The sequence below is a fragment of the Petrotoga sp. HWHPT.55.6.3 genome (assembly GCF_002895495.1).
Classification (GTDB): domain Bacteria; phylum Thermotogota; class Thermotogae; order Petrotogales; family Petrotogaceae; genus Petrotoga; species Petrotoga mobilis.
Genome location: NZ_AZRJ01000003.1, coordinates 1 through 40,390, shown reverse-complemented (window position 1 = coordinate 40,390; position 40,390 = coordinate 1). Strand labels below are relative to the sequence as shown.

Annotated in this window: 34 protein-coding genes and 1 tRNA gene; 11 read left to right on the top strand and 24 right to left on the bottom strand. The window is 33.4% G+C overall.

The features are described 5' to 3' along the window. Positions 1-266 precede the first annotated feature (266 nt). From X926_RS01170 to X926_RS01155, 4 genes are all read left to right on the top strand, one after another. On the top strand, positions 267-710 hold the full coding sequence (locus X926_RS01170; protein ID WP_103064670.1) for a hypothetical protein: 444 nt from the start codon (positions 267-269) through the stop codon (positions 708-710). An 82-nt stretch (positions 711-792) separates the two neighbouring features. Further along, positions 793-1,815, top strand: coding sequence for an NADPH dehydrogenase NamA (gene namA, locus X926_RS01165; protein ID WP_103064669.1), 1,023 nt, complete (start codon positions 793-795; stop codon positions 1,813-1,815). Positions 1,816-1,880: 65 nt separating this feature from the next. Further along, positions 1,881-1,957 (top strand) — tRNA-Asp (locus X926_RS01160). A gap of 162 nt (positions 1,958-2,119) precedes the next feature. Then, positions 2,120-3,364, top strand: a complete 1,245-nt coding sequence (locus tag X926_RS01155) for a HAMP domain-containing sensor histidine kinase (RefSeq protein ID WP_103064668.1) — start codon at positions 2,120-2,122, stop codon at positions 3,362-3,364. Positions 3,365-3,367: 3 nt separating this feature from the next. Here the strand turns inward: X926_RS01155 and X926_RS01150 are convergent, their stop codons facing one another. Genes X926_RS01150 through X926_RS01105 form a run of 10 tightly spaced genes read right to left on the bottom strand, consistent with a single transcriptional unit; the run spans position 3,368 to position 17,564 of the window. Beyond that, positions 3,368-4,351, bottom strand: a complete 984-nt coding sequence (locus tag X926_RS01150) for a DNA polymerase III subunit delta (RefSeq protein ID WP_103064667.1) — start codon at positions 4,349-4,351, stop codon at positions 3,368-3,370. A gap of 13 nt (positions 4,352-4,364) precedes the next feature. Further along, positions 4,365-6,056, bottom strand: coding sequence for a penicillin-binding transpeptidase domain-containing protein (locus X926_RS01145; RefSeq protein ID WP_103064666.1), 1,692 nt, complete (start codon positions 6,054-6,056; stop codon positions 4,365-4,367). A 7-nt stretch (positions 6,057-6,063) separates the two neighbouring features. Continuing rightward, on the bottom strand, positions 6,064-6,339 hold the full coding sequence (locus tag X926_RS01140; protein WP_103064665.1) for a hypothetical protein: 276 nt from the start codon (positions 6,337-6,339) through the stop codon (positions 6,064-6,066). Between the two features lie 28 nt (positions 6,340-6,367). Beyond that, on the bottom strand, positions 6,368-7,264 hold the full coding sequence (rsmH, locus tag X926_RS01135; protein WP_103064664.1) for a 16S rRNA (cytosine(1402)-N(4))-methyltransferase RsmH: 897 nt from the start codon (positions 7,262-7,264) through the stop codon (positions 6,368-6,370). Between the two features lie 39 nt (positions 7,265-7,303). Then, positions 7,304-8,404 carry a peptide chain release factor 2 gene (prfB, locus tag X926_RS01130; protein WP_103064663.1) on the bottom strand — a complete coding sequence of 367 codons (1,101 nt, stop codon included), beginning with the start codon at positions 8,402-8,404 and terminating at the stop codon, positions 7,304-7,306. Between the two features lie 30 nt (positions 8,405-8,434). Next, positions 8,435-10,909, bottom strand: coding sequence for a preprotein translocase subunit SecA (secA, locus tag X926_RS01125; protein WP_103064662.1), 2,475 nt, complete (start codon positions 10,907-10,909; stop codon positions 8,435-8,437). Positions 10,910-10,953: 44 nt separating this feature from the next. Next, positions 10,954-12,165 carry a hypothetical protein gene (locus X926_RS01120; RefSeq protein ID WP_103064661.1) on the bottom strand — a complete coding sequence of 404 codons (1,212 nt, stop codon included), beginning with the start codon at positions 12,163-12,165 and terminating at the stop codon, positions 10,954-10,956. A gap of 45 nt (positions 12,166-12,210) precedes the next feature. Continuing rightward, complete coding sequence (locus X926_RS01115; protein ID WP_103064660.1) at positions 12,211-14,280, bottom strand: methyl-accepting chemotaxis protein; 2,070 nt, start codon at positions 14,278-14,280, stop codon at positions 12,211-12,213. 31 nt (positions 14,281-14,311) lie between these two features. After that, positions 14,312-15,193, bottom strand: a complete 882-nt coding sequence (locus X926_RS01110; protein ID WP_012208686.1) for a VIT1/CCC1 transporter family protein — start codon at positions 15,191-15,193, stop codon at positions 14,312-14,314. A gap of 28 nt (positions 15,194-15,221) precedes the next feature. After that, positions 15,222-17,564, bottom strand: a complete 2,343-nt coding sequence (locus tag X926_RS01105) for an HD domain-containing phosphohydrolase (protein WP_103064659.1) — start codon at positions 17,562-17,564, stop codon at positions 15,222-15,224. Positions 17,565-17,831: 267 nt separating this feature from the next. On the opposite strand from X926_RS01105, the gene X926_RS10115 reads away from it, so the two are divergent. Together X926_RS10115 and X926_RS01100 are read left to right on the top strand one after the other, a co-directional pair. Beyond that, positions 17,832-18,002, top strand: a complete 171-nt coding sequence (locus X926_RS10115; RefSeq protein WP_155811049.1) for a hypothetical protein — start codon at positions 17,832-17,834, stop codon at positions 18,000-18,002. 347 nt (positions 18,003-18,349) lie between these two features. Further along, on the top strand, positions 18,350-19,927 hold the full coding sequence (locus X926_RS01100) for an NFACT family protein (protein WP_158245166.1): 1,578 nt from the start codon (positions 18,350-18,352) through the stop codon (positions 19,925-19,927). Here the strand turns inward: X926_RS01100 and X926_RS01095 are convergent. From X926_RS01095 to X926_RS01065, 7 genes are all read right to left on the bottom strand, one after another. Beyond that, on the bottom strand, positions 19,924-21,081 hold the full coding sequence (locus X926_RS01095) for a tagaturonate epimerase family protein (protein WP_103064657.1): 1,158 nt from the start codon (positions 21,079-21,081) through the stop codon (positions 19,924-19,926). The two genes, X926_RS01100 and X926_RS01095, sit on opposite strands and share 4 nt — an antisense overlap. A gap of 14 nt (positions 21,082-21,095) precedes the next feature. Continuing rightward, positions 21,096-22,253 carry an ROK family transcriptional regulator gene (locus tag X926_RS01090; RefSeq protein WP_103064656.1) on the bottom strand — a complete coding sequence of 386 codons (1,158 nt, stop codon included), beginning with the start codon at positions 22,251-22,253 and terminating at the stop codon, positions 21,096-21,098. 33 nt (positions 22,254-22,286) lie between these two features. Next, positions 22,287-23,654 carry a glucuronate isomerase gene (uxaC, locus tag X926_RS01085; protein WP_103064655.1) on the bottom strand — a complete coding sequence of 456 codons (1,368 nt, stop codon included), beginning with the start codon at positions 23,652-23,654 and terminating at the stop codon, positions 22,287-22,289. Between the two features lie 289 nt (positions 23,655-23,943). Continuing rightward, on the bottom strand, positions 23,944-25,131 hold the full coding sequence (gene nagA, locus X926_RS01080) for an N-acetylglucosamine-6-phosphate deacetylase (protein WP_103064654.1): 1,188 nt from the start codon (positions 25,129-25,131) through the stop codon (positions 23,944-23,946). Between the two features lie 339 nt (positions 25,132-25,470). Continuing rightward, a complete protein-coding gene (locus X926_RS01075; RefSeq protein ID WP_103064653.1) occupies positions 25,471-26,214 on the bottom strand; it encodes a glucosamine-6-phosphate deaminase in 744 nt (247 codons plus the stop codon). 468 nt (positions 26,215-26,682) lie between these two features. Next, positions 26,683-27,972, bottom strand: coding sequence for a TRAP transporter large permease (locus X926_RS01070; protein WP_103064652.1), 1,290 nt, complete (start codon positions 27,970-27,972; stop codon positions 26,683-26,685). 33 nt (positions 27,973-28,005) lie between these two features. Next, a complete protein-coding gene (locus X926_RS01065; RefSeq protein ID WP_103064651.1) occupies positions 28,006-28,491 on the bottom strand; it encodes a TRAP transporter small permease in 486 nt (161 codons plus the stop codon). Between the two features lie 471 nt (positions 28,492-28,962). Here X926_RS01065 and X926_RS01055 point away from each other — a divergent pair, with 471 nt between their 5' ends. Then, positions 28,963-29,706 carry a transposase gene (locus tag X926_RS01055; RefSeq protein WP_103064649.1) on the top strand — a complete coding sequence of 248 codons (744 nt, stop codon included), beginning with the start codon at positions 28,963-28,965 and terminating at the stop codon, positions 29,704-29,706. Beyond that, the gene (locus X926_RS01050; protein WP_103064648.1) at positions 29,697-29,990 is read left to right on the top strand and encodes a transposase; all 294 of its coding nucleotides are present in this window, start codon (positions 29,697-29,699) and stop codon (positions 29,988-29,990) included. Before X926_RS01055 ends, X926_RS01050 begins: the two co-directional genes overlap by 10 nt. 768 nt (positions 29,991-30,758) lie before the next feature. On the opposite strand, the gene X926_RS01040 is transcribed toward X926_RS01050, so the two are convergent. Together X926_RS01040 and aglA are read right to left on the bottom strand one after the other, a co-directional pair. Then, positions 30,759-31,733, bottom strand: a complete 975-nt coding sequence (locus X926_RS01040) for a TRAP transporter substrate-binding protein (protein WP_103064646.1) — start codon at positions 31,731-31,733, stop codon at positions 30,759-30,761. Between the two features lie 186 nt (positions 31,734-31,919). Beyond that, complete coding sequence (gene aglA / locus X926_RS01035; protein ID WP_103064645.1) at positions 31,920-33,311, bottom strand: alpha-glucosidase AglA; 1,392 nt, start codon at positions 33,309-33,311, stop codon at positions 31,920-31,922. Positions 33,312-33,521: 210 nt separating this feature from the next. Here aglA and X926_RS01030 point away from each other — a divergent pair, with 210 nt between their 5' ends. From X926_RS01030 to X926_RS01020, 3 genes are all read left to right on the top strand, one after another. After that, entirely contained in the window at positions 33,522-34,685 is a 1,164-nt protein-coding gene (locus X926_RS01030; protein ID WP_158245165.1) for a glycerol-3-phosphate acyltransferase, read from the top strand. Positions 34,686-34,767: 82 nt separating this feature from the next. After that, positions 34,768-35,436 (top strand): response regulator transcription factor, encoded by a 669-nt coding sequence (locus X926_RS01025; RefSeq protein ID WP_012208678.1) that lies wholly within the window; start codon positions 34,768-34,770, stop codon positions 35,434-35,436. 26 nt (positions 35,437-35,462) lie between these two features. Continuing rightward, complete coding sequence (locus X926_RS01020) at positions 35,463-36,803, top strand: cell wall metabolism sensor histidine kinase WalK (RefSeq protein ID WP_103064643.1); 1,341 nt, start codon at positions 35,463-35,465, stop codon at positions 36,801-36,803. A gap of 66 nt (positions 36,804-36,869) precedes the next feature. Here X926_RS01020 and X926_RS01015 read toward each other — a convergent pair whose 3' ends face one another. The 5 genes from X926_RS01015 to X926_RS00995 all read right to left on the bottom strand — a co-directional run. Then, positions 36,870-37,415 (bottom strand): PspC domain-containing protein, encoded by a 546-nt coding sequence (locus X926_RS01015; RefSeq protein WP_233186650.1) that lies wholly within the window; start codon positions 37,413-37,415, stop codon positions 36,870-36,872. A 41-nt stretch (positions 37,416-37,456) separates the two neighbouring features. Further along, a complete protein-coding gene (locus X926_RS01010; RefSeq protein ID WP_103064642.1) occupies positions 37,457-38,011 on the bottom strand; it encodes a DUF402 domain-containing protein in 555 nt (184 codons plus the stop codon). Positions 38,012-38,033: 22 nt separating this feature from the next. Then, positions 38,034-39,266: a DUF1015 domain-containing protein gene (locus X926_RS01005; protein ID WP_103064641.1), complete on the bottom strand. Its 1,233-nt coding sequence runs from the start codon at positions 39,264-39,266 to the stop codon at positions 38,034-38,036. A 2-nt stretch (positions 39,267-39,268) separates the two neighbouring features. Further along, a complete protein-coding gene (ybeY, locus tag X926_RS01000) occupies positions 39,269-39,700 on the bottom strand; it encodes an rRNA maturation RNase YbeY (RefSeq protein ID WP_103064640.1) in 432 nt (143 codons plus the stop codon). Positions 39,701-39,712: 12 nt separating this feature from the next. Next, on the bottom strand, positions 39,713-40,390 hold a 678-nt coding region (locus X926_RS00995), incomplete at its 5' end, for an HDIG domain-containing metalloprotein (RefSeq protein WP_146255744.1).

Sequence of the window (40,390 nt, the reverse complement as noted above, 5' to 3'; positions counted from 1 at the left end):
CTTAATTATGATCTAACACGCTGTACGCAGAGGTCCCATTCCCTTTTTTGGTTGGGCTGCGGAGCGAAGGGGCGCTAAAACTCATTATACAGGATTTGTGTGATAAGATAACACACCTTCAAAAAGATATGGTATAATCAAATTATCAATAAAAGCACTTCCTCCATGAGGTGGGAAGGAAGCGTTTTTTTAAATATTTGCCAAAGTATTGAATAAATGAAAGATCCGAGCATCAAAACTAAATTTGAAAACAGGGGGTAATAGGTATGCAAGAGATTCCAGCCAATATATCGCTGGGTTTAAACATGGGAACGATTGCAGCGGCTCTTTTTTTCATCGCCAATCTTTATGTGTTTTTTCATCTTATTAATCAATTGGTTTCACCAAAAAAGCAGTGGAAATGGTTAGACAAAATGAGAAATAGATGGCACTATGTGCATTATTTAGGAAATATCGCTGCATTTATGGCAGCTTTAGTACATGGCGTTTTAATGTTGCAGTATGCTTCGGTATTTCACTGGATACTTATAGCTGTGATGGGGTGGATGGTGTTTGCAGGTTTTACCATGAGGTTTACAAAAGCAAGTTCAAAGTTTAAAAAGACTCTCAGGATGTTTCATGCAAAATGGTATATGTTTGTGATTGTACTGGTACTGCTGATAGTAGCTCATATTGCTTCTATTGGATCTTTTCCGTATTCTTTAGGATAAATAAATTTATGCCCCAAATCATAAATTTTGGTGATTTTTAAAAAGATACAAAAGAAAAAATAAACTATGCTGAGGTGTTGGGATGAGTAAACTTTTCACCAAATTTAAACTAAAGGGTCTTGAAGTTAACAATCGTATCCTGATGTCACCTATGTGCATGTATTCTGCTGGTGATGACGGCAAGCCAACCGACTGGCACTTGGTCCACTATGGTACCAGGGCAGTGGGAGGTGTTGGTCTTATCATGCAAGAGGCTACAGCCGTTGAAAGGCGAGGTAGAATTACTGGTAATGACTTAGGCCTCTGGGAAGATAGTCAAATCGATCCTTTGAAAAAAATGGTGGACTTTGTGCATTCTGTAGGAGGCAAAATCGGTGTTCAGTTGGCTCATGCTGGAAGAAAATGTGAGGTGAAAAACGAAAAGATTGTTGCTCCTTCGAGTATTAAGTGGAGTGACGAATATCCCGTTCCATCAGAACTTACCAAAAATGAGATTAAAGATATAATTAAAGCTTTTGGTACTTCGGCTGCAAGAGCGGTTAAAGTTGGTTATGACACTGTAGAAGTTCACGCTGCTCATGGTTATCTCATTCATGAATTTTTATCACCACTTTCTAACAAAAGAAGTGATGAGTATGGAGGCAAAATAGAGAACAGAGTAAAATTTTTGCGGGAAGTATTAATTGAAGTAAAGAAAAACATACCCAACGATATGCCTGTTTTTATGCGTTTATCTGCCACCGATTTTGTAGACGGGGGTATTGACATAAATGAAACGATAGAGATAGTAAAACTTGTAAAAGACTTTGTGGATATTGTGGATTGCAGCTCAGGCGGTCTTTTATCATCAAGGATAGATTTATATCCTGGCTATCAGATAATTTATGCAGAAGCTGTAAAAAGGGAAACAGGGGTACCGTCTGTGGCTGTAGGCTTGATAACCAGTCCAGAAATTGCAGAGGAGATAATAGGAAACGAGAGAGCGGATATGGTTGCACTGGGGAGGGTACTTTTAAGGCAGCCGTACTGGCCTGTATATGCCGCCCATGAGCTCAAGGATAGAGATATTATAGTAAGGCAGTATTACAGAGGAAGATATACATAAAAGAGTAATCTTTGTGGGGGCTTTACAAAGTGAAAATTTTGTGATAAAATAATTGAGCAGAAGATGGGGACGTGGTGAAGTTGGTTATCATGCCGGTCTGTCACACCGGTGGCCGCGGGTTCGAGTCCCGTCGTCCCCGCCATATTTTGAAAAGACGAACATTAAATGTTCGTCTTTTTTTAAGTTATTTTTAAAGTTTAGGGCATATTGTTATTTTTGAACAATTAATACTCTATTTGTTTAATTTGTGATACAATAGAAGTGACAGAAGATTTACAAAATTAATGGGGGGGATTATACTAAAATGCAAAAAGAAATAGATAAAGAATCTTTTATGGAAACTTTTCAAGAAATGGTAGATCTTTTGCAGGAAATAAATTGGGACGAAAGTGAGAATGATTTTCTAACAAAGCTTTTAAAAATTGCTATAAAGATCATACCCGAAGCAGAATACGGTTCTATTTGGTTAATTAGGGGAGCATTATATGAAGCCATAGTTGGAATTGGTTACGATGAAGATCTAATTAAAGAAATGGTTGTTCCGTTCAACGAGTCATATGTAAGTAACTATATGGACAGAGATTTAATAGAGATTCAGAATATTTTGGATTACAATTCCCCTGAAACCGATTTGTACAAAATCAGTAAAAAATTACATAAAGAAACGAATCAAATGGTAACTTTGATTTCAGCTTTAAAAAATAAAGACAGTGTAATTGGGCATATATATATTGACAGCTTCCATGTTGACTCTTTCGATGATAATTCAAAAAAAATGCTTAGAATGTTCAGTAATTTAGCATCTATTTTTTTGACTTTGAAAATCCTACGGGATTCAGAAAAAGAAACAGTAGAGACAAATTCTAATTATTTGAGTTTTATTAGTCATGAATTGAGAACACCTTTGACTTCAATTATAGGATTTGCCGAAACAATATTGAACAATGAGGATTTAAAAAAAGATGAGATAAAAAGTATCATAAGAAAGATACTATTTTCTGCTAAACATATGAACTCACTTTTAGACGATATTTCAACTTTCAACAAATTAAATAGAGAGAAGAGATTGAATTTAGAAAAATTAAATTTAAAAAAGTTATTATATGAGGTTTTATCGATGTTAGAGCCGACAGCATCCCCTGATGTTGAAATAAATCTTGATTTTCCCGTTGATATACCAGTAGATATTGAAACAGATGAGACTAAATTAAATCAAGTCCTTGTAAACGTAATAGGGAACGCAATGAAATACACCACAGAAGGTTCAATAGATATCCGTGTAGGTTACGAAAGTCATACAAAACATTTTCTAATCGAGGTAAAAGATACGGGACCTGGAATTCCAGAAGATAAATTAAAAGACATATTTAGACCATTTTTTAGAGTTTCTAAAGATAAACCTGGAAGCGGATTGGGTCTAGCAATTGTAAAAAAGAATCTTGAAATGCTCAAAGGTAGTATAGAGGTAAAATCAAAATTAGGCAAGGGAACTACGTTCCTGATAAAAATACCCCAATCCATAAGTGGTATTGTAGATAAGTGTCAATAATAGTTACGCTGAACATATTTTTTCAAAAAAATTTGGGAAGAGTACTTTAGGGTCACCGCCTGTTTTTAAGGATCTATCTAATTCTTCTATATCTATTATTATTTTTTCTATAGAAGTAAGGAAGTAGAGTTTCTCAACATTGATTTTTTTTACTTTGTCGTTTTTAAAATTGAAACCTAAAAAAGAAGCTACTCGTTGTTGTGAAACCATGCTATCTTTGCTGACTTTCATGACTTCAGACCAATTGTAATTGGTCTTTCTTTCGCCGTTTAATATCACCGCATATAGATCCAAAAAGTACTTATATAAATAATTTGCTAGGGCAATTGGGGAGAATGAAGAAGATTTTACAATTGACTGCAGCTTTATTAGTGAATTTGATAATTTCTTTGTTACTAAATTATAGCAGAGTTCTTCGTAATTAGCCGAAGAAAAATGAGTAGAAACATCTTCCACGTCTTTTATAGATATAATTTCCGTATTGGAGTATATGCAAAGCTTCTTAATTTCCTCATACAACAAATCCTCATTTTTCCCCACAAATTGTATTATTTTCTCGGCTGTTTCATCACTTAATTGTTTGTTTAACTTGCTTGCAAAATCCTTAAGCATTTCTATCCACAGTTCATCTTTCCAAGGGGGAGGAATCATTGCCTCTATTTTTTTATCGAAAGTTATTTCTTTTAGATATTTATTTTCTTTTTGAATATCCAAAATGAGTGTACCTTCAAAGGGGCTTTCGTAATGTTTCAGTAAGGTAGACATCTTTTCTTGATAGGGTATTTTGAAAGAGTCAAAATCTGAAATTATTATGATTCTGTTTGTTGAAAAGATACTTCCCATGGTGAAAATATTGTTGATCTCTTCATCTACATAATTTTCCGGCGATAACGTAACTATTTCAGAATTTGGAGATTTTTTAATAATTTCTTCGATTCTGATTCTTTTTTGTATAGTTGAATTTCCCAAAATTAATATTTTTTGCAACCTTACCTCTCCTTCAGTCGCTTGTATGAAGTTGAATGATTTCGTGATCTTTTAGGAATTTATCTGGTGGAACAGATTGCGAAACAACGGTGTTACCATTACCAGTTATTATTACGTTTTTTTCTTTTATTCCTAAGTTCAACAGGATGTTGTAAGCTTCGGTTATAGGATAACCAGTCAAATTAGGCATAATATCTTGATAAAAAACTTTTTGATTTTGGATTGTGTTACTTTCTTTGGCATATCTATAAAAAATGTTAGTTAAAACTGGTGCAGCTACTTCTCCACCATAAAATTCTTCTTTAGGATTATCTATTATAACAACAGCAGTATATATGGGATCAACAACCGGATAAAAACCAACAAACAATGAATAATAGCTACCTTCAACGTATCCTACGCCACTTTCTGCCTTTTGAGCGGTGCCGGTTTTCCCACCGATTCTCAACCCTTCCTTATAGGCTTTTTGGGCTGTTCCTTCTATGACTGTATAACTCAGCCACTCTTTTACCATCTTAGCGGTAGGTTCAGATATAACTTGTCTTTCTGAGATTTCTTTTTCTTTTAAAAAAGTTGGTTGTACATACGTCCCGCCGTTTGGAATTATGTTAAAAGCTGATATTAATTGTATAGGTGTGATACCTATTCCTTGACCCAGAGCAATCTGAAAAGGGGTTATTTCATACCAATCATCCGGATAAGGGACTACCCCATTGACTTCGCCTTTGAATTCTATCCCTGTTTTTTCCCCAAAACCATAGGTTAAAAGCTTTTGATAGAGCCATTGATTAGAAAATTCTTCGAGGATTTTTTCCATCATCTGTGCTATCGCTATATTTGACGAGTATGATAGAGTTTCCTTCAGCCCGATTTCTCCCATTCCATAACCTTGAGATTCGGTCACTTTAAAGTTTTTTTTGCCTGTAGGGTAGTATTCGTATCCTGAATAAAATTTATCATTAGCATTAATTATATGTTCATCTAGTGCTGTAGAAATTAATAATGGTTTAAGTGTGGAACCTGGTTCTATATACCCCATATAAGCAATATTCCATGGATAAAGTGAAACACTCGATTTAATCTTACCTGTTTTACTCTCCATAACAACAATAACTCCGCCTTCTGCGGATTCTTTTTTTACAGTATTTAGAAGTTCTTCATATGCTATTTGTTGCATTTTCAAATCTATACTTAAACTTGTTGTTTTTTGACTGTTTAATACCCCATTATCTAATAAAAAAGGTTCGATTCCGTAAGAGGTTTTATTCGCTTTTCCAACTAGTAAATCAAGAGAGAATAATTCATTGTAAATACGTTGAGTAACAGGGTATATTCTAGAATATTTGTTTAAAATTCCCAGATCGATATAAGCTTCTTCATAGGTATCATAAGTTCCCCATTTTAAAAATTTTATGTTTTCTATTTGATCATCACTAAACCTTTGATTCAATATATATTTATTTCTTTTAAAGTCGTTTTGTAATTTCATAAAGCCTAAATCGATCCAAGCTTCATATTTTTGTTGGTTGTATACAATCAAATTTCCATTGGAATCCACAAGTTCTGAATATTTGTTATTTTCTAATGAAGCTGAAAATTCGTTAAAATCCTTTGCCAAAGGGTTATTATACACAAAGGTGAGGATAATTAGAAAAACATATCCTGAAAGAAAAAAGAAGGTGAAGAATAACCATTTGTGTTTCATGGCTGAATTATTTCTCCATGATATTTAAGATCTCTATGTATCTGTCAATTTGGTTATCCAAGGCAGATATCTGTGACTCCATATTATTAAGCTCCATCTGAGATTGGGATATTATGGATTTATAATTTTCAATATTTTTGCCAAAGTTAAGAAAGATGGTAAGCCAAATGCTAACGGTTAAAAAGGCTAAGAAAACTAAAATGATTATAACAATATCCAGAGACTTGACTTTAGATTTAGTCTTTTCAATTCCTTTACTTTTTGCGTACACATTTTTTTCCATAAAAACTCCCCCTAACTCTTGTCATTTGTTAAATCCCTATATACTCAGCCACCCTCAATTTGGCACTTCTGCTTCTTAGGTTACGTTTTATTTCCTCTTGCGAAGGTAAAGTAGGTTTGGGAGTGAGAAAATTATATCTTTCATTGTTTTTGAAAAAATTTTTAACGATCCTGTCTTCCAGCGAATGAAAAGTTATTACCGTTACCCTTGCTCCTACCTTTAAAAAGTTTTCCAATTTAGAAAGGGTTTCTTCGATATTTTTTAATTCTTCATTAACTTCTATTCTCAGAGCTTGGAAAGTTTTAGTGGCAAAATGTCTGTGCCTTTCGTGAACTTGCGAACTGGGTAGTCCTTTTCTAATGGCGTTTACTAATTCTAGTGTCGTGTTTATAGGCCTGTTTTTTACAATGCTTTTGGAAATACTGTGAGCAAACCTTTTTTCTTCTCCATACTCAAAAATGATGCGCCTGAGCTCTTCTTCTGAATAATTGTTAACTATGTACGCTGCATCTTTTTCCGATTGAACATCCATTCTCATGTCTAAAGGTTCGTCTTTAGTAAAAGAAAATCCCCTATTTTCACCTTTTAGCTGAAAGGTAGAAACCCCTAAATCCATTAAAAAACCGTCAACTTTGTCAATATCTAAACCTCTCAAAATCATGTCTATATCTTTATAAGAAGATTTAATCAATACCACATTATCCGATAGATCTTTTAACCTTTGTTCTGCAATTTCCAAGACCTCGTAATCTACATCTATGCCGATTACCTTAGCCATATTATCGGTGTATTCTAAAATAGCTTTTATATGTCCACCTTCGCCTGCGGTACAATCCACATAAATGCCGTCTTTGTTGGTTATCAAATAGGATAAGACTTCTTCAACCATTACACTTTTATGAAAATCGTCGTATTTTCTTACTATTATTATACACCTCTTTTGCAGAAAAACAAATTAATTTTTTTACTTATATTTCGCAAAGAATAACAGTTCTTCTTCTATGAATTCGTCTATTTCTCCATCCAAGACTGCTTGAGCATTAGAGGTTTCATACTCTGTTCTTAGATCTTTAACTAAGGTATATGGATACAAAACATATGATCTAATCTGATTTCCCCATGAAATATCTTTTACCTCACCACGTAATCTTAACTTTTCTTCTAACTTTTTTTGATGTTCTAACTCATATAATTTTGCCTTTAAAATTTTTAAAGCCGTAGCTTTGTTTTGATGTTGTGAGCGCTCGTTTTGCACCGCTACCACTATACCTGTAGGTAAATGAGTAATCCTAACTGCTGAATCGGTTTTGTTAACATGTTGACCGCCTGCTCCGCCTGATCTATACGTATCTATTTTCAGATCGTCTGGATTTATTTCTATCTCAACATTTTCATCAAATTCAGGCATCACAGATATTGAGGCGAAAGAAGTATGCCTTCTTCCATTGGCGTCAAATGGAGAAATTCTGACTAATCTATGTACCCCACTTTCGTATTTTAATTTACCGTAGGCATAGGGACCGGAAATTTTGATAGTTGCGCTTTTTATTCCCGCCTCGTCTCCTTCCTGAAAGTCTATAGTTTCAATGTCATAATTATTTTTATCTGCCCATCGAGTGTACATCCTCAACAGCATAGATGCCCAATCCTGTGATTCTGTTCCACCCGCACCAGGATGCAGGCTAAGAAATGCATTTGCATCATCGTATTCTTCTGATAAAAGCATTCTTAATCGAAAAGAACCGATCTTTTTTTCGATAACTTTTAAAATTGCTTCAACTTGCGCGGTCATCGACGGATCATCCTCTGATAATTCAACTGCTATTTCTAATTCCTCAAAATCGTTCTCCAATTTTTTAAATTCATCTATTTCATCTTTTAAATTTTGTGCCATTTTGGAGATCTTTTTTGCCCTGTTTTGATCGTTCCAAAAGTTTGGTTCCATCATTTCTTTGTCAAGTTTTTTAACTTCTTCTTCTACTTTATCTATATTAAAAACTTCTTTTAAATCTTCGAAATTTTCTTTTAATTCGTCTATTTTAACTTTCGTTTCGTATGCTATCATCTGATCACCTCTTAAAAATGGTTTCAATAATTATTTCTTAACTTTATACCTTTTTTTGATCTTGGTTGATTGTTTAGCGATATTTTTACTTTTAGCTTCTCCACCATCATTCGATTCATCGACCGCTGATACGTTGTTATGTACAAAGTTCAAACTGGCATATATTTTTTTTGCTTCTCTTTCTTCTTTTTCTGGAACTATTTTTGCTATTCTCATTAAATAATTGACTATATCGTCGTATATACTGTCAACCATCTGGTCAAAAAGAAGGTAAGATTCTTTTTTAAATTCCATAACAGGATCTTTTTGCCCATAAGATCTTAATCCTACAGCTTCTTTTAGTGCTTCGATCGCATCTAAATGATGCCTCCACTTTTCATCTATTATTCTTAACATAACAAATTTTGCGACTTTGTTAAAATCTTCTCCAAATTCTTCTTTTTTGTATTGATATCTCTTCCAAAGTAGATCAAAGATTTCATTTTCTATTTCCTCACGCGTGTTCCCCTTTATGTCAGAAATTATTAAATATTGTTTCAATTTTTCTGAAATATTGCTTTTGTCGTATTTTTCTTCGGTTTCATCCCATGAGGATTCTACTATTCTTTCCACAACATCCATAAAGATTTCTTTTATATGATCATCATAGTTACCTTGTTCAAGGATCCAATCCCTATGATTGTATATTACAGATCTTTGTTTGTCCATTACTGAATCAAATTCGTACAATCTTTTTCTTATCGAGAAGTGTATTCCTTCAATTTTCTTTTGGGCATCCCGAATAACTCTACTGAGCATTTTATGTTCTATGGGCTGACCTTCTTCTATTTTTAAAGCGGTCATTAGATTCTTCATTCTGTCTCCACCGAACAATCGTAAAACGTCATCTTCAAAAGAGATAATAAATCTTGATTCACCAGGATCCCCTTGCCTACCAGATCTCCCTATTAATTGGTTATCTATTCTTCTGCTTTCATGCCTTTCCGTACCTAAAACAAAAAGTCCTCCAAGCTCTTTGACCCCTTCTCCCAACTTAATATCGGTACCTCTACCCGCCATATTCGTAGCAATGGTAACGGCGTATTTTTCTCCTGCCTGAGAGATAATTTCTGCTTCCCTCTCATGATATTTAGCGTTCAAAACTTCATGTTGTATTCCTCTTTTTTTCAGCATTTCACTTATGGTTTCGCTATTTTCAATGGATGTTGTTCCCACCAATACAGGTTGGCCCTTTTGGTTACGTTTTACTATTTCATCTATTATTGCTTGATATTTTTCTTTTTCGGTTTTAAAAATTAAATCATTTTTGTCTTCCCTAATAACAGGTTCGTTGGTAGGGATAACAATAACTTCTGTGTTGTAGATCGCTTTGAACTCGTCTTCCTCAGTTTTTGCAGTTCCGGTCATACCTGATAATTTTTTGTACATCCTAAAATAATTTTGGAAAGTTATTGTGGCAAAAGTTACACTCTCTTCTTTGATTTTTACTCCTTCTTTTGCTTCTATAGCTTGGTGCAATCCTTCAGAATACCTTCTTCCAGCTAACAATCTTCCTGTAAATTCATCGACGATGACAACTTCTCCATCGTGAACGATGTAATCTTTATCTCTTTTGAAAAAATTTATCGCTTTTAAGGCGTTCAAAAGATGGAACAAATACTTAATGTTGCTCGGATCGTATAAGTTATCGACAGATAATAGTTTCTCTGCTTTGCTTATTCCTTCTTCTGTTAACGCTAAAGTCTTTTGTTTTTCATCGATAGTGTAATCTTTTTCAACTATAAATTTTTTCGCCAAAGATGCAAATCTTCTGTAAAGTTCGGAAGGAGTATCCGAAGGGCCCGAAATGATTAACGGTGTCCTAGCTTCATCTATCAAAATGGAGTCAGCTTCATCAACTATTGCAAAGTAATGGCCTCTTTGTACTTTGTCAGTATTTTCGTAAACTAAATTGTCTCTTAAATAATCAAATCCAAACTCATTTGCAGTTCCGTAAGTTATATCAGCTTGATATGCTTTTTTTCTCTCTTCTTTGTCCATGTTGGCTTGAATGTATCCTACGCTCAAACCTAGATATTCGTAAACTGGTCCCATCCAATTCGCATCTCTTTTAGCCAAGTAATCGTTGTGGGTAGCCAAATGAACATTTTCTTCTGTTAGGGCATTTAGATATATAGGAAGTGTTGCAACTAAGGTCTTTCCTTCCCCTGTTTTCATTTCGGTTATCTTACCCTCATGTAAAGCGATGCCTCCCATTAACTGTACATCGAAATGCCGCATCCCTATCGTTCTTTGTGAGGCTTCTCGTACGACAGCAAAGGCTTCGGGTAAGATATCGTCTAAACTCTCACCTTGTTTTAACCTTTTTTTAAATTCCAAGGTCTTTCCAGATAATTCAGTGTCGCTGAGAGATTTCATACTTTTTTCTAATTCGTTTATTTTATTTGCGATTTTTGAATATTTTTTTAGTAAACTTTTATTCTTGTCTATAAGTCCAAAAAGCATAAATAATGCACTCCTTTCGAATCAAAATTTCTTAGCTATAATTTTTATCTTATTTTTATTTCTATTGTATACAAGCCGTTATTATCGTATTCTTCTTTTATTACCCAACTATCTAACGAACTATAAAAATTTACTGATAAATAATTTGAAATATCTAAAATTAACAGACTGTTGAGACTTTCTTTTCTTTCAATTTCTTCATAATATTTAGTGTTTTTGAATCGTTGTATTTCTGACAAATACACATTCATCTTATCGGGTAAAACGTTTGAAAATATGAATTCCTCTTCTATAAAATAAAGGTAAACTTGGTTTTCCACACTTTGATTAGACCAAAGATAATAATTGTAAGTTCCAATATTTCCTTCTTCCATATTTCTTGCTTCTGCAAATTCTCTGAGTTTATAAGTATCAATCGATGCTTCAAAGAATAAGTTAAGCTCATTATTACTTATACTTTGTGAACTAACGGCTATAAACTCCTCTTCTTTGATACTATTGACTATAAATCCTATAACATTTTTGCTTTCATCGTCCAAAGGGGTTAAAAAGTTTTCAAAATACGATGGGAAATTGGTTTTGTCTAACTTTTGTATGTTCAAAACTTCTCCAAACAATTTCTTGTTTTCCAAAAGTGTCAAATCAAAATTTTTCTGGGCACCTCTGTAATCTTTAGACTCAAATGTTGCCTTTAAGGTTCTCGAATCAACGGTAACGTAAAAATCCCAAAGGTTATTTTCATTTAAAACATTTTCTAGAGACCCCGATACTAAAGCATTTGAATTGTTATCATAGGTTGTCGGTTCCATGTTCAAAAAGATACCCACTTCATTTTTTTGAATAGCAAAATTTTTTTCTTCTAAGGTGTATAGATCATTGCTCACTTTATTAGCACCAAAAATCTTTGTAAAAATCTCATTGAAGACGTCATATTCGGTAGAGTATATGGCGATACTTTTCGAATTAACCATCAGGTCAAATAAAAGGTTAAAATAGTTCGGATTAAATAATTCGCCAAACGAATAGTCTTTATCCGAATAAAATACCATCGGAGCATTTAAAAAATTTTGAATGTTTGTATTTGTAGATTCTAATGTCGTTGAAAGTAATTCTTTGATATAATCTTGCCCTATCCCTTCAGTTGAGTTTACAAATCGATAAAAAGGTACCGTTTCATAGATTTCAGTATAAACAGCTAAAGGACTTTTTATCCCTATCGTTGTTTCTCCAAAGGTGAATAATGCAATTAAAATCAAAAAGATGAGGATAATTGATAACTTCTTTATTTTATTTCCTCCCTATTATTCAACACTCATTTTGAATTTTGAAATGGCTGAATTGAGATTTTGAGAAAGTTTTTCTAATTCTTGAGCTCTTTCACTAAGTGAGCCAGCGTTTTCAGACTGATTTTGCATCAACATCTTAATTTCTTTAATTTTTTCGCTGGTTTCATTCACTGTTCTAGCTATTCTTTCCATTGAAGAACTCATTTCTTGCGTACTTGCACTTTGTTCTTGCGAACTAGCAGTTACGTTTTCCACCCCTGAAATCATTCCATTTATCTCATTTAATATGCCTTCAAATTGTTCTCGAACCTTGAGGGCTTCATCGTTTATTTCTGCAATAGTATTTACGGTTTTATTGGTTACGTCGTTTACATTGTTGGTACTTTTTTTCAGATCCTCTAAAATGTTGCCGATTTCGTCCGTTGCTTTACCGCTTTCTTCTGCTAATTTTCTTATTTCATCTGCTACAACGGCAAATCCTCTTCCCGCTTCTCCCGCTCTTGCTGCTTCTATTGCTGCGTTCAGTGCTAACAGATTCGTCTGTTCAGTTATGGAATTTATAGTTTGAATAATATTTCCAATATTTTCTGCTTTTTCCAAAAGTTTTGAAACATTTTCTTCTGCTTCTTTGGATTGCTCTACACCAACTTCTATTTTCTTTACTATATTGTGAATACTTTCCATTCCTTTGTTAGCTTGGCTTTGTGTCATTTCAGCTGAATTGGATAACTCTTGTGCAGCAGAAGATAAACTTTGTGCTGAAGAGGCAATTTCTTCAATACCGGATGTGATCTCTTCGACAGATGAGGCACTATCTTCCGAAATTAACTCTATATTTTTTGCTTCGTCGAGAACTTCTTCTGCCGACTTTTTGAATTTTTGTGAGGCTTCTTTTAATTCCTTTGAAGATGTTTCAACTCTTTCAGAAACATCTTTTATACTTTCAATCGTTTCTTTTAAGTTATCTCGCATCTTACTAAACGATTTAGCCATTTCTCCCACTTCGTCTTTGGATTTACTTTCGAATTCTACATCCAAATTCCCTTCTCCGAATTTCAATAATACGTTTGAAAAATCTTTTATTGGTTTTGAGATACCTTTTCCAACAAAGTAGGCAACTACAATTGCTATAACAACTCCCACAACGGTTATTAGGATTATAAGAAGCGTTAAACTATTTATCTCACTGTATATTTCACTCTCGGGTAAATTTAGGAACAAAATCCAGCCATTGGATAGCTTAGAATAACTCGTTAAGAACCCTTCACCATTTAATCTTTCTACAAAAGTCCCTTCTGTACTTGAGCTTATGGTTTCTAAGTAATCCGTTATTTCATCTTCTATACTCTTTCCAGAGTCATAAAGAGGATGGAAAATTACATTAAAATTATCATCCACTAAGTACGCATATGCTTTTTGGTATCCTAAATCTTTTTGAATGAGGTTGGCAAAATATTCCAAGGGAAAACTCATCCCAGCAACACCAACAAAAGTTCCATCTTCTGGATCGTAATAAGGAACAGAATAAGTGATTACATTTGTCTGTAAATATTCATCAAAGTATATATCGGTCCAAACACCTTCACCTTTGTCTCTTGCTTCAAAAAACCACTGATATTTTTTATTTTCTGGGTTAAAAGTATCGTCTAATTTTATATATTCATTTTCTAAACTTTTATCTTCACCCTCAATGTAGTAAAGGGAATACAATTCTTTTGTCCTTAACATATCTGGATTGAAAACTATAAAAGAAGTTGCATTACCTTCTATTTTTTGCGAAAAATTTTGGGGTACATCCTTAGCTCTATCTAAAAACTTTATCACTTCAGCATTTGAAAAACTCGCTATAAAAGGATCAAATCCCAAAAAGGCAGAATCGCTATAATTATCCACTACTATTTCAATAATACTTATTTGTGAACCTAGATCAGATTCAACGCTCGCAGTTAAATTTTCCACTCCGTTTAGTGAATATTCTTCTAAAAGAGCAGTGGATCTGAAAATTGATACAAGACTTATAACGGTTACCACTGCAATCACTAACAAAGCAGAAGATAAAATAATCTTGGTACTGATTCTTTTCAATGCAAACTCCCCCTTTAAAATATGTATCGAATTAAATTGAAACGCCCAAGGTGATTCTAACGAGGAAACCTATAAAAAACGTTAATCCTGCAACACCCAAACTTATACCCGCCATTTCAAGAAATCTACTTTTGAAGCTTAAATCTTTGGCAACAGAAATATAAAAATTGAAAATCAATATTATTATAACAGCTGTTAGTAAAGTTATAATTAAACTTAAAAAATAATTATTGGGCATTAACAAATAAGGAAGGATTAAAAAAAATACCGTGATTATATATGCGATTCCTGTGTAAGCTGCTGATTTTAATGCTCTTTCATCGTTTTCGGCTCTTTTTGATAGATACTCGGATGCCGCCATTGACAATGATGCAGCTATCCCAGTTATTAATCCAGATGTAGCTATTATTATTCCGTTTTGAAGGGCAAAGGTTAAACCTGCTAATGCACCAGTCAATTCGACTAACGCATCGTTTAAACCAAGCACAATCGACCCCACGTAATTCAGTCTTTCTTCTTCTATCATTCCTAAAAGTTCTCGTTCATGCTTATCTTCTTCTTCTTCAATTTGTTTTGCTTCGGGGACTACACTGGAAATATCCTCATAGGAAATCTGAGCCCTTTCTTCACCATTTTCCATGAGCTTCAAACTGAAGGTTAACCCAAGTATTTTAGAAAGAATGAAATAGAACAAGACTTTTATGTAATTTGGTTTCACATCTTCGTTCGTATAACTTTTCCAAAAATCGTGGTGTTTTAACTCTTCGTTTGCTATGCTTTCTAGGACTTTTTTATTTTTAGTATCTTTAGTAGAATCAGCTAATCTCTTATAAATCATATGTTCCGTTAACTCAGCCTTTTGGAAATTTAATAAATGTTTTTTTGTTTTTGAGTCTATTTTTGAGTTTTCCATTTTAGGGCCTCCAATTAAAATTTGTTTTTTATTCTTCGTATTTTTTATACATTTCCTCTATTTCTTTTTCGTATTTTTTCAAGATTTCTAAGAGTCTTGGGTTAAAATGATCTGGTTTTGTCCTGTGATCCCCATTTAACAATATGTCAATGGCTTCCCTATGTGAAAAAGCTGCTTTATAACTTCTTTTTGATCTTAATGCATCGTATACATCTACCAAGCCAACGATCTGAGCCTCAATGGGAATCAGCTCACCCCTTAATCTAAAGGGATACCCAGAGCCATCGTAATGTTCGTGATGGTAAAGGGCAATTTTTCTTGCTGTTTCAAAATATGGATCATCCAACAAATTATCAGCATATAGTGGATGTTTCCTCACTTCTTCCCATTCTTGTTCATTAAGTTTACCAGGTTTATTAAGAATCTCGGCAGGAATAAAAAGTTTCCCCACATCGTGAAGTGGAGAAAAATCCCTTATTTTTTCAACATGTTCTTTGGGGAAACCTAATTTTTCTGCAAAAAATGCAGATAATTCACTTACACGGTAGATATGTTTCTTGCTGTTTTCATCGTGTGATTCTGCCAATATAGAAAGTTTACTTGCAAAGGTTGCATAAGCATTTTTTACCTCTTGCGTTCTTAATCTGTTGACAAAAAACATTTTTGCCACATTTAACAACGAATCAAAAAATCTAACCGATTCTTCAGAAAAATTCTCATCGCTATCCTTTTTAATATCAAGTGAAATATCTAAATACCGATTTTCATCTATTTTTATTGTTTTCAGTAGAGAGGATTTTATCGGTTTGGTAAATTTGTACATTAAATTTGCTACATCTTTAGGCATTTTTTCTTCATCCAATGAAATTACGTTATCAAGTACCATCGATTTTTCAGCAATAAAAGCATAACTTTTTTTAAGATTTAAACTTTTTAGACCATTAATATCATGACCCAACGTTACTAAAAATCTCCAACTATCTCCCTCTATTATAGAAACACTGCCATAATCAGCTTCTGGGATTTCTATGATTAAAGTATTTAAAAATTTCTGGAAGAAATCTTCCTCTTTTACTTCTTCATTTTCAACTTCGGATATAATTTCCAACAGATGAATTATTTTATTATTCAGTTGTTCTATTTCCTGATAATTACTTTCTATTTCCTCATTTTGTGCTATTAACTCTTCGTTGTAGGAAGTTAATTGTTCATTTGCTGCGGTAAGTTCTTCATTATAACTTTGGGCCTCTTCCTTTGCATCATTTAATTCACTCAAAAGAGAGTGAAGTTTTAAATTTTCTTCCCTTAGAACATATATAAATACAATAGAAAAAGGTACTAGAATCATTATTATCCAAAAAATAACAGGGTAATTTTCATAAAAAGAAGGAGGTTTGTTCTGGATTATTGAATCTGCTGGTAGTCTATTGATTGAAATACCAAATCTTTCCAAGGCAGGAAAGTTAAAAACGTATTTATTATCAGGGAAGTAAGTTCTTGGCAGCTCTGTAATATCAACTCCACTTAATAAGTTTATTGCTATCTCCCCAGCTTTACGTCCTTGATCGTATGCACTGGTAATTTTACCTCCTACAACGTTATTGCCCATATACACGCTTGATGTAGTATAAATAGGAAGTTTATCAAATTGTCCCATATATTGTTCTACTTGTGTATAATCATAAAAATTTCCATAAATATCTTTACTAAAAGCCAAAAGGAGCACTATTGAGTTTTGTAATGGTGCATCGAGCTCTTGCTTTATTTGATCCAATGAATCGCTTAAAAAGATAAAATTAGTATTCTCAAAATTAGGTACTACATCATTTTCCACTTCTTGCTTGAAAAGTTCCCCGGTTTTAGTCTGATTATCAACAATTACATAAACATTCTCTGTGGCTGGATGGAGATTTAGTGCTAATTCTAACGTTTCTTTTATATCATGAATCTCTACAACGCCACTGACAAATTCTAATTCACTCAAATCGTATTCTTGATAGTAGTTGATCCCCGCATACACAATAGGAGTTTCCAAAAAAAGTGAATCATAATTTGATAAAACAAAATCAAGCGCGTTATTATCCAACGCAATAACGACATCAAATGTAAAATTACTAAATTTTTTTTCAAAATATTCTTTGAATATGTTTAGGCTATTATCATCGCCAAACCTTTTGCTATCAAGATATTCTACATATATATTTATACTTTCTTCATTTTCTAAAACTGAATATATCCCTTCTAATTCCTTATCTGACCAAGACAAGCCTGGATTATACGAATTTAAAATTAGGACAGTAGAAGCTAAAGAATAAATCCCAGACAAGATAAATAGTAAAAACAAAAAAAGAACTTTATTATAATTTTTCACAAGTGGACCTCCTAAATATAATGAGATCAGATTTGCATTTTTATACTACTTTGATATTGTATCACAAATAAGAAGACTTTAAAAGTAGAATAATTTTCGTTGTTAAATTAAAATTATTTAAATGTTTTTATATTCGTAACATATATATCTTATCATTTTGTTGGTGTTTAAGCCGATAAATTTGTTCGACTTTTATTTTCTAACGAGGTTATTTTTAAATTTATCGGCTAATTTTGTGTAAAGTTGAGTGTATAAGGAGGGGATAGTATGTCTAAACCTTGGTTGATGGTAGTGGGAATTTATATCGTACTTATGGCAATTGTTGCCCTTACAGTGGGGCAAATGCCAGCGTGGCGCGGAACAATAGACATCATACTTGGTTTAATTGCTTTGATAGTTGCTTTTATGGATAAAGGAAAGAAAGGATCAGCAGCGTAGAATTTTAATTTCATAGATTTTTACAAAACACAAAAGAGGCATAGATTGTTTTGCCTCTTTTGTGTTCTTATTGCAGCCTTGTGCAAAAAGGTCTTTTTTCGTAATGTTTTTGAATAACTTTCCTAATCTCATTTGCTTAGCTTTTGCCGTTTTATGCAAAACGTTTGTTGCTGATTTGTGCAAAATGGTTTGTTTGCAATGCTTTAGAAATATTTTCCAAAATCTCGTTTGCTACGCAAACGATGTTATGCGAATTTGGGGTTCTTAAGGGGCAAAGCCCCTTAAAGATTATGGGCGGGCAGCGGGGTGAAGGGGCGCTATATTTTAAATAAAACGAGGTGTCTTACTTGCCTTTTGATGGTTTGGTATTACATAAAGTATTAAAAGAAATAAAAGACAACATTGTGGGGGATAGAATAAAAAATATATATCAACCTATCAAACCCCAAGTGTTAATTCAGTTCTCTCAAAGTTTTGTGCTTCTTTCGTTAAAAAGCCCTTCCTATGTTATTTTACTTTCTCAAAAACCAAACGTACCAATACAGCCAGCGAACTTTGCACAGTTTTTAAGAAAAAAAATAAGAAACGGAAGAGTGGTAAATGTTGAACAGTTAGGTTTAGATAGGATAGGTTACTTTGAAATTGAAAGCTATGATCAAGAAACCTCCACTCTGCGTCAATATAAGCTATTTTTCGAATTAATGGGAAGAAATTCCAATGTAATACTCGTTAACGAAGATAATAAAGTAGAAGAATCTTTAAAAAGGATTTATGACGAATTTAGACCCATAATTCCAGGAGTTAAATACATACCTTACTACGATGATTCTCAAACAAATATATTGAGAGAAAACATAGAATACGAAGAAAATATTGATTATGATAGATTGATGGGATTTTCTAAAAAATCAAAAGAGTTTTTGAAAGAAATAGGTATCCAAAGAGCTGTACAAGACCTCAAAAAACCTCATCTTTATTACTTCAATGAGGCAAACACATATGACTTCTCCGCTATTACTCCCAATAATTTTGAATATGAGGAATTAAAACCATCAGAGGCATTGCTCAAAGTCTTTCAAGAAAAGGCTGATCAATCACGATTATTGGAAATAAAAAAGGATTTAGAAAAAAGGGTAAAAAATGAAATCGACAGACTAGAAAAGACAAAAGAACAAATATTACAAGATTTGAATGAAGAAAAAAGTCTAACGGACTTAGAAAAAAAGGGAGAACTTCTTCAAACTTATCTCTACAAAATAAAAAAAGGTGAAAGATATTTTACAGTAACCGATTGGAATACTGGTGAGGAGGTCACAATCGAAATAGACCCACTTTTATCGCCAACACAAAACTTGGAAAAGCTGTATAAAAATATAAAAAGGACAAAGTCAAAAGTTGAATATGCTAAGAAAAGAATAAAAAAAGTGAATAACGAACTCGAATATTACAATCAGTTATTTGAAACAATCTCTTCTGCAGAAGAAATTGAAACCTTAATAGAGATAAAAGAAGAAATGAAAGATATAGGGCTGATAAGTGAAAACACAAAATCTAAAAGGGAAAGAAAAGTAAAAACAACCTTTAGGAAATTTAATTACAAAGGCTTTGAAATACTAGTTGGGAAAAATAACAAGCAAAACGATGAATTGACAAGATCAGCCGCACAGGCCGATATATGGCTTCATACACATGAGATCCCAGGTTCTCATACAATAATAAAATCTTCTGGTAAAGAAATACCAGAAGAAGTAATAGATTACGCAGCAAGAATTGCTGCAACATTTTCTAAAGCAAAAATGTCTTCCAATGTGGCGGTTGATTACACTCAAAGAAAAAACGTATGGAAGCCAAAAGGGGCAAAACCAGGAATGTGGCTGTATAGAAATTATGACACCATTATCGTTGAACCTTTTAGAGAACTTTAGCTTTTTTCTTCAATTTTAAGTTCTTTAACATGTTTTTCTATATGGTTTGCAACGTTTTGATGGTATTCATTTTGGTATTTTGTAAGTATTTCAAAAAACTTTTCTCTGAAACTGTATTGAGGGTTCAAAACGAACATGTATGAAACGTGCAGTGTTTGCCTTCCATCTGGGTTTTGTAGGTACTCTGTTGGAGATAGATCTTTTGGAACAGAGAATGGGTCACAGGAAAGATGGTAGTATTTATCCATTTCTTCTCTTTTATCAAGACATGTTTGCCAGATTTTTTTGAAGATTCCAGGATCTTTTTCAGCTATAACCTTAATAGCTTCGAGATAGCTGGTTCCAGATGTTTTTAGGTGGTAATTCCCTTGAGTAACTTCACCTATTATGGGATAAATGGAGAATTTATCGCTACCAGAATGAATGGAAAGCCTGTATCCAAAGTATTTGGCAATTTTGTCTTGTTTGATAAGAGACTTTTTAAACTCTTGTATATTTCCTATATAGTCAATACCTTTTTGAAACTCTCCAGGGAAACGGGGGGCTAGTGTATCTATTTTTACTCCTTCATCGTAGATATATTTAGATATTAAAAAATGTGTTTTTTCATCTGTTGGAACATCTGTCTCGTCAACTGATACTTCAAAAGATACATCTTTTTTATTTACCTTGGGAAATTTGTTCCACACGTCTATAACTCTTTCTATAACGCTAGCATAAATTGAAACGATTTTATTCAACTCGTTTTTGTCAGAATACTCTATTGGCATATCGTTTACAAAAAAGCTTTTGTTATAAAATTGTTCAAATATTTGGTCTTTTATAGAAGAATCTTTGTTCATATGTTCTGAACAATCCAAAGTCAACATTGTAATTCCCGAATCTAAAGCATATTGAATCTCCTCATCACTTTTCAAATGATCTCCATCAAATCCACTGTTTCCAACATAATTTTCCTCAACAAGTGCGTTTAGTGCATCTTTTCTTACATCAGTAAACGTTCTTCCTGTAAAGTTTAACTCCCTAATACTTTGTTGTGCGAAAACAGGAAAGAAGTTGTATTTTTTTGCAACTTTTATATGGCCCGGGGTTGCAATCCCTATTCTATCTCCAAGGCCCAAAGAGATCCCTCTCTTCGGTAAAGTTGTAAACATTTATATTTTCCTCCTCACGGTATTAATTCTTCTCTTACATATTTTTCGAAGGCATAAGTTGCAGCTCCACAAGCTGTTATGTATTCCCCTATCGAAGAAACTTCAACGTTTACATCTTTGTTTGCGTAAAATATATGTTGGTTGTAACTTTGTTCAGTAGAGTCTTTGAGAAATTCCCATCCGTTTGACACCCCACCTGCTATATAGACCTTTTCTGGATTTAAGATATTGACTAAAGTAGCAATGCCAATTCCTAAATATTTTCCCGCTCTTTCAAAGGCTTTTATAGCATTTTCATCACCTTTTTTGGCTAATTCATATACCAATTTCGATTCACAACTTCCTTCACACTCTAAATTTTTCCCAGATATTTCTTCGTAATTTCTAACAATCGCCTTACTGGAACTTTCTGTTTCCAAACAACCTTTTTTACCGCAGTTACACCTTCTTCCTTCGGGGTTAACCGTAACATGACCTAACTCCCCCGCAGCGTTCTTATATCCCCTAAATATCTTTCCGTTACTTACTATTCCCACTCCTATACCTGGACCAATGTTGATTACACAAAAATCTTTTTCTTTGTGGGAATTGTTAGAAATTAAATTTCTTGCCATCATTATTGTGTTATGATCCACATAAGCTGGCAGGTTGAACTCTTTTTTCATCACCTTTTTAACCTCAAAGTTCGATATATCAATATTGTGAGATCTTATAACCACTCCGTTTTCTGGATCTATATAACCAGGAAAAGCCATACCTATACCGATTATGTTGAATTTGTTTTTAACTATTTTTATATTTTCATAAATCTGCTTCAACAATTTGTCGTTCTTTTCTGAGGCGAATCTTTTGGAATATAAGATGTCTCCCTTCCCGTTTGAGACAATAATCCTTGAATATGCAGAGCCCACGTCATATCCAATAAACAAGAAGTCATCGTAGTTTATATCAAGCAAAATACCCTTTTTCCCTACACGAGAAACATCTTCATTTCCAACTTCTTTCAATACCTTTTTATGAATTAAAAGGTTCGTTATATAACTCACAGTTGAAGGCATGAGACGTGTTTCTCTTGCAATTTCAGCCCTTGTCATAGGGCCTTTGACCCTTAATGATTGAAAAATAAGTGCCGCATTGTTTTCTTTTAAAGATGACAAGGATGCTTTTTTCATCAAAATTGTACCTCCGAGTTCAATAATTTTTATCTAAATTTTTTCAAAAAACAACCTTTTTGGTCTGAAATAACTAATATCTCTTACCAAATCAAATGCTTCCCCGATAGGTATTTGACCTTTTTCTACCATTTCACCAACGACGTTAGATAACTCTCTTCTGAACATCTCTGTCCTTGAACCGTAGGAGATTAGCTTTCTTGAATCTGTTACCCAACCCGCTAAATCGCTTAAAAGGTCTACGGTGGCTATATATTTTAAATACATCTCCATTCCAAAAGGACTGTCGTTGAACCACCAAGGTGCTCCAAGACTAACGTTTGGGAAGGTCCTTGCTATTGTGGCAACGGTTGGAAATAGTGACGGGTCCAAACAGTACAAAACAACTTTCAATTTTTCATCAAATTGGTTTAAAAAGTATTTTAACCCATTTGCCAAGTCAACGTTGCTAGTTGAAATATCTCCTCCGGTGTCTGGCCCCAAAGTATTATATAACTTGTCTCTATAATCTCGCATAGCGCCAATATGTAATTGCATCACCCAATTGCTTTCAGCATTCATCGTCCCAAATTCATAAAACATAAAGGATTTGAAGTCTGAAATTTCTTGTTTCGTTAACTCTTTTTTTGAAAATGCTTTTTCATATACTTCTTTTACTCTTTCTCTTTCAACTGGGGATGAAATTGGTTCAAATATCCCATGGTCACTTGAAACACCACCCAATTCGTTAAATTTTTTGTGAGTCTTGTAAAGGGCATTTAAAAACCCCTCAAAATGTTCAACATTTTCTTTTGTTATTTCTCCTAACTTTTCTACAAAATCTTTCCAATTTTCTTTTTCGATGTTCATAGCTTTGTCGGGTCTCCAAGTGGGAAGAATCTTTATTCCTTCAATATCTTTAGCTTTTTCATGGTATGAGAGATCCTCTGTTGGATCATTTGTTGTACACATTACTTCTACATTCATTTCTTTTAGTAATCGTTGAGGTTTCATACTTTCGCCTTTTAGTAATAAAGAAGTATCTTGCCATATTTTCTCAGCTGTATACTTTGAAATGTTATCCTCTATTTTAAACCTTCTTTTTAGATCGAGGTGTATCCATTCGTATGTAGGATTGCCAACGAACTCAGGAAAAACTTCAGCCAATGCCATCCATTTTTCCTTATTTGAAGCATTTCCAGTTATCTTTTCTTCAGGGACACCTCTTTTTCTCATTGATTCCCAAACATAATGATCTGTGGCTCCTTCCACTTGCCAGATGTCATCCCAACCTTTGTTCTCAACGATCTCTTTCACATCCCCGTGATTGTGAGCATCTAAGATAGGGAAATCTTTAATTGAATTATACAACATCTTCGAAGTGTTGTTTTGTAGTAAATAATTTTCGTCCAAAAAAGACATTTTTCTGACCTCCTTTTAACTTAAAAACCTTGACAATAACAAGTATTTGTGCTTTAATTTTATTACTCATGATATCATTTTCCTCTTTTTATTTTTAATTTTTGGATCTATGAGAAGTAATATCTTTTTACCCCTTTGATCAAGTACCTCATCAATTATTTTTATTATACAGCCTAATAAGTTTATAGCTTTAAAATTTAATTTCTAATCAAGTGGTAAATTGATTAGAATAAAGAATATCAAACTACAAAGATTCGATTTTTCATCCTCTCCTCTTAACCAACCTTTTTTAATTAGCTTCATATTGAATTTCCCCGTTTATTATTACTTTTAATATGTTTATATCTTTATCGAAAATCACAATATCAGCATCTTTACCTATGGTCAAGCTTCCTTTTCTATCATCAATTTTTATTATCTTAGCTGGTGTTAAAGTCATCATTTTGACAGCTTCCTGTAAAGGGACATCGGCTAACGTAACCATTGTTTTCACTAGTCTGCTTGCTGTGGCTACACTACCAGCAAATGCTGATTTATCCAGTAATTTAGCCACTCCTTCTTCTACAATAACTTTTTGTCCGTCTATTGAACTTCCCAGTGTATAAACGCCGTCGGGCATTCCTGCCGCTCTCATCGAATCGGTTACCAAACAAATCTTTTCTGGTCCTTTAATTTTATAGACCAACTTCAATAGACTCGAAGGAAGGTGCTTACCATCGGCAATAATTTCTACACTTGCATCATCCAAAAGAAAAGCGCTTTCTACAACCCCGGCATATCTATATGCATTTATTCTTTTAACCATAGACATTCCTGAATACAAATGAGTAATATGAGAAAATCCACATTCAAATGCTTTCAAAACCTCTTCATAAATTGCATTAGTATGACCAATCGAAGGCAAAATTCCTCTTTCAACTAATTTCCTCCCCATTTCAAGAGCTCCTTTTAATTCAGGAGCAATTGTCCACCTTATAATATCATCACTATAATTTAAAATTTCCTCATATTCCTCCGGTTCAGGGTTTTTTATGTACCTTGGATCCTGAGCTCCTCTCTGTTCCATAGAAAGATAAGGACCTTCTAAATGAATCCCTATTAAATTAGGTCCATTTTTCATCTGTTCTTTTGCTTTTCTATAGCTGTCCAGAGTTTTAAATAATTCTTTTTTTGTACTTGTTAGGGTTGTTGGAACAATAGAAGTTGTACCATATTTCAAATGTGCCAAAGAACCTTTTTCAATGGCTTCTACTGAACCGTCCATAAAATCATACCCCCCACCCCCGTGGGAATGAATATCAATAAAACCAGGACTTATATAATTACCTTCTGCATCAATAATCTTATCTTTTTCTTGGGCAAAAAAATCTTCACCAGTAAAAATTTCACTAATTTTACCTTTTTCTACGATAATTCCACCCCTATCAATTACTCTAATTGGTGTTATAACACTTCCATTTCTAATTATTAATCTCATGAAAATCCTCCTCACATAATTTAATTATACTCTCTTTAGAAACTCTAAAACATGCATTGTAACTAACTTTTAATACCTTCAGTATTATACTTTTGCCTCCTCACTGTATAATTTATTTGATACCACATCTTTATTATCTCGTAAGGAGGTCATCCAATTGTCATTATATGGTAACTCTTCTCAACTGTACTTCGATTTCGTCTACTCTGATTATATGAAAGAACATTCCGAATTTAAGTATCTTCTCGATTTAATCGATATGATCGAGTAGTCCGTTGTTTGGTTTAATTATATGTAATCTCCGGTTTAATTTTATTAACTACTTCTAAATATTCTATTTTATTTGTTAGACAATAAGGACGCAGATTCTCGATCTAAATATACAAAAGCATTTTTATGTGTTTTCAAGACAGAAGCAGGACAATTTGGATTGATCTCTGGGGTACCAAAACAATTTTTTACCGCTTGGGCTTTCCTCAGATCCGGAACAGTACAGATTATATTTTTTGATTTCATTATTTGTTTCACAGACATTGTAATTGCTTTACTTGGGACTTCTTCGATCGAATTAAACCAACCTTCATATACCTGTTGCATCTTAGATTTATCATCCAATTCAACTATAATAAATGGATCCTCTGTATCAAAATCTGCAGGGGGTTCATTAAATGCAATATGCCCATTTTCACCTATGCCAACAAAAGATATATCAATAGTCTTATCTTTAATTATTTTATTTAAACGATTACATTCTTTTTCTGGATCATTATTGCCATTAATTAGGTGTATCTCACCAATTTTATTAACTTTGGAAATAAAATTTTCTTTAAGATACCTTCTAAAACTAGCTGGATGGTCCTCAGAAATTCCAATATATTCATCAAGATGAAACATAGTAGTTTTACTCCAATCAATTGAATCGAATGACGTTAAAACTTCAAGAAAATCCAATTGGGAAGCTCCAGTAGCAACAACAAAAGTAGCCTTCCCTTTTTCATCTATAGTTTCAATAAGTATTTGTCTAGCTTTTTCGGCAGCTGCTTTACTTGCTTCTTTTTTTGTCGAGTATACAAAAGTCTCCATAACTTTTCTGCCTCCTCTAATTTAATTATATAGTCTCTTTAGAAATTCTAAAACATGCATTGTAACCAACTTTTAATACCTTCAATATTATACTTTTACTTCTCCTAAAACACTTATGTATGAAACAGCTTCTTAGCTTGTTTCATTAGAAGGTTTAAATCCTTTTCAATACTTCCCCAATGAACAGTTATTCATTAACTGTATTTCTTTCATGCGTATTTTTCCTAGAAAATTCTTCAATTCTAACTACTTTTCTATTTTTCGAAGAATTATTTTGATTTTCAAAGAGCATTTTAGATAATTATCTAATATTTTAGTACTTTTTTCTTCTATTAACTTATTTTACCTTTCGTTAATCGTTGCTTTTACCTATTTCTGAAGTGGGTAATAAATAAATTTTTCGTGAAACTTGAAATAAGGACTTTTTGATCATTATGGAATTTTTTATTGAAAAGCTTTATAATAATCTTATTTAAAAATAAAATTGGGTAGAAACATAACAAGATCAGGCCAGTAAGTTACCAACATTAGAACAGCCAACATTACCAAATAAAAAGGGATTAAAATTTTAATAGTATCTTCTAATTTTATTCCAGCAATTGAACAACCTACGAATAAAGAAGTCCCAACAGGTGGAGTAACTAAACCAATTCCAAGACCTATCATAAGCACTATCCCAAACTGAATTGGATCCATTCCTAATTCTGTAACAACAGGTAAAAGTATTGGAGTAACTAATAATATTGCTATTCCCATGTCCATGAACATTCCTATAATAAGTAAGAACAAATTAATAATTAACAAAGCCACTGCTCTGTTTGGCGATATATTCATTAGTAAGTTCATTACTAATTCCGGAACATTTAGATAAGCTAAAAGCCATCCAAAGGCACTGGAAGTAGCAATAACAGCAATTATTACCGATAATGTACTTATTGTTTCTTTTAAAATCTTAACAAATTTCTTAAAATTTAAGGATCTATAAATAATGGTTGTTAAAAAAAGCACATAAACCACTGCTATTGCTGCCGACTCTGTGGCTGTAAAAACGCCAAATACAATCCCCCCAATAATAATCACTACGGTTGTTAATCCAAGAAGTGCATCTAAAACAATTTTTCCCGCCTGGTTTAAAGGGATAGATTGTTCTTTAGGGTATCCTCTTTTTATAGCTAAAAAATAAGTTAAAATCATTAATGTTATGCCAAAAAGAATACCAGGTATATAACCCGCCATAAATAATTTCCCTACAGAAACTCCCCCAGCTGCGAGTGAATAGTAAATCATATTCTGACTGGGAGGAATAATAACTCCCTGAATAGAAGATGTAACTGTTACAGCAACTGAATAATCATCATCATAGCCCTTTTCCCTCATCATTGGTATTAGTATAGTTCCAATAGATGAAACATCTGCCACAGAAGAACCAGAAATTCCTCCAAAAAGCATACTGACTAACACATTTACCATAGCAAGTCCACCACGGATTCTGCCAACAACAAGGTTTGAAAACTTGATTAATTTAGTAGATATACCTCCCTCTCCCATTATTAAACCCACCATAATAAAAAAGGGGACGGCCAGAAAGGTAAAACTTTGTAACCCTGTGAGCATCTTTTGAAAAATAATAATAGTTGGGAGATCAAGATACCAAACAGTAATTACCGAAGAAATACCCAAAGAAAATGCAATTGGCACATTAAGAAACATCAATAAAAAGAAACTACCGATAAGAACTAAAATGCCTCCAACCTCCATGTTAACACCTCTTTTCCCTTTGCATTTATATATCTATTTTCTTAAGGTATCAGTAGTAGGAATAAAGATTTTAAGAACTGATTCGATTAAAATTAACAATCCTGTTATAACCAAAGCAAAGCTTACATAAGAAGCAGGAATACCAGTTGCGGGCATCTCACGAATAGCATCTAATTTCACTATTTGCAACCCATGCTGAAACATCAAAAGACTAAACCAGGCAATTAAAAGCCTACCTAATATGTCAACTAATTTTTTAACCTTTTCAGGGAATTTATTTACCAAAAAACTAATGCTTATATGTTTATCATCTCGAAGGCCTATTATTATTCCCAAATAGCCAAACCAGATTAACAATATTATTGATAATTCTTCTCCCCAACTAGCTGGTCTATTAAATATAAACCTCATTAATACCTGCTGTGAGGTAATTACAACCAAAAAAAGTAAAATTAAAATGCATATTAACTCAATTAATTTATTTACCCACCTATAAATTAATCTAAGTGCTTTTATCATTTTAAGGCCTCCTATCAGTTATTTTATACCCTGCCTTTAGAAACTCTTAAACTTGCATTGTAACTAACTTTTAATACCTTCAGTATTATACTTTTGCCTCCTCACTGTATAATTTATTTGATACCACATCTTTATTATCTCGTAAGGAGGTCATCCAATTGTCATTATATGGTAACTCTTCTCAACTGTACTTCGATTTCGTCTACTCTGACTATATGAAAGAACATTCTGAATTTGAGTATCTTCTATGATATTGGATGATACAATATAAGCATAAACAGCTATTTTCTTTAAAAAGTGAGTGGGTAGTAGAACGCCCATCCTGTCTGAACTTTTAAGTTCGTGGAGTAGTTTGTTCGCTACCCACCTTCCGCCCATAAATCCGATACTTGATTGACCTTTCAAGGCCGTATTAGAAAGATGGTTGTAAAAGGCGGATCCTCAAACAATACTAAAGCGAGGTGAAAAAATATGTATTTTGTTGGTATTGACATTTCTAAAAACTCTTTTCATTACTACATCTCCGATTCAGATAGGACCAAAATCGATAGTGGTAAACTCAAGCAGAATATGAGTGGTTTCACAACTTTCGACAAGATCCTTAAAAAGTTCAACAAAAGAGAGATTATAATTGGTATGGAATCCACTTCTGTTTACCATCAACATCTGTTTTCTTATCTACTTAAACACGATTACGATGTCCATATCATTAATCCCCTTTTGTTGAAAGAATTCAGAAAAAGTGAAACTCTTCGCCATTCTAAAAACGATAATATTGATTCCAATCTAATCTCCATTTGGTTAAAAGGAAACGCCCCGAAGGGGGTTCAAGGAAGGTATCCAGACAAGATTCCTTCTTCTAAGGAGATAGATAATTTCACTCAATACTCTAGCGAGATCGTCAACCTTTCTGAGGAGATTTCAAGGGTTAAGAATGAAATCAGACGTTATGTCTACCTTTTGTTTCCAGAATTGGAATCTTTTCAATCCAATATCTTTACCAAGAGTTTAATGAATTTATTGCATAATTTCCCTTCTGCAAGTAAGATCGCTACAGCTAACAAAAAACAGCTTATCGATGCGATGAAGATAGATAATCAATTGCATTTCGATGAAAATAAGTTGGACCAAATCATTACACTTTCTAAAAATTCAATAGCAAGTGGCAATGATGCACATGAGTTAGCTCTTCAAAAAAGAATAGAATGTTGGTAACTTTCGTTGGCATCGATCTTCGTACAGAGGAATCGGGTCAAATGAAAAAAGGTTGGTTTATCAATAGAAAAGGTAACAGGTACCTAAGAAAAGCTGTTTACATCGCTGCCGCCGCTGCTATTAAAAACAATGAATACTTCAAAAATTATTACATGAAACTACGTGCTCGAGGTAAATCACATACTGTTGCTGTGTTAGCTGTAGCGGGAAAATTGTTGAGAATAATATATTCACTGGTAAAGAGCGGGAAAAAATATGATCCTGACTATCATTACCAATTATAAAATCAAGAAATGAGAGTTCATGGCAATTATACAGCAAAAAATTAAAAAGGAAGAGAGAAATAGTAACCTGAATAAACAGCAACTGATACTTTCAACCTAGAAGTACGACTGAATAAGGATTTTTTAAATAGAAAATATTTAAAATTTTTTTAATTAAATAGGGGACTATCATACTTGACTACTCGATTTAATCGATATGATCGATTGGTCCGTTGTCCCAGATTTCAATAATAAGATGGGCAGAACAGGGTACTCCCGTCGGGCTTTACTTAAGGCTATCTTCGTTCAGAAAATTAAGGATTTTACAGTAAGGGAGTTGATTCACTTCCTTAAGAGTAACCCTTTTTCAATGTTCCTATCTTCACCGTGGTTTCCCCTGCTTGCCGCCATGACAAGAATTATGCTTTGGTCCTTTTGAAAAAAGTTGTTAAGTACTTGGATCTTAGTAGGTTTAACTTCTTAACTTGTTTCTTTAGAAGATTTAAACCTTTTTCAATACTTCCCAAATAAACGGTTATTCATTAATTGTACATCTTTCATGCGTATTTTTCCTAGAAAATTCTTCAATTCTAACTACTTTTCTATTTTTCGAAGAATTATTTTGATTTTCAAAGAGCATTTTAGATAATTATCTAAAATTTTAGTACTTTTTTCTTCTATTAACTTATTTTACCTTTCGTTAATCGTTGCTTTTACCTATTTCTGAAGTGGGTATGGAAGAACTTTTTTACTTCCCTCGGTACAATTCCCACGGCAAAGTAGATCTGCTTACTGTAAAGCCCTTATTTGTTCGATTATTTCTGTGTATTCGGGATACATATCATAAATGGGCTCAACGGCTTCCTGAAATTCTACAACGTCAACTTCAAAAATTTGTACTCCTGCAGCAACTACTATTTCTCTCGATTCCTCTTCGAAAGCTAACATTTCCTCTATTTCAAAAGATTGAGCCTCTTTGGCAGCCTCCAGAATTGCTTGTTGATATTCTTTCGGCAAATCGTAGAAAATGTCTTTATTCATTATTGTTACTGCAGGAGGACTTAAATGTCCATCAAGAGTGTAATATGGAGCCACTTCATAATGACTTGAAGTATAGTAACTAACAAAATCATTTTCAGCTCCATCTATAACTCCGGTCTGTAAGGCGCTATAAACTTCACCATAACTTAGTGGTGTAGGAATCCCACCAAGTAATCTTACCATTTCAAGTGAAATTTCTGATGGTTGAACCCTAATTTTTAACCCCTTTAAATCAGCCAAACTTTTTATAGGTTTTTTAACTGTATAGAAATTCCGGCTTCCAGCTTCATAATAATTCAAACCTACAAGACCTGCTTTTTCAAAAGATTCCAATACACTATTCCCAATAGGACCATCGAGAACTTCCCACTTATGGTCAGTGTTAGCAAAAATATAGGGAAGAGTAAAGACACCAACTTCTGGAATAAATTCCGCCAGAGGTACTGTATTTACCCTCGCCATAGCAATAACCCCCGCTCTTACCTGTTGAATACTGTCAACTTCCTCGCCTAAAACAGCACCAGGATACACTTCCACAATAACATTACCATTAGTTTTTTCTTTTACAAGTTCTGCAAAATATTCATCAGCTACTGTAACTGGGTTATTCACGGGCTGATTTTCTGCTAGTTTAAGCACAATAGGCTTCTTAGCTATTGCGCTTACTGATAAGACCATAACAAAAACTACTGTTAATACCAAAACAAAACTCTTTTTCACCATAAACACCTCCTGTAATTTGGTTTTTTCCAATCTCCAAGAATCAGAATACTTGTTATCATCCTCGACAAATAATGAATCTTTTTTTAACGCTTACAAATCACCCCCTTCGTTTAAACCAATTATTCTTGCCCTTATATATCCATTTTCTTCAAGTTTATAAATCACCCCCTTCGTTTAAACTTGTTATTACCTTCTATAATGCTTCTTCATTTCCTTGTTAAAAGGTAGATTGAATATTTCATCCCACAACTTAGGAATATCATCGTAATTTTTGGTTCTTGGATCTCTTACTAAAACTTCTTCTAAAATAGCTCTATCTCCTGTTATAAAGGCTTCTAATGCCATTTCCATTCTTGTGATTCTGGGAACTATATAGTAATTTTTAATCTTTTCTGGTAGATCCGGTTGTATCTTTTCAGAGAATATTCCATTTTTGTTAACTTTTACAGGAACTTCTACCACTACATCGTCAGGAATATTTTTTATCGTTCCATTATTCAAAACATTCAGGAATAATCGTGCTTCAACGTCATTAGTTAAAGCGTTTATAAAAGGTATCTGTTGTTCGCCACTCATTTTTTCTTTTGGAAATTCTTCAGGCCAGTTTTCTGTAATTTTGATACTTGGATCTTTTGAAACTTGAATTATCATTCTTTTTATTTGACGTAGTTCTTCATAGAACTTTGGCCTTTCAACTTCGTTGTCTATCCCCCCAAACTTTCCATACCATTTCTTTTTTGCTTGTAAACTATGATGATGTTTCCAAGTGCTGTTTCTAGTTGTGTCTCCTATGGGTAACAATCCATAGAATTTGTACATATCGATAACTGCTGGAGCTAAATGGGTATCCCAAGGATTTTTTGGTTCCCAATTATTTGATTCTTCTTCTATCCATTTGTCTAAGATTGGGTAAGCCTCTTCGCCCTTGTATAAAAATCGGTTTAACCAAATCCCATGGTTCACTCCAGCTACCTGCCAATCAGTTTCTTTTTCTTCTAATCCTAAAGTTTTTAGAACTTCGTGGACACCTCCAACCCCATGACAAAAGCCTACTACTTTTACATTAGTCAGCCTTTTAATCAATTGTGTAATTTCGAAAACAGGGTTAGCAGTTTGTATAAGCCATGCATTCGGACATATTTTTTCGATCGATTTGGCTATATCTAATGATAATTTCAGATGATTGTAGTTTGTGAATGTATAATAATCCGACACCATGTTGAATTCTTGACTATCTATTCCTCTGTAGTAACCATATTTTTCTGCAACATCTCTCATGATTTCATAACTTACATATCCATCTTCATGACCTGGTGCTCTGTATAATGCTGTGTTTATAACAAAGTCTGCATCTTTTAAAGATTCTTCACGGTTGGTAGTTTTCTCAAATTTAAGATTTCCACCTATTTCTTCAGTGTATCTTTTAGCAAGGTTATCTACGGCATTTAATCGTTCTTCGTCTATGTCCATGAAAGAGATTAAACTTCCGTTTAATTCCTTTGTCTTTGCTAAATCCCCTACTAATTTCACTGTGTATCTGACACTACCTGCTCCTATAAAAGAAATTTTAACTGGCATGTTTTTCTGACTCCTTTAATTAATTCATTCTAAAATCGAATTTATTCGTATCCATTTTAAATTAAAATAAACAAAAAGTCAACCTTGATTTTACCTGATTATAGTCAATGTAATCCAATTAAATCCAAATATTTTTGATTAGGTTGATTTTTCTCATTTTTTCTAAGGATTTGAAAAAAAGAGTATAATAAAAAATAAGAGGTGATCGATGTGGAACTTTTAATCTCGTTGGTTGCGAGTTATCTTATCGGTTCGATACCATGGAGTTTTATTTTTGCAAAAATTTTTTCTGGAAAGGATATTAGAAAAGAAGGAACTAAAAATGTCGGCACAACTAACGCTTGGAAAATAGCCGGACCTGTAGCAGGTGTATTATCTTTTACAGGAGATTCAACCAAAGGGGGTTTGGCTATTTTAATCGGTTTTTTGCTTGGTATAGGTAAGAGTTGGTGGCCATTACTTGCTTTAGTAGCAATAATAGGTCATTCTTGGTCTATTTGGTTGAAGGGTAAAGGTGGAGTTGGGGTAGCAGCAGCTGTGGGGTCTTTTGTTGTTTTGTTTCCATTGGAGTCTGCGGCTTTTGGTATATTAGCTGGAACGTTATGGCTTACTTTTGGTAAAGGGATAATGTTCGTTTTGTCATTTTTGTGGCCTTTTGTTATTTTGATAGGATATCTGAGAGGTACTATGGATTTATTGGGCACTATTTTGACTATTATTTTGGTAGCTTGGCTTTTTATTAAAGGTTGGGAGAATTTGAAAAGAGTTTTCCGAGAGGTAAAAGAGCCTTTAAAAGATAATTTTGTTAGAAGAAAGATCTGGCGTTATATGGGCCTTTTGTTCCCAACGCTTGCTTACCCACTTTGGGGTCCTGTGGTTTTTAGATATATTGTTGTAATTGCTGGTTTAATAGCTCTTTCTCTTGAATTAATAAGAAAATACTCAAAAAGTATAAATGAGTTTTTGAAGAAAATTTTTAAACCCGTTGGAAAAAGCGAAGAGGCTTATAAGATTTCAGGAACAAGTTATTTTCTTATGGGTTCAGCTATTGCAGGATTGTTCCCTGTTCCATATTCTTTGATCTCTATTGTGATGTTAGCACTGGGAGATTCTTGGGCTGTATTGGTTGGAAAAAAGTGGGGTAAACATCAATGGTTGAAAGGGAAGTCGGTGGAGGGGAGTTTAGCGTGTTTTTTCATTTCTTTTGCATCGGGAGCTGTTTACATGAATTTGATTGGTTTACCGATTAGTTATATGGCCTTGATTGTGGGTGCTCTTTCGGCAACTGTTGTGGAGGGGTTTGGTAATTGGTTAAACGATAATTTGACGATGGCTCCAATGGCTGCCTTTTTCATGTGGTTTGTTAACATTTAAAAAGTTATTTTTTTCATAAAACTTTAATTTGAGAGTCAGAAAATTAGTTGTGGTAGAATATTAATTATGGTGGTGAATAATTATGAAAATCCTTGTTGTTGAGGATGAAGAAAAACTTGCTTATATAATAAAAAGGGGACTTACGGAAGAAGGATACTGTATCGATGTTGTTTACGACGGAGAAGAAGCGGAAAACTATGCAAAATATTCTTCATACGATTTGATAATTTTAGATATAATGCTACCAAAAAAAGATGGGATAACCGTTTGTCAAAATATAAGAAAAGAAAACATCAATACTCCAATATTGATGTTAACTGCAAAGGATAGTGTGGGGGACAGAGTTAAGGGTTTGGATTCCGGAGCGGATGATTATTTGGTAAAACCTTTTGATTTCGATGAATTATTTGCAAGGGTTAGATCTTTATTAAGAAGAGAAAGTTTCACTCGTAACCCAGTTCTTAAAGTGGGAGATTTAACCTTAAACACCTTAACAAGAGAGGTTTGGATGGGGGAGAAAAAATTGAAATTAACCCCGAAGGAATACAATATCTTGGAGTATTTTATGAGAAACCCAAAAATAGTAGTTACCAGAACTATTCTTGAGGAGAAAATGTGGGATATCGATTTTGAAGGTAACTCAAACGTTATAGACGTGTATATAAGAAGGTTGAGAAAGAAAATTGGAGATAAAGAAGGTAAAATTCTAGAGACTGTTAGAGGAGCTGGTTATAGGTTAACGGTATCTTAAGTTTTTTTAAGAGCATAAAATTCAAATTGACCGTTTGGTACTTACTAATAATGGCCATTTTGCTTTTAGTATTTGGGCTAAGTTCTTTTTATGCTTTAAGGTATAGCCTATATGATAACATTGATAATTTTTTGTTGACAAGGATGGATGATTTTAAAGGAGTATTAGAACAAGCAGAGAATGTTGAAAATATCGTAAATATAAAAGCGTTGCCGAACGAAATGATTTACGTTTATAGTGATGATGCTAGTTTGTTAAGATTTTATGGCTATCTTATAAAAATACCAGACATTCAGGGGAAGGTACAAAAAGCCAATGCAGGCGAAACATTTTTCTTCAATTTAACTACCGACTTCAATTGGAACACTAGATTTTATATTTCAAACGCACAACTAAAAGAAAATTCGAATGTTGTCATAATCATTGGAAGATTTACTAATGAGATAGAGAATGTTTTGGCTCGTTTGAAAATGATTTTGATATCGACAGGTGTTTTGGTAATGATTCTTGCGGGGATAGGGGGATTTTTTTACGCCGATAGTTCTCTTAGACCTGTTGAAAAAATTATAAATACTGCAAAGAATATTGAAGAAAATAATTTAACTGAAAGAATAAAAGTAAACTCCCAAGACGAGTTGGGAAGGTTAGCTTCTACGTTGAATCAAATGATTTCTAGGCTTGAAAAAGCCTTTGAACAACAGAAACAATTCACCGCGGATGTTTCTCATGATTTAAGAACCCCACTTTCAATAATTCAAGCGGAAAGTAGTTTGTCTTTGAAAAAAGACAGGTCAATAGAAGAGTATAAAAAATCATTAGAGTTGATCTTGGAAGAAACTTCTTATATGTCAGAAATTATCGATAAATTGCTTTTTTTAGCCAGAAGTGATAACAAAACTCAATTTTATAATTTTACCAAAATTAATTTGAAATCTTTGTTGGAAGAAGTAATAAAAAAAGTTAGTCCATTGTACCACAACAAAGGTCTAGCAGTAGAAGTTGCAAAGTTGGAAGAGCTATATATCAGGGCAGATAAAGAAAAATTAAAAGAAGCTATTATAAATATTTTAGATAATTCTTTAAAGTATACGGATGAAGGAAAAGTTACTATTTCTTCTGTTAAAAGAGGTAATTTTGCTAAAATATCGATAGAAGATACGGGTAGAGGTATTCCTAAAGAAGATTTACATAGAATATTCGATCGTTTCTATAGGGGAGACAAAGCAAGGACAAGCAGTGAAAAAAGTACTGGTCTGGGGCTAGCAATTGTTAAAGAGATCGTTAATGCTCATGATGGAAGAATAGAAGTGAAGAGTGAAGTTGGAAAAGGAACTGTGTTTTCTTTATTTTTGCCTATTGAAAAATAAGGGCCAAAAGGCCCTTTTCGATTTTCAAGATTAATTAAGCTATATAACTTGGCACGAGATCCAAAACTATTTTTTAGTCCTTGAGGTTGAAATTAAATATGCACCAATTCCGATCAGTAATATACTTATCACGATTTTGATAAAATTTCTAAAGAAAAATGTCGAAGGAGTTATTATACTTACCAAAATAATTAACCCAATTACGATAAATAGTAAAGCAAACAACCCTATAACGACTTTTCTGTCTTCATCTTCTAAATTATGTGAAACATGGTGATGCTCGTTTTCGGGGGTTTCTTCAAAATTATCAGAATAATGATTTTGTTGAGGTTCAGGAGGGATTATAAAAATTGCGATTATGTACAAAATAACCCCGAATCCCCAAACTAGGCTTAACACAATCCATAGCAGTCGTATAATGACAGGGTCTATTTGAAAATACTCACCTAAGCCTCCGCAAACACCGGCTAAAATCTTATTTTCTCTGGAACGATAAAGTTTTCTCAATTTTTTCTCCTCCAGTTTTGAAGTGGTAACTGTCATTAGAAACTTTTTTAGCGCCCCTTCGCCCCGCTCCCCACCCATAAGGATTAAAGGGTCTTTACTCTTCACTTTGCTCCGCACCCTTTTTTAAGGAAGGGACCTCTGGTCCCTTAGACTCCACTGCTTGCCGAAGTTTTGTTTTTCAAAAGCCAATTAATAGCATTGGGGCCGAATTTCAAATTAATAGCGTCAATTACACCCAAATAATTAAAATTATTAATAAAATGCTCAAGAGTTATTAAATTTTTTTGCATATCAGATAAGGTGACCTTTTTGCATTCAAAAGCTTTTAATAATTCGTCCATATCGAGTATTTTGTATTTTAAGTTGTTATAAACTAGAAGATCTAATTCTTGATCTTGAAATTCAATATTGTCACTGCTGACATTGTATTTACCAAAATCTATATAAACGAGATATTTAGACATTTCACCTTTCTCATCATGATAATAGGTTAGCATAACGTTGTCACTGGGGCATAGTATGCGTTTTATGAAATCAACCGAGTTATGAGAAGATAAAATCTTCCATTTTCTTTTTATTCCGTATAGATTATTTTCAAATATCCTTATTTCATCTAATAGAATTTTTTCATCAACGGCGTGAGTTTTAATTTCTTCGATTTTGTTTTTTAAATCAAAATTATAGTATTTTATAACTACCACCTCTAATGTGTGGGAAAAAGGCTCAGCTTAATTCATGAATTAATAAGCCACTCCTCAATTTTGGTTCAAACCAAGTGGATTTAGGTGGCATTATCTTGTTCATCTCTGCAACTTTTAAGAGTTGGTCTATTTGAGTGGGATACATAGAAAATCCAACTTTCCAATCTTTTTTGTCTACCCACTTTTCGATTTCTTTTACACCTCTAATACCACCCAGGAAATATATTCTTGGATCGGTTCTGGGATCTTTTATGGAAAGTATGGGATCTAATAAGTATTTTTGCAATATTTGTACATCAAGGTTTTCTACAGGATCTTCACTTTCTTCACCTCTAAATGTGAGTTTGTACCATTTTTTTTGAAGATACATTCCAAAAGAGTGTGAGGAATCAGGAGAATAAGGTGAAAAGGGAGCTTCTTCTACTTCAAAATAAGAACCCATCTTTTTCAAAAATTCATCTTCATTTAAACCATTTAGATCTTTAACAATTCTATTGTACGGGAGTATTCTGAGTTCGTTGTGGGGGAAAATAGCGGCCATAAAATAATTGTAGGGTTTATTCAAAGAGTAACTTGTGTCTTTTTCTTTCAGTATTTTTTGAACTCTGGAAGCGGCAGCAGCCCTATGGTGTCCATCTACAATGTAAAGATATTCGATAGTATTGAAAGCTTTTTCGATTTGTTCCCTTTCGTTTTCTTCTTGGATTTTGATGAGTTCATGTTTCACATTGTTTTCATCGCAAAAGGAATAAAGAATTTCCTTGTTTTTTATAAGCTTGTCAATGATTGCTTTTAAGTCTTCTTGGGCTTTGTAGGTTAAGAAAACAGGTCCAGTTTGTGCATTTAGATTTAATATGTGATTTGTCCTGTCGTCTTCTTTGTCACTTCTTGTTAATTCATGTTTTTTTATAATCCCTTTGTCGTACTCATCCACGCTCACCACAGCAAAAAAACCTGTTTGAGAAACTCCTTGCCAGGTTTCACGATAAATATAAAAAGATGGTTCAACATCTTTGATTAATACGCCATTTTTAATAAAGGATTCAAGATTTTCTTTGGCTTTTTTGTAAATAGCTTCTTTAGAATCTTCTTTCGCCTCTACTTCGGACCTTGTTACCCTCAAGAAAGAATTGGGGTTTCTAGAGATTATTTCCTTAACTTCATCCTCCTCAAGTACATCGTAGGGTGGGCAAGAAAAACACTGTTCTATCCCTTTATATGGTCTTAAAGCTTTAAAGGGCTTTACTGTAGCCAACTCTATCTCCTCCTGTCTTTGATTAATTGATCAAAATATTGATCTTGAACGTCAAACATTTTTTTAGCATCTTCTTCAGAGTTTTCATGATCGTAGCCAACGATGTGTAGTAAGCCATGAATAAGTATATAATAGAATTCTTCTTCAAATGAATTGCCAAAATCAGGCGCTTGTTTTTCTATACTTTCAACAGAAATGACAATATCTCCAATGACAGGTTCGTTTAAACCATAAGAAAAGGATAAAACATCCGTAGGTGAACTTTTGCCTCTATATTTATTGTATTCGCTTATATTCTTATCGTCGGTGATTAATATGTTTAATTCAAAATCCCCTTCGCCAACCTCGTTTAGAAGAAGTTTTTTGGCGATATCTTTGATTATTTTAGTGTCTATCTCTCTTAACTCTTGTTGGTTTATAACGTTTATTTTCAAAGGCGTTCTCCTCTACTCTTTAAGTTCTTTTGCCTCAACTTTGGGATAGGATATCCTTTTATGATTCATTTCCATTATGGTTCTAATAATTCTGCCTTTTATCTTTTTGACTTCTCTAAGTGTTAATCCACAATCATCTAACTGTCCTTCAAAAAAAAGGGAGTTTATCAAATTATCAAGTTTTTCATTAAGATCAACAGCGCTTAAGTCTTGCATACTTCTTACCATGGCTTCAGTTACATCGCATATCATAAGTATGGCAGCTTCCTTAAATTGAGGAATAGGTCCGGGATATCTGAACATGTTGGTATCTTTTATCCCTGTTTGATTATAATATTCGCTGTAAAAGAATTGCTTAACCCTTGTGCCATGATGCTGTGCTATCATATCCTCTATTAGTATAGGTAAACGGTGTTTTTTTGCCAATTCGATACCATAAGTGACATGGTTGTTTAAAATCAAAGAACTTAATTTAGCACTTATATCGGAATGAGGGTTTTTATTCTTTTGATTCTCGGAAAAAAACTGAGGTCTCCACACCTTCCCTATATCGTGGAAATAAGAACCTACCCTGGCTAAAACCATATTTCCATTGATAATCTCAGCAGAGCTTTCCGCTAAGTTAGATATGATCATGCTGTGATAGTATGTTCCTGGTGCTTTCAAAGAAAGATTTTTTAGCAAAGGATT

Bases quoted from the DNA above. Each gene is read 5' to 3' on its own strand.
- X926_RS01070 (WP_103064652.1), bottom strand. From the start codon at position 27,972: ATGGAGGTTGGAGGCATTTTAGTTCTTATCGGTAGTTTCTTTTTATTG.
- X926_RS01140 (WP_103064665.1), bottom strand. From the start codon at position 6,339: ATGGAAAAAAATGTGTACGCAAAAAGTAAAGGAATTGAAAAGACTAAA.
- X926_RS01065 (WP_103064651.1), bottom strand. From the start codon at position 28,491: ATGATAAAAGCACTTAGATTAATTTATAGGTGGGTAAATAAATTAATT.
- X926_RS10115 (WP_155811049.1), top strand. From the start codon at position 17,832: ATGTCTAAACCTTGGTTGATGGTAGTGGGAATTTATATCGTACTTATG.
- X926_RS01050 (WP_103064648.1), top strand. From the start codon at position 29,697: ATGTTGGTAACTTTCGTTGGCATCGATCTTCGTACAGAGGAATCGGGT.
- X926_RS01025 (WP_012208678.1), top strand. From the start codon at position 34,768: ATGAAAATCCTTGTTGTTGAGGATGAAGAAAAACTTGCTTATATAATA.
- X926_RS01155 (WP_103064668.1), top strand. From the start codon at position 2,120: ATGCAAAAAGAAATAGATAAAGAATCTTTTATGGAAACTTTTCAAGAA.
- X926_RS01090 (WP_103064656.1), bottom strand. From the start codon at position 22,253: ATGAAAAAAGCATCCTTGTCATCTTTAAAAGAAAACAATGCGGCACTT.
- aglA (WP_103064645.1), bottom strand. From the start codon at position 33,311: ATGCCAGTTAAAATTTCTTTTATAGGAGCAGGTAGTGTCAGATACACA.
- X926_RS01110 (WP_012208686.1), bottom strand. From the start codon at position 15,193: ATGGAAAACTCAAAAATAGACTCAAAAACAAAAAAACATTTATTAAAT.
- prfB (WP_103064663.1), bottom strand. From the start codon at position 8,404: ATGATAGCATACGAAACGAAAGTTAAAATAGACGAATTAAAAGAAAAT.
- X926_RS01095 (WP_103064657.1), bottom strand. From the start codon at position 21,081: ATGTTTACAACTTTACCGAAGAGAGGGATCTCTTTGGGCCTTGGAGAT.
- secA (WP_103064662.1), bottom strand. From the start codon at position 10,909: ATGCTTTTTGGACTTATAGACAAGAATAAAAGTTTACTAAAAAAATAT.
- X926_RS01145 (WP_103064666.1), bottom strand. From the start codon at position 6,056: ATGAAACACAAATGGTTATTCTTCACCTTCTTTTTTCTTTCAGGATAT.
- nagA (WP_103064654.1), bottom strand. From the start codon at position 25,131: ATGAGATTAATAATTAGAAATGGAAGTGTTATAACACCAATTAGAGTA.
- X926_RS01075 (WP_103064653.1), bottom strand. From the start codon at position 26,214: ATGGAGACTTTTGTATACTCGACAAAAAAAGAAGCAAGTAAAGCAGCT.
- X926_RS01040 (WP_103064646.1), bottom strand. From the start codon at position 31,733: ATGGTGAAAAAGAGTTTTGTTTTGGTATTAACAGTAGTTTTTGTTATG.
- X926_RS01170 (WP_103064670.1), top strand. From the start codon at position 267: ATGCAAGAGATTCCAGCCAATATATCGCTGGGTTTAAACATGGGAACG.
- namA (WP_103064669.1), top strand. From the start codon at position 793: ATGAGTAAACTTTTCACCAAATTTAAACTAAAGGGTCTTGAAGTTAAC.
- uxaC (WP_103064655.1), bottom strand. From the start codon at position 23,654: ATGTCTTTTTTGGACGAAAATTATTTACTACAAAACAACACTTCGAAG.
- X926_RS01055 (WP_103064649.1), top strand. From the start codon at position 28,963: ATGTATTTTGTTGGTATTGACATTTCTAAAAACTCTTTTCATTACTAC.